The sequence below is a fragment of the Clostridia bacterium genome (genome assembly GCA_017405765.1).
Classification (GTDB): Bacteria; Bacillota; Clostridia; order Oscillospirales; family RGIG577; genus RGIG577.
In genome coordinates this window covers 1-57,671 of sequence record JAFQZS010000036.1, presented here as the reverse complement: position 1 = coordinate 57,671, position 57,671 = coordinate 1, and the positions used below count along the sequence as shown (strand labels likewise).

The following is a 57,671-nucleotide window of genomic DNA, read 5'->3' as shown; positions in this document are numbered from 1 at the left end:
TTCACAAAAAGATCGGAAATTATAAAGAAAATAAAAAGCGACGGTATCACAATGCCGCCGCAAAGTGCCAGCGCGTTTGAAACGGCTTCGCCGGCGCTTTTCGGAAAAAGAAAATACAGAAGTATAAATGTCGCTATCGCAAAATAAAGCGCCACTTTTTTTAAATACTTTTTCATGCGCCGTCTCCTCTCTTGGCTTCTTTAAAAATTATATTCCGACGCTTATTCATTTTAGTATGATAATCGGCATAAATTTAAGCATAACAAATGTTAGGAGGCGCCATCGTGGCCGACAGCAGAGAGAAAAAAGAACGGCGCGGCGCGCTTGAGGTCATAAGCCGGGCGTTTGAAATACCGCTTGATACGGTAACGGGCGTTTTCAGGCTGGAGAGCATAGGGGGCCGCGAGCTTACGATAGAAAATACCAAAGGTATACTCGAATACTCCGAGGAGTGTGTAAGAGTCGCCGTAAAAGGCGGAGTGATAACAATAAAAGGGGACGGTCTTATCATTAAAGCGCTGTCGGCAGACGGCATATATATTGAGGGGCGTATGCGTTCGGTTGAGTTTTTGGAGGCGTAGATGTTCATTCTTAAAATAGTACGCTGGATAATAAGCTATATAACGATAAGCGCACAGGGCGCTTTTTCGGAGCGTTTTTTAAATTTGGCCGGCAGCGAAGGCATACATGTATGGAACGTAAAAAGAGAGGACGAAACAAAGCTTTCCATGTGCGTGCGCGTCGGCGATTTTAAAAGGATACAGGGCGTTGCGCGCCGGGCGTCCTGCAGAGTGCGTATCACAGACAGAACAGGTCTTAGATTCATAATGTTCAAACACAGAAAGCGCAAGGCGTTTCTTATAAGCGCCGTTTTGTTTTTCGCGCTTGTATGTTTTCTTTCAACGCTCATATGGGGAGTGGAGCTTGAAGGAGCCGAATTCACCGACAGGGCCGCGCTTTTGGAGAGCTTGAGCGAGGCCGGACTGCGCTCGGGCGCGCCTATAGGCAGCTTGGATATACCGGCCATACAGAACGAGATACTTATGCGCCATGAGGATATAGCGTGGATAGGAATAAACATAAAGGGCACGAAAGCATATGTAAAGGTGGAGCCGCGTACTTTGCCGCCCGAAACGCCGAAGGACGACGCGGCAAGAAATCTCGTATCCGATTTTGACGCAGTAGTGGAGAGCATACAGGTATACGAGGGCGAGGCCGCCGTAAAAAAAGGAGAGGCGGTGACAAAAGGTCAGCTTTTAGTAAGCGGAGTAGTGGATCTTGAGGAGGGCGGCACGCGATTTCTTCATTCTGAGGCCGAAGTTTACGGCCGCGTGTGGATAAGCATGCATAAAAGCATTCCGTTTTACGGCATAAAAAAGATATACACGGGAGAGACATTAAAAAAACGTGCCGTGAAGGCCGCGGGAGTAAAAATAAATTTATTTATAAACAGTAGTATTCCGTATGATAAGTATGATAAAATCATAAGAGAAGAAGAGATGAAAATAGGCGTCTTTGAGCTTCCTGCAACTTATCTTACCGCCGATATACGCGAGTATGAGGAAGAAACGTATCCGCTGTTATGGGACGAAGCGCGCGATAAACTGGAGCTTGAATGTTTTTTGGAGCTTCGTTCTCTTTATCCCGAGGCTGCTGTTTTAAACAGGAATATAACATTTACAAAGACCGGGGATTCGTATATAATGGACGCCGAGTATGAATGCGTTATGCCGATAGCTGTAAGCATAGAGATAATGCATGATAAAGCAACGGAGGAATAGATGTCAACGGAAGTTTTACTGCTTGAAAACGAAACGGACATGTTCAATATATTCGGAAATCTGGACGAGAATATAAAGCTTTTGGAGAACGAATACGGCGTGAGCATAGTGTGCCGAGGTTCCGAGGTGAAGATAACGGGGAGCGAAAAAAGCGTTGAGCATTGCCGCCGCGCGCTGGCCGTTTTAAAGGAGCTTTCGGATAAGCACCAGACCATATCGGAGCAGAATGTGCGATACGCCATGTCAATGGTCGAAGAGGACAGGGAAACAGAGATAGCCGACCTGGGCGACGACTGCATTGCAGTAAGCGCAAAGGGACGCCCCATACGCCCGAAAACGATAGGTCAGAAAAAATACGTCGATTCCATACGGAAGAATACGGTCGTATTGGGCGTAGGCCCCGCCGGAACGGGAAAAACATATCTCGCCGTGTCGATGGCTGTGTCGGCGCTCAGAAGCAAGGAGATAAGCAAGATAATACTCACGCGCCCCGCCGTTGAGGCAGGCGAAAAGCTGGGCTTTCTGCCGGGAGACCTTCAGCAGAAGATAGACCCGTATTTAAGACCGCTCTACGACGCGCTTTACGATATGCTCGGATTTGAGACTTATGCGAAATACGCCGAGAAGGGCATAATAGAAATTGCGCCGCTCGCGTATATGCGCGGCCGTACGCTTGACGACAGCTTTATAATCTTAGACGAGGCGCAGAACTCTACGAAAGAGCAGATGAAGATGTTTTTGACGCGCCTTGGCTTTAACTCAAAGGCGGTCATAACGGGAGATATAACGCAGGTCGATCTGCCCTTCGGAAAGCAGTCCGGCCTTATAGACGCGATGAAGGTCTTAAAAAACATTGAAGGCATTGGGATAAGCGAGCTTACGCATAAGGACGTAGTGAGAAACCCGATAGTGCAGAAAATAATAAACGCGTATGAAAAACGCGACGGGCGCGTCCGCCGAAAAGAGACGCGCCGAATAACGAGAAGAACGGCGGAAGACAAAAGATGAACAAAACGGAGTTTATAAACAGGCAAAGAAAAGTTAAGGTCACGAAAGAATTAAAGGACATGCTCGCCTTATGCGTCGATACGGCGTTGAAAACCGAAGGCATAGACGACGGAGCGCATATCGACGTTACGTTCGTATCCGATAAAAGGATACGTGAGATAAATCGCGAATACAGACAAAAGGACGCGGCCACGGACGTGCTGTCATTCCCTATGGTCGAGTTCTCTGAAGGAAAGCCCGTGTGCGATCTGGGCGGCGAGCGCGATGAGGACGGCGTTCTCTTTTTGGGCGATATCGTCATATCGCTTGAACACGCCTGGGCCCAAGCCGAAGAATACGGCCATTCGTTCATGCGCGAGGCGGGCTTTTTATGTACTCATTCCGTGCTCCATCTCGTGGGCTACGACCACGAGGATGACGAGGAAAGCCGTAAAACGATGCGTAAAAAGGAGGAAGCAGTCCTTAAAAAAGTGGGGCTTGCAAGATAGAAATGTCTCTTTTAAGGTCGTTTAAATATGCGTTTTTAGGCATTGGGCGCTGTTTTGAGAACGAGCGGAATATGCGCATACATCTCGTTTTGGCGCTTTACACGCTGTATTTTTCCGCTTACTATGACTTTACCCGCGTTCAATACGCGGTATTATGCGCGTTTTTCGCGCTCGTGTTTTTTGCCGAAATGGTGAACACCGCGATCGAAGAGTTGGTCGACATAAATTCGGAGGGCTTTAATTTCAAGGCAAAGGCCGCAAAGGATATCGCTGCGGGAGCCGTATTGATCTGCGCAATATTTGCGATAATTGCCGGGTTTTTATTCTTTTTCGATACCGAGATAATAAGGACCATCTTTTTCGATACGCTGACGCACCCGGTAAAGCTTGTGGGCTTTATTCTGTCGGTGGTGCTCGCCGTGCTTTTCATAAGATTCGGCCTGCACAGAAAGAAGATATGACGATACGTTGAAAAAAAGGAGCAATATAAATTGGCAGAAATAACTAAATCGGGCTTTATAGCCATAGTGGGACGCCCCAACGTGGGCAAATCTACGCTTATAAACAAGCTGGTGGGACAGAAGGTGGCCATAGTGTCTCAGCGTCCTCAGACAACGAGGAACCGCATCATAGCAATACTCAATAAAGGCGACACACAGATGATCTTTCTTGATACGCCGGGCTTTCACAGGCCGAAGAACCGTCTCGGCGAATATATGGAGGACATAGTTCACGAGTCGCTGGCAGATGTTGAATGCATCCTTCTCGTCGTTGAGCCGAAGAACGCGCCCACTGAGGACGAAAAAAGGCTTATCGAGAAGATGAGCGGGCGAGATATCCCCGTTATACTCGTTATAAATAAAATAGATACCGTGCCGAAACCTTCTATACTTATGGCGATGGCGGCGTATGCGCCGCTTATGGAGTTTAAGGCCATAATGCCGATAAGCGCGCGCACGGGCGACGGGATAGCGGAGCTTGAAAGCGAAATAGGCGACTATATGCAGCCGGGGCCGGAGTTTTATCCTCAGGACATGGTGACGGATCAGCCGGAGCGCGCCGTAGTGGGCGAGATAATCCGCGAAAAAATGCTGCGCCTTCTTTCCGACGAGATACCGCACGGCGTGGCAGTCGCTATAGAGAGCTTTGACGAGAGCCAGGGCGACCTTATAAAGATAGGCGCGTGCATATACTGCGAGAAGGATTCGCACAAGGGCATAATCATAGGAAAGAACGGAAAAATGCTCAAAAAAATAGGCACATACGCGCGTGAGGAGCTTGAGCGTATGTTTGAGTGCAAGGTGTTTTTGGACGTTTTCGTTAAGGTGGACGCAGGCTGGCGCAACAAGGCGGGCTCGCTTCGTGAATTCGGCTATTCGCGCGAATATTGATATGGATATAGAAACGCATGGCCTTGTGATACGCGAATATCCAAAGGGAGAGAGGGACAAGCTTTTAATACTTCTCACGCCCGATATGGGCAGGATATCAGTATGGGCCAAAGGAGCGCGATCGCCGAAGAGCCCGCTTCTTTCGCTTTGCCAGCTTTTATCTTATTCGCGCATAAGACTGAGAAAAAACGCGGGATCGTTTTATCTTGCGGGCGGCGAAACAAACAATCTGTTTTTCGAGATACGAGAATCGCTTGAGCGGCTTTCGCTGGCACAGTATTTCTGCGAGCTTGCCGACCGAGCTTCGGCTGACGGGCGCGAGTGCGAAGAGATACTGTCGCTTATTCTTAATTCACTCTACCTTTTATGCAGAGGCGAAAAAGAAGCTCACGTAAAGGCGGTTTTTGAGCTTAGGCTCATGTCCGTTATAGGCTTTCGTCCCGAGATCTCACAGTGCGCGGTATGCGGAGGCGTTTCCGACGAGATGTTTTTCGACATGAATGCGGGAAACGTAATATGTTCGTCATGCGCGCGCGGCGGCAAGTACGCCGGAGCGTATCCCGTTAACCGCGCTGTATACGATGCGATGAACCACATAATAAGCTCCGACGCGAAGAAGATCTTCTCATTTAAACTTGACGCGGAGTCCGAACGCATACTTTCAAAGGCCGCGCAAGGATTTATGTTGACCCAACTTAACATAAATTTAAAAACGCTCGATTTTTACAATACGCTTTGACATGCGGAGGAAAAATGAAGTATACATCCGAAGATATTTATAAGAAATCGCTTATCACGCTGGAATTTAATAAGATAAAGGGAAAGCTTTCGGCTCATTGCCTGTCGGACGAGGCAAAAAGCATGGCCGAAAGCCTTTTCCCGTTTGATCGTACCGACGCGGTGAGAGAAGCGCTCGGCGAGACGGACGAGGCAAAGATAATGATACAAAGGCGCGGCACTCCGCCTATCGCGGCGGCGCACGATATAACGGCGTCTTTAAAGCGCGCCGAGGTGGGCAGCGCTCTTTCAATGGGAGAGCTTTTAAAAATAGCCTCGCTTTTAACAACGGCGAGAAAGCTTTCGGGCTATTTTGACAGCTTTGAGGATGAGAGACTCTTGTCAAAGCATTTTTCACAGTTATCGCCCGTTTCTTCCGTTGAAAGGCGAATAAACGAAGCCGTGATATCGCCGGAGGAGATGGCCGATACGGCAAGTCCGGCGCTTTATGATATACGCAGAAGGACGGCGCGCCTTCATGCCAAGGTGCGCGATCTTTTGCAGGATATAATCCATTCGCAGCGCTATCAGAAGGTGCTTCAAGAGCCGATAATCACCGTGCGAAACGACAGGTTCGTCGTGCCGGTCAAGGCCGAATACAGAAGCGAGCTTCACGGCCTTGTTCACGATATGTCGGCTTCGGGAGCGACTCTTTTCGTAGAGCCCTCGAGCGTCGTTGACGCGAACAACAGGATAAAGATGCTCTACGCCGAGGAAAAAGAGGAGATGGAGAGGATACTTTATGAACTTTCGGCCGAGGTCGCCGAAAGGCGTCATGAAATAGAGAATAATTATTATCACATTGTGCGCCTTGATTTCATTTTCGCAAAAGCGAAGCTGGCGCTCGACATGAAAGCCGTAACGCCTGACATTTCGCGTGATGCGAAAATAGTTTTAAAGCGTGCGCGTCACCCGCTTATAGACGCAAAAACTGTCGTGCCGATAGATATAGAGCTCGGCGAACACTTCGATACGCTTGTTATAACGGGCCCGAACACGGGCGGCAAAACTGTCGCCTTAAAGACGCTGGGGCTTTTATGCGCCATGGCGCTGTCGGGGCTTTCTATCCCCGCCGCCGAGGGCAGCGCGGTCGGCGTTTATGAATATATCTTTTCCGACATAGGCGACGAGCAGTCGATAGAGCAGTCGCTTTCCACGTTTTCGGCGCATATGAAAAATATCGTGGCCATTTTGGACGCATGCGCGCCGCGCACGATGGTACTGTTCGATGAGATAGGCGCAGGCACCGACCCCGTCGAGGGAGCGGCGCTTGCAATAGAGATACTTGAACGCACACGGCGGCTGGGCGCGCACATAGCCGCGACAACGCATTACAGCGAGTTAAAAATATATGCGCTTTCTGCCGAAGGCGTACAGAACGCGAGCTGCGAATTTGACGTTGAGACGCTTCGTCCGACGTATAAGCTGCTCATAGGCATACCGGGACGAAGCAATGCTTTTGCCATATCGGAGCGGCTGGGGCTTTCAAAAAGTCTTATCGAGAACGCAAAAAAGCGCATAGGTCAGGAGAGCTTAAAATTTGAGGACGTTATACGCGATCTTGAAAAAAACCGCATGGAAATGGAGCAAAAGCGCGATATGGCGCAGGAGCTTTTAAAGGAGACGGAGGCGATTAAAAGAAGCGCCGAGCTTTCACAGAAAAATCTGCAGCGCGATAAAAACAGGATATTAAGCGAGGCGCGCGACGAAGCGGCGCGCATTTTGAACAGAGCGAGGGAGACGTCCGACAGCGTTATGGGCGAGCTTGAAGCCTTAAAGAAGAAGAACGCGCGCGAGCTTGCCGACATTAAGCTCATGGAGAACCGTGCGGCACTTCGCGGAAAGCTTCGCGCCGCCGAAAAGGATATAGACGCAAAAGAGGAGAACAAAGAAAAAAAGGGCGGCATTGACGTGCCCTTAAATCCCGGCGACATGGTGCGTATAATCAAGCTTGACCGCGAGGCTGTGGTAGTCGAGCCGCCCGAGGGCGGAAAGGTCGTGCTTCAGGCGGGCATAATGCGCGTGACCGTCGGGCTTGACGAGCTGGAGCTCGTTGACGCGCGGGGAAGGCGCGCGGCGAAGAAAAAAGCGTCGCCCGGCGTAAGAAAGAATATAAACGTGGCGACGCGAAAGGTAAATACGGAGATAGACATACGCGGCATGACTGTGGAGGAGGCCATGTACGACGTCGATAAGCTTATTGACGACGCGGTGCTTTTGGGCATTAAAAAAGTGCAGATAATCCACGGCAAGGGCACGGGAGCCTTAAGAAGCGGCGTTCATACGCATCTTAGAACGCTAGGCACGGTAGCGTCATTCCGTCTCGGCAGATACGGCGAGGGCGAGGACGGCGTTACGATAGTGGAGCTTAAATAGAGGATAAAAGGAGGACGAACAATGATACTTGTAACGGGAGGAGCAGGCTACGTTGGAAGCCATATAGCGGCGAAGCTTTCCGATATAGGCAGAGAGGCCGTGATAATAGACAATCTCGCCTGCGGCCATAAGGAGGCGGCGCGCGGCATGAAGCTCTATCAGGGCGACCTCAGAGACGCGGCCTTTTTGGATAAGGTATTTGAAACGGAGAAGATAGACGCGATAATACATTTCGCCGCGAATTCTTTAGTCGGCGAGAGCGTGGAAAACCCGCTCAAGTATTATGAGAACAATATGGGCGGCGCGATATCCTTAGTCGGCGCGATGGTTAGGCACAACGTCAAAAATATAGTTTTCTCGTCGTCGGCCGCCGTGTACGGCGAGCCGGAGAGAGTGCCCATTTTGGAGGACGACAGGAAAGACCCGACGAATCCCTACGGCGAGACGAAGCTTGCCATCGAGCGCCTTTTGAAATGGTGCGACAGGGCTTATGGTATAAAGTACGCGGCTCTCCGCTATTTCAACGTGGCGGGCGCGCGCGACGATATAAACATAGGCGAAGACCATTCGCCCGAAACGCACCTTATCCCGCTCGTTATACAGGCGGCTATGGGAAAGCGCGACAAGATAATGATATTCGGAGACGACTACAAAACAAAGGACGGCACCTGCATACGCGACTATATTGACGTGCGCGATCTTGCGAACGCGCATATACTTGCGCTTGATTATCTCGGTGCGGGAGGCGAGTCTGAGGCGTTCAACTTGGGCTACGGCACGGGATTCAGCGTGCGCGAGATAATCGAGGTCACGAAAAAAGTAAGCGGCGTCGATTTCAAGGTAGAAATAGGCAAAAGACGCGCGGGCGACCCCGCCCTGCTCGTAGCTTCGCCCGAAAAGGCGAAAAAAATATTGGGCTTTAAACCGGAATTCGACGATATCGAGAAGATCGTCGCTTCGGCATGGCGCTGGCACAGCTCGCACCCGAACGGATTCTGAAAAAAGCACTTGGAGTGAATACGAATGGAAAGACAGAAAAGAGCTGCGGCCATACACGACATATCGGGCTTCGGACGCTGCTCGCTTACGGTCGCGCTGCCGATAATCTCGGCGGCGGGCGTTGAGACGAGCGTCATACCGACGGCGGTGCTTTCAACGCATACGGGCGGCCTTTCGGGCTATACGTACCGCGATCTTACCGAGGACTTAAAGCCGTTCGCAGACCATTGGAAGTCGCTCGGCCTTACTTTCGACGCGATATATTCGGGATTTTTGGGCTCGTTTCGCCAGCTTGACATAGTGTCGGAGATATTCGACGAGCTGAGATGCGACGATACGCTGATACTCGTCGATCCCGTAATGGCAGACCACGGCGAGATGTACAAGGTGTTTTCGCGCAATTTCGTTGCCGGTATGCGCGGCCTTTGCAAAAAGGCCGATATAATAACGCCTAATATAACGGAAGCGTGCTTTATGCTCGATATGCCTTATAAAAAGCCGCCCCACGACGAAAAGTTCATCGGAGATATAATGCGCGGTCTTCTTTCGCTGGGCGTAAAGGCGGCTGTGCTTACCGGCGTAAGCTTTGACCGAGATACGCTCGGCGCGGCCTGCATCGAAGCGGGTTCAACCGAAATGCATTATGTCTGCCGCGACAGAGTGGAGGGATTTTACCACGGCACGGGCGACGTATTCGCAAGCGTGCTGCTTGCGGCGCTCTTGCGCGCAAAATCGCTCCCCGAGGCCGCAGATATAGCCGTGGGCTTTACGGCGGACAGCATAAAGCGCACAAAGGCGGCAGGCACGGACGTGCGCTTCGGCGTAAACTTTGAAGCGGGGCTTTATGAGCTTATGGGGAAGCTGAGGTAATAAAAAAACAGAAAACGGCCGGGGCGCGCCGATCGGGCGTCTCGGCCGCTTTTTATCGCCGCTTTGAAAGCGGCAGATGCAAAAAAATTTTATTTTTTCTTATCTTTACAGTATTTTTACTTGACAAACGGCGCACGCTTATTATAAAATAAATTCCGCATTGTAAAGAACATATCTTTACATAGGAGGTGGCCCCTATGCACGGAAAAGATCTTAGAATAAATCTGCTGCTCGACTATTACGGCGAAACGCTGACAGAGAGACAGCGCGAAGTGATGGATCTTTACTATAACGAGGATATGTCGCTTTTTGAGATATCCGAGCATGTGGGCGTGACGCGCCAGGGGGTACACGACCTTATAAAGCGTTCGGAAAACGCGCTTTTGGAGCTTGACGAAAAGCTCGGCTTTGTCGAGCGATTCGTACAGATACGCCGCGCCGCCGATATTCTTGAAGAGGCGGAGCGCGAAATACGCGGCTCAACGAACGAAAACGCGCTTTCTTGGGCCGATAAAATAAGGTCTGCGCTTTCGATCTTAAGACAAGAATAAACGGAGGTGTGAGATATGGCGTTTGAAAGCCTGTCGGATAAGCTTCAGGCAGTCTTTAAAAAGCTTCGCGGCAAAGGCAAGCTGAGCGAATCGGATATAAAAGAAGTAATGCGCGAAATACGTCTCGCACTTTTGGAGGCCGACGTAAACTACAAGGTAGTGCGCGACTTCGTAAAAACAGTATCTGAACGCGCCGTCGGCGCCGAGGTTATGGAAAGCCTTACTCCGGCGCAGCAGGTAATAAAGATAGTAAATGAGGAAATGACCGCGCTTATGGGCTCGTCTCAGTCGAAGATCGAGATAGCCTCAAAGCCGCCCACGATAATCATGATGGTGGGCCTTCAGGGCGCGGGCAAAACGACGCAGGCCGCAAAAATAGCGCTGAGCTTCAAAAATCAAGGCAAGCGGCCTCTGCTCGCCGCGTGCGACGTGTACCGCCCCGCAGCAATAAAGCAGCTTGAGGTCGTAGGCTCGCAGGTCGGCGTGCCGGTGTTTAAGATAGACGGCTCAAAGGAGCCGGTGAAAATAGCTCGCGCCGCCGTGGAGCAGGCGAAGAAAAACGGCAACGACATGGTGTTCATAGACACGGCCGGTCGTCTTCATATAGACGAAACGCTCATGGACGAGTTAAAGAACATAAAGGCCGAGGTCGAGCCTCATGAGATACTTTTGGTAGTTGACGCGATGACGGGTCAGGACGCCGTGAACGTGGCCGAGGGCTTTAACAACGCCCTGGGCATCGACGGCGTGGTAATGACAAAGCTTGACGGCGATACGCGCGGAGGCGCGGCGCTTTCGGTGCGCGCCGTAACGAATAAGCCGATAAAGTACGTCGGCATGGGCGAGAAGCTTACGGATATCGAGCCGTTCTATCCCGACAGAATGGCCTCGCGTATTTTGGGCATGGGCGACGTTTTGAGCCTTATCGAAAAGGCGCAGAAGAACTTCGATGAAAAAAAGCTCGCCGAGATGGATAAAAAGCTTCGCGAGAACAAATTCGATCTTGAGGACTTTTTTGACAACATACAGCAGATGAAGCAGATGGGTTCGCTTTCCGATATTTTGGGAATGATGCCCGGCGTGAACAAAAAGGCGCTTGCGGGGGCTAATTTAGACGACAGACAGCTTGACAGGATAGCCGCTATAATACAGTCGATGACGCCTTACGAGCGGCAGAATCCCGAGATAATAAACTCCTCGAGAAAGCGCCGCATAGCGCAGGGCAGCGGCACGAAGATAGAGGATATAAACAGACTTTTGCGCCAATTCGATCAGATGAAGCGCATGGTGAAGCAGATGTCGGGCAAACAGGGCAAGAAAAAGCTTCGCGGCATGGGCAGACTGCCTTTTCCAATGTAGCGATGTTTTATAGACAGCATGATTTTTAAGGAGGTGACATGTAAATGGTAAAGATAAGACTTAAGAGAATGGGTGCAAAGAAAGCTCCTTTTTACAGGATCGTCGTAGCAGATTCGAGATATCCGCGCGACGGCAGATTCATTGAAGAGATCGGTACTTACAATCCGCTCGTAGAACCCGCTTCGATAACTGTTGACGCAGAGAAGGTTCAGAAGTGGTTAAGAAACGGCGCAAAGCCGACCGATACCGTTAAGGCATTACTCAAAAAGAGCGGCGTAATATAAGCTGCGGAGGGGTAAAGAATGAAAGATTTACTGACCTTTATAGCGAAAATGCTTGTGGACAACGCCGATGAAGTCTCTGTAGAAGAAAGAGAGACTGACACCGAGATCATATTGGAGCTTCGCGTCGCTAAGGAAGATATGGGCAAGGTGATAGGCAAACAGGGACGTATCGCAAAGGCGATACGCACCGTTATCAAGGCAAGCAATCATGACCCGAATAAGAAAGCCGTTGTTGATATAATGGATTAGGCGCACGCGCGCATGTAACACGCGCGTCGTGCGAGGCCTCGGATTCGGGTATTTTCGGGGGGAACAGGGGCGTGTTTCAAAACGCAGCGGCGCGGCGCGCCGATTTTGGACGGATGATTTTCCGCGCGTTTTGAAGCACGCTCAAATCATATACGGAGATGCGTTATGAAAAGAACGGTAATAGCCAAAATAGTAAATACTAACGGAGTGCGCGGCGCGGTAAAGTGTATCCACTACTGCGACAGCGTGTATGATCTGGAGAACTACGGCGAATTTTATCTTGAAAGCGGGCGCGCGCTTACGGTCGAGCGCATGAGCTTTCAGAAAAATACGGCGAGAATAAAGTTTCGCGGCGTGGACAGCGCCAACGATGGACTTTTAATAAAAAACGAGTTATTATATATTGATAAGGCAGATCTGCCGAAGCTGCCCAAGGGAGTTTACTACATATCCGATCTCATGGGACTGAGCGTAGTCACCGTGCCGGGCGGGCGTACGCTCGGCAGGATAACCGAGGTGCTTCAGACAGGAGCGAACGACGTTTACGTTGTTGACGAAAAGGACGGCGGGGGCAAAAAGAAGAAGCAGTATCTCATACCCGCCATACCCGACGTCATCGACAGCGTGGATATAGAGGGAGGCGTTATGCGGATAACGCCTATTGCGGGGCTTTTGGACGATGAAGATTGATATACTTACTCTCTTTCCCGACATGATGGAGACGGTGCTCTCCGAGAGCATCATAGGCCGCGCGAGACGCGCCGGGGTTATTTCGATAAACTGCGTGAACATACGCGACTTTACGCAAGACAAGCACCGCCGCGTGGACGATTATCCCTACGGCGGCGGGCGCGGTATGCTCATGCAGGCCGAACCGATATACGAAGCGTATAAAAGCGTTTGCGGCGACGGCGAAAAGCCCTGCTTTATATATATGTCGCCGCAGGGACGGCCGCTTACGCAAAAGCTTGCGGGCGAGCTTTCAAAAGAGGAGCATATAGTGGTGCTTTGCGGTCATTACGAGGGCGTGGACGAGCGCGCGCTTATTCTTACGGACGCAAAAGAGATATCGATAGGCGATTACGTGCTTACGGGCGGCGAGCTGCCCGCGCTCGTTCTGTGCGATACCGTATGCCGCCTCGTGCCGGGCGTTTTAAAGGACGACGAGAGCTTTTTGAAGGAGAGCCATCAGAACGGGCTTTTGGAATATCCGCAGTACACGCGTCCCGAGGAATATATGGGACTGAGGGTGCCGGACGTGCTCATAAGCGGCCACCATGCGAATATCGAAAAATGGCGGCTTTCAAAGAGCGTTGAACGTACGCGGACGAAGCGCCCCGACCTTTACGAAAAATACGTGGGTGACAGTAAAGATGCAGAGTAAAACAGCGATAAAAACTTACGGCTTTATAGTGTTCGCCATACTGGCGTCAAAGCTTCTAGGTCTCGTGCGCGATTCGCTTATGGCGTACTTTTACGGCACTGGGATGGAGGCGGCGGCGTTTTCGGCGGCCAGCCGCATACCGCTCACCATATTCGACATTACGCTCGGAACGGCTGTGGCGGCGGCGTTCATACCTGTTATGAACAGGTTTCTTCAGAACGACGGAAAAGAGCGCGCCTTTAAATTCGTAAATAATTTTTTGAACGCGGTGCTGCTAGTTGCTCTTGTCATAGCCGCGCTCATATGCATATTCCCGGGAGCGGTAGTAAACCTTCTCGCGTCCGGCTTTTCGGGCGATACGTTCTCGCTCTGTGCAAAGCTTCTTATGGTATTTACGCCGATAATACTGCTCGCTGCGATGAGCTATACGTTCGTGGGCGTTCTTCAGTCGTTCGGCAGCTTTAAGATACCGGCGATAATGAGCCTTTTGTCGAATGCGCTTATGGTCCTGTATTTCGTAACGCTCAACGGACGCTTCGGTATCGGCGGCCTTGCGGCGGCGCTCGTTATAGGCTGGGTGCTTCAGCTTCTTATTCTGCTGCCACCGCTTTACAAATTCGGCTACCGCTTCAGACTAGGCATAGATTTTGGGGACGAGGGATTAAGATCGTCCGTAAAAATGGCGGGCCCCGTATTGATATCGTCATGGGTCATGCCGCTTAACAACCTTATCACTCTTAATATTGCATCCTACTATGCTTCGTGGGGCGTTACGGTGCTTGATTATTCGTACAAGCTTTATTTTATCGTTGCGGGCGTGTTCTCTTATGCGATGACGAATCTGTATTTTCCGAGCCTTTCGCGCATGCAGGCGGCGGGAGACCGCGAGGGCGCGCGCGATATGCTCTATACGATGATAAAGAGCGTGACTCTGATAGTTGTGCCGGTCGCGGCCTTTTTCATCGTTTTTGCGCGCGGCGTCGTTCGCGTAGTGTACGAGAGCGGCTCGTTTACTTCGGGCGACGCGCAGATGACGGCGTTTGCGCTTATGATGTATACGATAGGTATGTTCGGCTTTTCATGGCAGGAGATACTCAATAAATACTTCTACTCCTCCGGAGACTCGAAAACGCCGATGAAGGTGGCGATAGGCTCGATAGTCATAAACCTTGCGCTGGCGCTCCTTCTGTCGAGAACGCCTATGGGCATATACGGCATTGCGCTTGCTTCGGCCGTTTCGATAACTTACGCGGGCGCGGCGCTCTACGCGCTTCAGAACAGGCGCGACGGCAGAAAAGCGGACGGACGCATGGGCGTATTTATAGGTAAGAGCGCGGCGCTGTTCGTTATATCGTGCGCGGTGATGTGCGTACTTTCTTATTTTATGAATAAGCTTTCGCTGGGCCGCTTTACAACGCTTATAGCGCTCGTTGTCTGCTTTGTCGTTTCCGGCGCGGTCTATCTGGGCGCGTCGAAGGCTATGCGGATCGGCGAGGTAAACGATATATTATCCTCGCTTTTCGGCAGGCTGAAGGGAAAAAGCGGCGATGAAGATAAAGAAAACGACTAGAATTTTTTAATTATTTTTACAGAAGGGATGTGATCGATATTGATAAAGGCATTCAACCGAGGCTTTGACAAGTTCCTTATATGGTTCAACGCAAGCGTCATTGGCACGATACTTAATGCGATAGGACGTTTCGTGAAGCAGCTTTTTGCAGACAGCGCCATCGTGCGGGCCTTTTCGAGCGAGAACTTCGAGCGCATGTATGAACGAAGCTTTATAGCGCGCTTTGTAAATTGGTTCTTTGGCCTGTTTGCGCGCGCCAACGCTCACCTTTGCGTAATGGCGCAAAACAGCGCGATACTCGGCTTTTTTAAATTCGTGATATCAAAATTCAATCTTACGGTATTTCTCGTGCTGCTCATCGTTTTCGGGGCTGTTTCATATTTTACGGGCATATACCTTATCGCGGCCGCATACGTCGCAATAGTGTTCGTATTTATCGTGATATGCCGTCCGGAGGTGGGCATAATAGCCGTTGCGGGCCTTGCGCCGTTCATTCCTACGATGGCGGCGGCCGGCCTTTTGGGATTTACGCTGGTCGCGTTCCTTCTTCAGGTGCTATTCGGAACGAGATATAAGATAAAGACGAACCGCACGGGGCTTTTCCTTATCTTCTATATAATACTTCTCGCGGTGTACGGCGTAAATTCGTTCACTCCGTCAAGCAGCGTAAATATCGCGCTCTTATGGTCGATGTTCGTTATTTCGTATTTCCTTGTGATATCGCTCATCGACACGAAAGAGAAGTTTCACTGGGCGATGTTCATATTCTGCACGGCGGCGCTCTTTACCGGCCTTTACGGACTGTTCCAGTACGTAAGCGGTCAGTTCGATATGACGTGGGTCGACAAGGAGCTTTTCGAGGAGCTTGGCCTCAGAGTATATTCGACGTTTGAGAATCCCAACGTTTACGGCGAATATCTGCTTTTGGCGGTGCCGCTCACGTTTGCGATGACGTTTAATACGAAGCGCCTTATCGGCAGGCTTTATTATCTCTTATCGACGTTAGTGCTTTTGTGCGCGCTTGCTCTTACGTATTCGCGCGGATGCTACCTTGCGCTGATACTTGCGCTCGCGGTGTTTCTTTTTTACGTTTCGAGAAGGCTTCTCGCGATCTGCGCCGTGCTTATGCTTTTCGTGCCGTTCGCGCTGCCCGCGTCGATAATAAACAGATTTGCGAGCATCACAAATCTTGCCGACTCGTCCACAAGCTACCGTCTTAATATCTGGGAGGGCAGCCTTAAGATGATAAGCGACTTTTGGTATATGGGAATAGGCCACGGCACGGAGGCGTTCAACAGCGTATATCCGTATTATTCGCTGAATTCGATAGTTGCGCCTCATTCGCATAATCTTTATCTGCAGCTTACCATCGAGATGGGCATATGGGGACTTATAGTCTTCCTTTTGGTCATGTTCTCGTTTTTCAACGACAGCGTATCTACGATAAAGAAGCAGACGGCGACGGCGAGCCGCGTAATGATAGCGGCGGGCGTCGCGGCGGTCTTGGGCTTTTTGTTCCAAGGGCTTTTCGACTATGTGTTCTATAATTACAGAGTATATCTCATCTTCTTTATGACGCTGGGACTTCTTACGGCGTACAACGGCATTATAAGGCGGGAGGCGACATGATGATAAAAGCGATAAACGTAATATCCGATACGAATATAGGCGGCGCGGGAAAGATACTTCTCAGCTTTCTTGAGAAATACGACAGAGAGAAGTTCGACGTTAAAGTGGTCATACCGAAAAACAGTCAGCTTAAAGAGCGCATAGAGGCGCTTTGTGTGCCCGCCATAGAGATCGACGGCATGGCCGACGATTCCAAGGGCAAGGCGGCCGAGGATACGCTGCTTAAGATATTCAAGAGCGAGAAGCCCGACGTCGTGCATACGCACGCGTCGCTCGGAGCGCGCCGCGCGGCGAAAAAATACGGAAAGTGCGCGATAGTATATACGCGCCACAGCGTATTCGACCAGCCGTCGTGGAAAAAGAGCTTTCCTTTCAAGCAGATAAACGGACACGTGAACAATTCGCTGGCCGACCGCGTCATAGCGGTGTCGCCCGCGGCAAAGGAGAATATAGTTGAGGTGGGCGTGGATCCCGAAAAGATACAGGTCATCTTCAACGGCGTGGCCGAAGCGGTAAGATTGTCCGACGAAGAAAAATCACGCGTAAGAGCGAAGTGGGGAGTGGCCGAGGACGATTTCGTATGCGCGATAATCGCGCGTCTCGAGGAGGTAAAGGGTCACGAATACGTTTTAAAGGCGGCGAGGAAGCTTTTGGACGCAGGCGAGAACGTAAAGGTGATCATAGCCGGAAACGGCTCCATCGAGAACAAGCTAAAAGCAACGGCCAAAGAGATGAAGCTTACGAACGTGATATTCACGGGCTTTATCCGAGAGATACACGAGATAGAAAATATCATGGACGTTCAGTTGAACGCCTCGTACGGCACGGAGGCGACGTCGCTTTCGCTTCTTGAGGGCATGAGCCTCGGAGTGCCCGCGATAGTTTCAGACTTCGGCGGAAATCCTTACGTTATAGAGACGGGAGTAAACGGCATAGTCGTGCCGAAACGCGACGAGAACGCTCTTTATGATGCGATAATAAAGATAAAGAGCGATAAAGAGCTTTATAAACAGTGCTCCGAGGGCGCAAAAAAAGTATTTTCAAAAAAATTCACGGTCGAGTCGATGACGAGGCAGATAGAACAGGTCTACACCGAGCTTTCGGCACAAAAGGGAGGCGCAAAATAAATGAGAGAAAGACAGTACAGACTCTTCGGAAAAGTGGGAGTGCTCGATATAATCATCGTGGTATTGGTCATATTGGGCCTTTACGCCGCTTTTTCATACGCGGTCAATATGGACGTTTCAGCGGCAAACGGCCAGAAGCCGATAGAATACGGCGTTTATCTTACGAAGAAGGACGCCGCATTCGAGGATAAAATAGAGATAGGCATGAACGTCTACGATTCCCTGAAGGGATCGAAGATAGGCACGATAGCGTCGTACGAGGTGGAACCGTACAGCACGATACAGCCTAATATAATAACGGGCGAAATGGTAAAAAGCGAGGTCTCGGGATATTATAATTATATAATAGTTATAAGCGCGTCGGCCGATATCTCGGAGGCGACTACTGCCGTAGGAAGTTACGAGGTTGCCGTGGGCAAGGAAATGTATCTTCGAACGAAGACGTTCGCTTCGGGCGGATACTGCGTTACTCTTGAAGTCGGAGGTGAGGGCTGATGGATAAGAAGGGAAAGCTTTTCGGCAAAGTAAGCGTCATTGACATAATACTTATCATAATCATCATAGCCGCAGTATGCGCCGTCGGTCTTAAAACCATGAACGCCGGTTCGAGCGCGCAGGTCAAGAGCGACACGCAGTTCTATGTTACCTTCAAGGTAGAGAACGTGCGCGATTATACGGTGAACGCGGTATCGGAAGGAGATATCTTCTATGAAAAGAACGCGGCGCGCTTAGGCTCCGTAACGGGCGTGGCAAGCGAGCCTTATATGGAAATAGTAACGCTTGAGGACGGCACGTCGATGCAGTCGCCGTCTGTTGAAAGATATACCGTATATATAACGATGCTCTGCGAAGGAAAAGAAGACTCGGAAGGGTTTTATATAGGCGGCACGAAGCAGGTGGCAAGCGGAATGGATATAAAACTCAAATCTGCAAAGCTCAACTGCAACGCGGAAGTGTACGAGGTCGAACGCAAATAATTTCCAAAATTTTGTTTAGAGAAAACACCAAAAAACGTAAAACGCGCGCCTTTAAAGATATACAGATTACCTATTGACTATTGTTTTGTTTTAGTTTATCCTATTTTTAAAGTGTTTAAGTGTTTTGTAATAAGTATAAGAATGGGTGGGTATTTATGCAGTCAGCTAAAGTAATTGTAGAAAATGAAGTAGGGTTACATGCCAGACCGGCGACATTTTTCATACAAAAGGCTAATGAGTATAAGTCCAGCATTTGGGTTGAAAAAGCGGGACGAAGAGTGAACGCAAAGAGCCTGCTTGGCGTACTTTCTTTAGGTATAAGCAAGGGTATGGAGATAGAGATCATTGCCGAAGGTCCTGACGAAGAGCTGGCGGCAAAGAGCTTGCAGGAGCTTGTTTCCAAGAATTTTTCCAGCATTTAAGCTTTAAAATGCCGCATACTTTTGCGTCATAGCTTTTTGTTAAAAAAACATATGTGTAATCTCGTAAGGACGCAAATTAAAACATGCGTCCTTTTCTTTTTATTAAAATATCGAAGGGAGGGATATTATGCGAAAGCAGCATGAGCATCTTTCGGCAAAAATAAAAAACCTGTCGCAAAAACCGGGCGTATATATAATGAAGGATAAGTCGGGGCAAATAATATATATCGGCAAGGCGAAGGTGCTTAAAAACCGTGTAAGCCAGTATTTTCACGACGCGCCCAAAGACAATATGAAAACGGAGCAGATGGTCTCGAATATTCACGATTTCGACTATATAGTGACCGACAGCGAGCTTGAGGCGCTCGTGCTCGAATGCAATCTTATAAAGCTTCACAAGCCGAAGTATAATATCCTTTTAAAGGACGATAAAAACTTTCCGTATCTTAAAATCACTATGAACGACGACTATCCGAAGATAAGCCTCGCACGGAAAAAGCTTTCCGACGGAGCGAAATACTACGGGCCGTATCTTTCGGCAAAGACGATAAACGATACGATATGGACGCTTAAGCGCACATTTATGATAGCGACATGTAAACTGTCGTTCCCGCGCGACATCGGCAAGGTGCGCCCGTGCCTGAATTATCATATTAAACGATGCATAGGTCCGTGCATGGGCGGAGTATCAAAAGAGCAGTATCATGAGATATTCGACGATATAATATCGTTCATAGAGGGCGATTACGAGAACGTGACGAAAGAGCTTGAGGCAAAGATGTACGAGGCGTCGGAGAATATGGAATACGAGCGCGCCCGAGTTTACCGCGATCGTATACGCTCTGTAGAGCGGCTGGGTCAAAAGCAGAAGATGGTGCTTTCATCGGGCCGCGAATGCGATGTTATAAGCTACTATGTCGAGGGAGATATACTCTGCTTTTCGGTGCTTATGGTGCGCTTCGGACGGCTTATTGACAAGAAGGTGATAAAGCAGCGCGTAAGCGCAGCTTTTGACGAGCAGGAGGCGCTTTCTCAATTTCTAAAGCAGTTCTACGATGAAAACTCCGTTATACCGAAGGATATATATTTAAGCGCGGAGGCGGAGGACGATGCGCTTTTGGAGGAGCATTTTTCAAAGCTGTCGGGTCGTAAGGTGCGTATTTCGGCCCCGAAGAGCGGTCAGCCGCTCAATCTTTTGAAGCTTTCGCTTTCAAATGCCCGCGAGGAGGTAAGAAACGATATTCTCGGCATGGAGCGTTCGCGCGGGCTTCTTTTGGAGCTTAAACGCGTGCTGGATCTTAACGATATACCGGTGCGCATAGAGTCATACGACATTTCAAACCTCGGATCCGATTCGATGGTGGGCGCTATGGTGGTGTTCAAGGACGGCGCGCCCTCAAAGGGCGACTATAAGCGCTTTAAAATACGCACGCTCGACGCGCCCGATGATTACAGCGCGACAAAAGAGGTAATATACAGACGCTTTGAATCGCTTGAAGCCGGCGAAAAGGGATTTTGCGAAAGGCCGGATCTCATACTTTTAGACGGCGGAGCAGGCCATGTAAATGCCGTGACACAGATGCTTTATGAGCTTGGCATAGACGTGCCCGTGTTCGGCATGGTAAAGAATAAAAGCCACCGCATAAGGGGCCTCGTTTCAAAAGACGGAGAGATTACTTTTAAAGGCGTGGGCGACGTTTACACGCTGCTCGGCAGGATATCCGAAGAGGTCCATCGCTTTGCGATAAGCTATCACAGGAGCGCACGCTCGAAAAAAACGATGAAAAGCGCGCTCGACGACATTAAAGGCGTGGGAGAGGTGAAGCGTGCGGCGCTTATTTCCCATTTCGGCAGCGTAAAAAAGATACGTGAGGCCGAAGTATCGGAAATCGCAAAGGTCAAGGGCATAAACGAGGCGCTTGCCCAGCGCATAAAGCGAGAACTTGAGGGCGGTGATACGAAGTGAGAGTAATATCGGGCAGCGCACGGGGAACGCCGCTTAAAACGATAGAGGGCGAAAATACTCGCCCGACTACCGATAAGGTAAAAGAGGCGATGTTCAACGTAATACAGTTTGATATAGCGGGAGCGCGCGTTTTAGATGCGTTCGCGGGCAGCGGCGCGCTTGGCATAGAGGCGCTTTCGCGCGGCGCAAGCTGGGCCGTTTTCATAGAAAAAAACCGTGCGGCTGCGGGAATGATAAAGAAAAATCTTATTGCGGCGAAGCTTGAGAAAAATGCGCAGATAGTAACGGGAGACTGTTATAAGTATATAAAAACATACAAAGGAGAGCCGTTTGACATAGTGTTTTTAGATCCGCCTTACGACAGAGAAGAAGTAAAAAATGTTTTTAATGAATTATGTACTTGTAATATGCTGTCTGATACTGCTATAATATTGTGTGAAACGAGACGCGAAGCTCTGCCGGATCGTGTAGGGATGTTTTCGCGCCTTAAAAAGTATGTTTACGGCAATATTAACGTCACGGTGTATACGGCAGATAAAGCTGAAAAGACCGTTAGCGATTTGGAGGAATCTTTACAATGAACATAGCGGTTTATCCAGGAAGCTTTGACCCGATAACGAACGGGCATCTTGATATAATAAGACGGGCGTCCAAGCTCTATGATAAGGTGGTCGTGGGCGTGCTTACGAACACATCGAAGCAGCCCATGTTTGGAAAATCACAGCGCGCCGATTTTATTAGGCGCTCGACGGCCGATCTGGGAAACGTAGAAGTTGCATTTTTCGAGGGGCTTTTGGTAGATTTTTTAAGAAAAGAGAACGCCAAGGTCATAGTTAAGGGCTTAAGGGCCACATCTGACTTTGAATATGAATTCCAGATGGCTCTCGTAAATAAGCAGCTTTGCCCCGAGGTCGAAACGGTGTTTCTTTCAAGCAGCGAGAAATTTACTTATTTGAGCTCCAGCGTTGTGCGCGAGATAGGACGTTTGGGCGGCGATATTTCCATGTTTATTCCGTCGGAGATACTTGACGATGTAAATAAGGCAATGCATAAAAAATAATAAAGATAAAAGAAAATCTTAAAAAGAGGTGTGATATATGGGCGTTGAAAAGCTTATAGACGAACTTGACAATCTTATACAGGAGAGTACGCCGCTTCCGCTGTCAAGCGGAAAATGCGTTATTGACAAGGAACGCGCAAGAGAACTTATTCAGGAGATCAAGCTCAATTTCCCCGTGGAGATGCATCAGGCGCAGTCTGTAGTTGAGGACAGGAACAATATTTTGGAGAGAGCAAACAAAGAGGCCGCAGATCTTATGAAGCGAGCCGAAACGCATGCAAAGAAGCTTATATCTCAGGAGGAGATAGTGCGTCAAGCGGCGCAGCGCGCAAACGAGATAGTAACGCTTACTCAGAACCGCTCAAACGAGATCAAGCGCAATACCGCGGAATATGCTAATACGGTCCTTGGCGCTATGGAAGAGACTCTTGCTAAAAATTTGGCAGAGATTCGCCAGAGCCGCAGCAGACTGAAAAACGTGGCGCAAAAGGGCAGACCGCAAGAAAGCGGCGAGGAAACGCAGCAGCAGGAAGGCTAAGCATGAGAAAAACACCGTTATCCGAGAAACGGCTGCTGCACTGAACTGCCTAAGCGCGGTTTGTTTAGGCGTTTTTCTTCTCTATAAAGACAAATGAACCGCACAGACCGCTTCGTTTTGGGGCATCTGTGCGTTTTTTATGATTAAAAGGCACAAAAGATGCGAATGCGCCCGCAAGGAGCATTTTTTATAGACGAAAGGCGCACATCGTGATATAATAAGATATAATTATGAGAATTGATCATACTCGATAAAAGCAGGAAATACGAAGCGCATTCGGGCGGCGTCTAAAAAGTTTAAAGCAGAGCCGACCGAAACGCCCCATTTTAAAACGGATAAGAGCACTGCTCGGGAAAACGAGGAGGGAGGAATCTTTGTGGATCAAAAACGGAGCAATATGATACCTCGAATTGTCGCAATATGCGGCGTTCTTATTTTGATTATCCTTATCTTTGGCACCTTATCGACGGGCAAAAACGCGCAGAGAAATACTAAAGACGCCGTGCGCTCTGTAAGTGTGCTTTATCTCGGCGAGCTTGCCGGAAGACGTGAGCAGGTCGTGGAAGACAGTCTTGCGGGAAACATAAACGTTATAAATATAGCGCTTGAAATAATGACGGACGAAGACTTAAACGACCTTGAGCATATGCGTACCTATCAACGCAGAATGAAGCACCTTTTTAATCTCGAACGCTTCGCTTTCGTTGACGAGGACGGCCTTATTTATACGGCGGACGAAGGGATCACGAACGAAATCGACCAATACTCGTTTGACTACTCCTCGATGTCAAAGGCTGATATTTCAATAAAGAATTTAGAGAGCGAGAACAGGAAGATCGTCATTGCCGTCCCCATGCGCGACAGAGAGAAATTCATTGACGGGAAGCATCTCGTTGTGTGCTTTATGGAAATGGATATGACCGTCATGCTTCAAGGCGTTTCAATGCAGTCACAAAGCAGCAGCACTACCTTCAGCAACATTTACACAAGCGGCGGGATACCTTTAAGCAATATGGTTTTGGGCAGTTTTGCCGCAGAGGACAACCTTTTTGCCGCGCTTCAAATGGCGCAGTTTGAAGAAGGATATTCCCTGGAAGGCGTTAAAGACGACTTCAGCAAAGGGAATAAAGGCATCACGTCATTCTGCTATAACGGCATTTATATGACGCTGAGCTACGTGCCGGTAACGGGTACCGACTGGTTTTTAACTTATATGGTACGCGAAAGCGTTATAAGCGAACAAATAAACGCCGTTTCCGACGAAATAATCAGAAGAAGCCTTATACAGACTGTTCTCACGACCGTGCTGATGGGTGTGATGTTTGCCTTTGTCCTCGTGCAGATGAGAAAGAACACGAAGCTCCGTTTGGAAAAGGAGACATCCGACATTGAGAACAGAGTAAAGAATGAGGAGCTCGAGCAGAGGATAGCTCTTCAGGAGCAAATACTTGCTCAAAGGACTCAGCAGGAGCAGCAGAAAAATATGATAGCGGCGCTGTCAGCCGATTACCGCAGCGTATATTTTATTGAGCTTGACAAAGACCGCGGTGTTTGCTATCAGGCGCGAAGCGATCTGCCGGGATTCAAGGTGGGCGACAGATTCAATTACTTAGAGGCCGTGACGGCGTATTGCAATAAGTATATTCTGCCTGCGTACCGTGAGGAATTCTTAAGCTTCATACGTCCCGAAGCCGTAAGAGAGGGGCTTAAAAAAAGCGCTCTTATATCGTACCGCTATATGATAAGCATAGACGGGAAAGAATCATACGAGGCGGTACGCTTTGCGCGAGTACGCCGCAGTGACGAAGCTGGCGATCATGGGAGCGACAGCGTCGGCGCGTGCTTCGCGGACGTTGACGCAGAGACGAGAAGCGAGCTTTCGCAGAAGGAGGCGCTTACGGAGGCGCTGACTGCCGCAGAGCAGGCAAACGTTGCAAAGACGGCTTTTCTCTCCAATATGAGCCATGAGATACGTACGCCGATGAACGCCATTATCGGCCTTAACAATATAGCGTTGAATGAGCCCTCCCTGCCTCCGAAGATACGGGAATATCTTTTGAAGATGGGCGCCTCGGCACAGCATCTCTTGAGCATTATAAACGATATTCTCGATATGTCGCGCATCGAATCGGGACGCATGTCTATAAAAAACGAGGAGTTTTCATTTGCCAAGTATCTGGAACAGGTAAATACAATAATCGGCGGACAATGTTCGGATAAGGGTCTTATATATGATTGCCGCATCTTGGGCAAAGTGGACGATACATATATAGGCGACGGCATGAAGTTAAAGCAGGTCATGATCAATATCCTGGGCAATGCCGTGAAGTTCACTCCTAAGGGCGGCAAAGTGACATTCATTATCGAAGAGATAAGACAGTACGACAATAAAGCGACGCTGAGGCTTACATTCAGCGATACGGGAATAGGAATGAGCAAGGAATATCTGCCGCACGTATTTGACACATTCAGTCAGGAGAATGTATCATCAACGAACAAATACGGCAGTACGGGATTGGGAATGCCTATCACAAAAAGTATTATAGACCTGATGAACGGACAGATCGAAGTGGAAAGCGAAAAGGGAGTGGGAACGACCTTCACCGTGACAGTAACTCTGGGCAAAACGGAAAGCAAGCGGGACGATTCTAATAGCGATATCAATTTAAAAACGCTTAATGTTCTTGTGATCGACGACGATCCTGTCGCTCTTGAGCATGCGCAGATCGTATTGGGACAAGTAGGCATAGGCTGTGACGTCGCAGCCTCCGGAGAAAAGGGCATAGAGCTTGTTAAGCTTCGTCATGGCCGCATGGCTGATTATGACCTTCTTCTTATCGACTGGAAGATGCCGAATATGGACGGCGTAGAGACGGCAAGGCAGATGCGCGCCGTTGTCGGAAACGAAACGCCGATTATTATCCTTACCGCGTATAATTGGGACGATGTGGCGAATGAGGCGATAAGGGCCGGCGTTGACTCCTTTGTATCAAAGCCTCTCTTTGCCGAAAGCGTTATGGACGAGTTCATAGAAGCGTTCAAGCAAAAGAGCCGGACAAAGGTCCAAAAGCGCGCAGATCTAAAGGGACGCCGCGTACTTCTTGCAGAGGACATGCCCGTAAACGCGGAGATAATAATTATGGTGCTGAGTATGCGCGAGATCGAAGCGGATCTGGCCGAAAACGGCCGTATTGCCGTAGAAAAGTTTTCGGAACATCCCGCCGGATATTACGACGCAATACTGATGGACATGAGAATGCCGGAGATGGACGGTCTGGAAGCCACAAGAACCATTCGCTCAATGGAGCGCAAAGATGCAAAAGAGATCCCGATAATCGCGCTTACGGCGAACGCCTTCGACGAGGATGTACAGCGCTCCATGCAGGCGGGACTTAACGCGCATCTTTCAAAGCCCGTTGAGCCGGAGGAATTGTTTGACACTCTCGAGATACTTATAAAGGATTAAAGACAGAATGATTTATACGAAAAGGACGCGAAAGCATTACGGCTTTCGCGTCTGTTCTTTTATATATCGAGTACGCTTTTGTGAAGACGCTTTGGGTGCTTAGAATAATTTGGCAGCGCATCTTTTGAATTTTAGTATTGATTTATTTGCGCTTGCATTATATAATAGAGTATAAAGTGGCACAAAGTGCAATAAAGTGGTGAATAGAACGCAAGAAAAGGGGTGAGCATGATATGCTTATAGGCGAATTTGAACATAATATAGATCAAAAAGGGCGTATCATAATACCCGCTCGTTTTCGCGAAGATCTTGGAGAACAGTTTGTGATAACAAAGGGGCCTGACGAATGCCTCTTTATATATTCCCTGCATGAATGGGCGCGCCTGGAACGCCAGATAAAGGAGCTTCCGATGAGCAAATCGCGAAGCTTGCAGCTTTACTTCTTTTCAAGCGGAAGCCTTTCTGAAGCTGACAAACAGGGCAGGGCGCTGGTGCCTCAGAATCTGAGACGTTTTGCAAAGCTTTCGAAGACCGTTATGGTGATAGGCGCGTCAAATCACGTTGAAATATGGGATATGGAAGCATGGCAGAAGAAATGCGCAACGCTTACGCCCGACATGATAATGACTGCAATGGAAGAGATGGGCTTTTAAGAGGTCGTAGACGCTTATGGAATTTTCTCATATACCTGTAATGCTTAATGAATGTATTGAGGCGCTCAATATACGTCCCGACGGCATATATGTTGACTGCACGGCGGGCGGAGGGGGACACTCTGAGGAAATTGCAAAGCGGCTCGATACGGGCAGGCTCATTGCGATAGACAGAGATATGGACGCGATACGCCATGCGGGCGAACGCCTGAAAAAATACGGCGACAGGGTGACGCTAGTACACGGCAATTTTAAAGACTTAAAAGAGATACTTAAAAATAACGGCGTAGACGGAGCCGACGGCATTCTTATTGATCTCGGAGTATCTTCGTATCAGCTTGACGAGCCGGAGCGCGGCTTTTCTTATCAGAACGATGCGCGGCTCGATATGAGAATGGACCGGACGGCGGAGCTTGACGCCTGGAAAGTTGTAAATACGTATGACGAAAAAGAGCTTGCGCGTATATTTTTCACATACGGTGAGGAACGATATTCAAAGCGCATAGCTGAAATGATAGTAAAACGCCGCGAAGAAAAACCTATCGACACAACGCACGAGCTTGTTTACATAATCAAAAGCGCGATGCCGGGGAGGGCGCTCTCTGAAAAGGGGCACCCTGCAAAGCGCGTTTTTCAGGCGATACGCATCGAGGTGAACGGCGAACTTGACGGACTAAAAAAAACGCTTGAGGACATATACGATTGCCTTAATTTGGGCGGGACAGCCGCGATAATCACCTTCCATTCGCTTGAGGACAGGATGGTGAAGCAGTATTTCAAAAAGATGTCCGAAGGCTGCACCTGTCCTAAAAGCTTTCCCGTATGCGTATGCGGAAACAAGCCTAAGCTGGAGCTTATGCGCGGCAGGTCGGCTACTCCGTCGAAAGAGGAGACTTTTAAGAACAATCGCTCAAAGAGCGCAAGACTTCGCGCGGCGCGGCGCATTTTATAGGAATATGAGGAGATAGAGATGGCACTTCAATATTCAAGGCCGCAGGTGAGAGAGGAATTTGAGTTTTACGAGCAGATAACTCCCGCACCGGTCAAAAAGAAGAAGACTGCCGCACGCTCCAAAGGAAGGGCGGCGGCAAGAGTTGTCGTTTATGCTCTGATAGCTGTGATATGCATTTTTTTGCTTCTTTCCGTATTGGCAAATTACGCAAAGCTTACAGAGCTTTCGATGGAAGAATCGGAGCTTACGCGAGAGCTTGCCCGCCTTAAGGAAGAGGAAGCCCGCATAACGGTAGACATAGATAAGAAGACGACGCTTAAAGATATAGAATATATAGCGATGAACACCTTCGGAATGGTAAAGGTGCAGGATTATCAGCGCGAATACATAGATATGAAAAGAAGCGACAAAGCCGAGATAGTAAATTCTTCGCCCGTAAGCGATATTACTTCCAAGACGCAGACGCTGTTCGGGGGACTTAAGGAGTATCTGACCCCCGCAGAAAAGACGCAGACGGACGAAGCCCAGACCGAGACGGAGCAAGCTACGGAAGCTTACGCTGCAGAAGATTACGCCGCAGAGGAGATCCCCCAGGATATGCAGGAATATACAGAGGCTTCGGAAGAATATATAAATACCGGAGAGTAATATATATTATACCAAAAGCGCGCGCTTTGGCGCAGAACTTATTATACGGAGGAAAAAAGCGTGAAAAAAAAGAAACGCGCTTCCATGAAAAAAAGAATAGTATTTCTTATGATTTTTTTGCTTCTTTTAGGTTTTATACCTATAACGGGCCAGGTCGTAAACGTAGGCATACGCCAGCATGAAACGCTTCAGTCGGACGCCGCGGAGCAGCAGACGAGAAATACGGTAATAAGCCCTCAGCGCGGCACCATATACGACACGAACATGAAGCCGCTTGCGGAGAGCGCAACGGTGGAAACATGTTACCTTTCCCCGCTTACGATACCGGAGGACCAAAAGCGAGTCGTAGCGCAGAGGCTCTCTGAGATACTGGGCGTGGATTATAACAAAACATACGAGCAGACGCTTAAAACAAATCAATATGAGGTAGTTAAAAAGAAGCTTGAAAAAGAAGACGCCGACGCGGTGCGCGCATTCGTGAACGAATACAACATAGAGGGCGTGCATCTTGCGGAGGATACGAAGCGCTATTATCCCTACGGCGACTTTTTGGCGCAGGTGCTGGGATTTACGGGAACGGACAATCAGGGACTTTACGGGCTTGAGCTTGAGTACGACGACGTGCTCACGGGCACAAAGGGACGCGTGGTCACGGCAAAGGACGCCGCCGGCAACGCTCTCCCCTTCCAGTATGAGGAATATGAAACGGCGCAGAGCGGCACGTCCATCGTTCTTACGATAGACGAGGTGATACAGCACGTTGCGGAGAAATATCTTGAAGCGGCCGTGATAGAGAACGCCGTGGCCGACAGAGGCGTTGCGATAGTTATAGAGGTGGAAACAGGCGCCGTGCTTGCAATGGCCGTAGAACCGGACTTCGATCCGAACAGCCCCTATATGCTCGACGCATCGACTCAGCTGAGGATCGACTCCATTTCAGACGAAGCGGCAAGAAACGAAGCGAGAAACGAGGCGCTTCAGTATATATGGAGCAATAAAGCCGTAACGGATACATATTATCCCGGCTCGGTATTCAAAATATTTACTGCGGCCATGGGCCTTGAAGAGGGCGTAGTAAAGACTACCGATCAGTTTTACTGCAGCGGCGTTATGCAGGTCGAGGAATGGGCGATACACTGCCACGTAAGACGCGGCCACGGACAGGAGACGTTCGTAAAGGGCGTTTTGAACTCATGCAACCCCGTATTTATGACTGTGGCGCAGAGACTGGGCTCGGATACGTTCTATAAATATATGGACGCGTTCGGATTTCTTGAAAAGACGGGCATAGACCTTCCCGGCGAGGCTGTGGGAATATTCCATACAAAGCAGAACTTCAATATAGTTGAGCTTTCAACGGCGGGCTTCGGTCAGAACTTTTCCGTCACGCCGATACAGATGGCTTCGGGCATTGCGGCCGTTGCAAACGGCGGCAAGCTTATGCAGCCGTATATCGTAAGACAGTATGTTGACAACGAGCAGAATGTTATAAAAACGATAGCGCCTACCGAAAAGCGCCAGATAATCTCAAAATCGACGAGCGATACTTTAAGCGAGATACTTGAACTTGTCGTAACGCAGGGCACCGGCAGCAACGCATATGCAAAGGGCTACCGCGTTGCGGGCAAAACGGGTACGACGGAGAAGATCGACAAGCAGAATAAAACGGGTCTTGAAAACTTAAGGATCGCATCGTTCGGCGCTTACGCTCCGGCGAACGATCCCAAAATTGCCGTGCTCGTTCTTTTAGACGAGCCGAACGGCAGCAAGACGTACGGCGGACAGATAGCTGCCCCCGTCGTGAGCAAGATAATCGAGGAGTCGCTTCCGTATCTCGGCGTTGAGCCGCAGTATACAGAGTCGGAGCTTCAGACGCTCGACATAACGGTGCCGAATCTTATAGACGGTTTCGCATCGGCCGCAGACGCCAGAGCATATCTTTCCGATAACGGCATAAAGTGCCGCGTTATCGGAAACGGCGATACGGTAACAAATCAAATGCCGCGTCCCAATACGAGAATGCCGCAGGAGGGCACGATAGTTATTTACACGAACGGAGACGCCGCGATGAGCGAAACGGAGATACCGAACGTGCTGGGATATTCACCTCAGAACGTAAACGCGATGATAACGAACAGAACGCTTAATTTCTCCGCAACCGGAGTATATAATAAATCGGGCGTTGTTGCAGTAAGCCAGTCGCCCGCTGCAGGTACGGTCGTTCCCCTGGGAACGATAGTTACCGTTGAATTCAGAGAACCGAACTCCACCGTTGAGTAATACTCATTAAAGGCGCATGCGATATAAGGGGGGACAGAAAAATGAAGCTAGAAAAGCTGCTTTGCGGACTTTCCTATGAAAAAGCATTCAATTTTGATAAGGATATCGAAATAAACAAGGTCTGCTTCGACTCGCGCAAGGTCGAGGCGGGCGACCTGTTCGTTTGCATAGAGGGCTTTAAGTCGGACGGTCATAATTATATCGCTCAGGCGAGGGAAGCAGGAGCATCGTTTTTCGTCTGCGCACATGCTTTGGATGATGAGACGCTGCCGTATATCATATGCGACAATACCCGCCATGCGCTTTCAGTCATTGCCTCAAATTTCTACGGCAATCCTTCCGATAAATTCAAGGTAATAGGCGTTACGGGCACAAACGGCAAAACTTCGACCACATATATGCTTAAAGCCATACTTGAAAAAGCGGGCTTTAAAGTGGGACTTATTGGGACAAATCAGAATATGATAGGCGATAAAGTCATACCCACGAATCACACCACGCCCGAGTCATTGGATCTTCAAAAGCTTTTTTACGATATGGCGTGCGAGCATGTGGATTATGTTGTAATGGAGGTATCGTCTCATTCGCTTGCGCTTAGCCGCGTAGACTGCGTAAAATTTGCTGTCGGCATATTTACGAACCTTACGCAGGATCATCTTGATTTTCATAAGGATATGGATGATTATTTCAACGCAAAGGCAAAGCTGTTCTCTCAGTGTGAGACCGCCGTTATAAACCGCGACGACGACAGATATTATGAGCTTCGGTCGCTTATAAAGACTCCCGTGCTCTCCTACTCCATAGAGCATAACGACGCCGATACGGTCGCAAAGAACCTTCGTCAGAAAAGCACGGGCGTCGATTACGAGCTGCTTATCGGCAATACGATAGGCCGCGTTTCGCTTAAAATACCGGGGCGTTTTTCAGTTTACAATTCGCTGGCTGCCGTAACTGCCGCCGTGAGCCTGGGTATAGACGCCCCGCTCGTGCGCGATGCAATGACTAATTTCACAGGCGTAGTGGGACGCGCAGAGCTTGTGCGCATAGACGCCGATTTTTCGGTCGTAATAGATTACGCGCATACTCCCGACGGGCTTGAAAATATAATAAGCACGATAAACGAGTATAAAAAGGGACGGCTTATAACGCTGTTCGGATGCGGCGGAGACCGAGATCCCGACAAGCGTCCCAAGATGGGAAAAATAGCGACAAAAATGTCGGATTATTGCGTAATAACGTCGGATAATCCGCGCACTGAAGATCCCGCCAAGATAATCAAGGATATAGTGAAGGGCATAAAAAGACCGGCATGCCCGTATAAGGTCATAGAAAACCGCAGAGAAGCCATAAGATATGCGCTTTCGATAGCCGAAAAGGACGACGTAGTACTGCTTGCCGGAAAGGGCCACGAGCCGTATCAGATACTTTCGACAGGCACGATACATTTTGACGAGCGTGAAGTGGTTTCGGAAGAATATGCGAAATTAAAAGCTCTGGAGTGATACCGAAATGAGAACAACAGACGCAAGAACACTTGCTAAGGCGTGCCAGGGAAGGGTCTTGGGCGATAACGGCGCTTTATGCGACAATGTCGCAATAGACTCAAGAAAGGCGCGCCCCGGCGCGCTTTTTGTCGCGCTTAAGGGCGAAAAGGCCGACGGCCATGATTTTATAGATAAGGCGTTTTCGGCGGGAGCCGGCATAGTGCTTTCCGAGCGAGAGATCGAGCCTCCCGACGGATGCGCGCTTATTTTGGTAAAAGATACGCGCCTTGCGCTGGGCGATATCGCGCGGTGGTACCGATCCACGCTTGATATAAAGGTCGTGGGCATAACGGGAAGCGTTGGCAAGACTTCTACAAAGGAATTTGTATACGCCGTGCTGTCACAGAAGTATAAATGCTATAAAACTCAGCTTAATTACAATAACGACTTAGGCCTTCCGCTTACGGTGCTGTCTATTGAGCCGGACTGTGAATGCGCCGTGCTTGAAATGGGCATGAACCATTTCGGAGAGATAGATTATCTTACAAGGATAGCTTGTCCGGACGTTGCCGTTATAACAAATATTGGCGTTGCGCATATAGAGCATCTCGGCTCGCGCGAAAATATTTTAAAGGCTAAGCTTGAGATACTCGGCGGGCTCAAAGACAGCGGGACGGTAGCGATCAACGGAGACGAACCGCTTTTGTGGAATGCGCGAAGCGGTATGCTTTCGGGACGAAAGGTATATACCTACGGCCTTGAAAACGAAAGCGTCGATCTTTTCGGCAAAAACGTAAAGAGCGAAAATGACGGCATGTCTTTTGATTCGCGCGGACTTATGGAGATCGACGCGAGGATACCTGCTTTGGGGCTTCACAACGTGCAAAACGCACTGTGCGCCATATGCGTGGGATCCGTTATGGGGCTTTCGCCCGAAGAGATAAAGCGGGGACTGTTGTCGTATGAGCAGATAGAAAAGCGGCTTAATTTTATAAAAAGCGGCGAGATCACATTGATAGACGACACGTACAATGCAAACCCCGATTCGATGCGCGCGGCAATAAAGGTGCTTATGTCGTCTGCGGGACAAAGAAAGATCGTCGTTTTGGGAGATATGCTGGAGCTGGGAAGCTACGCGCCAAAGGCGCATGAGAACTTGGGAGACGAATTGAACGAGGCCGGCGTAAATGCCGTTTTTCTTAAAGGGGAAAATACGAGGTTTACATTGGCGCGTGTTTCGGGTAAGATCAAAGACGCGTTTTTCTTCGACAGCGACGAAGCGCTCACCGAGTCGCTTAGAAGTTACGCGAAAGCCGGAGACGTTATTCTTGTAAAGGGTTCTCACGGCATGAGAATGGAGAATATACTTAAACTTTGGAAGGCTGGGGAAAAGGATTGTTAGGCGGAGATTTGCTCTATTATTTTTTGGCGCTGATCATAGCTTTTGGCATAACGGTAGCCATTGCGCCAAAGACGATACAGTTTTTAAAAAAGCTTAAATTCGGTCAAAGTATACTTGAGATAGGCCCTAACTGGCATAAGTCAAAGCAGGGCACGCCTACGATGGGCGGTATAATGTTCATAATTGCCGTTATAGTCGTTTCACTTATATTCTGCCGCGACTTAAAAGTGATAATTTCTATACTTATGGCGCTTTGCTTCGGCGCGGTCGGGTTTATTGACGATTACATCAAAGTAGTAAGAAAACATAATCAGGGACTCAACGTAAAGCAGAAGTTCGTGCTTCAGTTCATCGTGTCGGCTGTGTATCTTTGGTCTATGTCTATGACGGGCAACACAAGCAGCGTCGTTTTCATCCCGTTCGTTCGCCACGGGTTCGATATTGGATTTGTTTACTACGTACTGTCCTTTATTTTTATAGTAGGCGTAGTAAACAGCGTAAATCTTACCGACGGCATAGACGGTCTTGCGGCCGGCGTTTCAACTCCGGTATTTCTTTTCTTCGCGGTCGCGGCGATAATGTGCGCCTCAAGAGACGCCGCCATATACGCCTGCGCGCTTGTGGGAGGATGCTTGGGCTTTTTAGTATTCAACTTCCATCCGGCAAAGGTGTTCATGGGAGACACGGGCTCGCTGTTTTTGGGCGGCGCCGTATGCTCGCTTGCATATGCGCTAGATATGCCGCTTATAATTATCATAGCCGGACTTATTTATCTAATAGAGGCGCTTTCCGTAATGCTTCAGGTGGCGTATTTTAAGAAAACGAAGAAGCGTCTTTTCAAAATGAGCCCCATACACCATCATTTCGAGATGAGCGGCTGGAAAGAGACTAAGATAGTTTTCGTATTTACGGGGATAACTGTTATCCTGTGTATCATTGCATATTTCGGTATTTCTGTTTGGTATGCCGTATAAACACTTTTTTGGAGGCATAAATTGGCTAGAAAGAGACAGCAAAGCTCAAAAGGAGCCGACATAAAAAAGCAGAGCGCGCCCGCCCCAAAGCCGCGCTCCTCTATTGACGTGCCCTTTTTGGTGCTTGTAATAATACTGCTCATATTCGGCCTTATCATGATGTTTTCCGCAAGCTACGTTACGGCAATAGCTAAAACGGGCGATATGTATTTCTACTTTAAAAAGCAGCTTTTATGCGCGGCGCTGGGAATGGCGGTCATGTTTGCGATAATGCATATAAGAATGTCGCTTATAAAGAAGCTTGTGCCTCTTATCATGGTTTTGAACATGGGCCTTCTCGCGGCAACGCTTCTCATTGGACGAGTGGGCGGCGGCGCTCAGCGCTGGCTTATGATCGGCGGTCTCAGATTCCAGCCGTCGGAGATAACGAAGCTTGCGATAGTGCTGTTTTTTGCGTATTACATATCGCGTCATTATAAGGCAATAACAAATCCACTTTCACCCAGGAGATCGCGCTGGGCGCGCTTTATCATACCGCGCAACGAAATACTTGCCCTGCTCTTTATACTTGCGATGAATGCGGGCCTTATCATTCTTGAGCCGCACTATTCCGGTACGATAATCGTCGTTGTCGTAGGATTGGTAATGCTTTTCGCAGCCGGAGTGCCTTTTCATTGGTTCGTAAAGCTGGCGGTCGTCATAGCGGCGGCCGTAGGCGTAGTTTGGCAGGTGGGACACGATTACATACAAAGGCGATGGAATGCATATCTCGACCCCTTTGCCGACATGCAGGGCGACTCATGGCAGATAGTTCAGTCGCTGTACGCGATAGGCTCAGGCGGGCTTTTCGGAGTGGGACTGGGAAACAGTGTGCAGAAGCATCTGTATCTTCCCGAGCCGCAGAACGACTTTATTTTTGCAATAGTCTGCGAGGAGCTCGGCGTTGTGGGCGCAATTTTAGTTATAGTTCTTTTTGCGCTGCTTATCTGGCGCGGATTTTATATAGCGCTAAAGGTAAACGACATATTCCACCGACTGACAGTCATAGGCATAGTTTCCGTTGTATCGCTGCAGTTCGTTTTGAATATTGCCGTTGTAACGCACCTTATCCCCGTAACGGGCATATCGCTGCCGTTCTTTTCATACGGCGGCACGGCGCTTATCATCCTGCTTGCCGAAATGGGGCTTGTGCTCAATGTTTCAAGATATTGCGTGAAATAGCTAAAGCGTAAAACAAAAGGCGGCGCGCGCCGCCTGCTTTTTTGGGGGGAGACTTTTCGATGAAGGTACTTATGGCGGGCGGAGGCACCGCAGGTCATATAAATCCGGCTATAGCCATAGCTAAGCATATACGCTCAAAGCATCCCGAAGCCGACGTGCGCTTCGTCGGCACACATCGCGGCATGGAGGAGGATCTTGTAGAAAAAGCAGGGTTCCCGATATATTTTATAGATGTAAGAGGCTTCAAAAGAAAGCTTACGCTATATAATCTGGGCTCTGTAAAAGCAGTATTCACTTCGCAAAAAGAGGCGGCCGACCTTATAGACGGCTTTAAGCCCGACGTCGTCATAGGCACGGGAGGATACGTAAGCTGGCCTGTTCTTCATACGGCTGCAAAGCGCGGCATACCTACGGCGATACATGAACAGAATGCTTTTCCGGGGCTTACGACGCGCCTTTTATCTAAGGAAGTCGACGTTGTTATGATAAGCTTCGACGCCGTGCGCCCGAAGCTTCAGAAATGCAGACGTATAGAGCTTACGGGCAATCCGATCCGTGAGGAGATAATATTCGGCTCGAAGGAGCGCGCAAAAGAGAACCTGGGCATGACCGACAAGCCTATACTTTTGTCGTTCGCGGGCAGTCTGGGCGCGCGGGTAATGAATGAAAACTTCATTTCATTCATTACAAAGACATGCGCCGACAGAAAGTTCTACCATATCCATGCGACGGGCACGCGAGGGTATCTCTGGGTGCCGGATAAGCTTAAGGAGGCCGGATTTGAGGCTGCCGACTACCCCGACGTCCACGTTGAGGAATATATTTACAATATGCCCGAGCTTTTGGCGGCGGCCGACGTGGTCGTATGCCGAGCGGGCGCGATCACGCTGTCCGAGCTTGCGGCCCAGGGCAAGTGCGCGATACTTGTGCCGTCCCCGAATGTGACGAACGACCACCAGAATTATAACGCCCGCGCATTTTCAGATATAGGAGCGGCTAAGATAATCAACGAGGCCGACCTTTCGGGCGAGCTTTTAAAAAAAGAGATATACGCCCTTTTAGACGATCCCGAAAAGAGACGCGAAATGGGCGAAAAGGCGCGCTCCCTGGCTGTGCTTGATTCAAACGAGCGCATATACGAAACAGTTAAGTCGATACTCAGATAATAAAAGATAATAATATCCGACGCAGTACGCCGGATGCTTTTATAAAAAAGCATCCAACTTCGCGGTTTCACAAAGCAGATAAAAAACGCATAGAATGTATTACCTGTTTTAAAAAGACGGTCTTTCGGCTTTGTGAGAGGAGTTTTTATTATGGCGGACACATCGTTTATTATAGAGGGCGGTAAAAGGCTTGCGGGAGAGATAACGCTTCAGGGCGCAAAAAACAGTGCGCTTCCCATACTTGCTGCGGCAGTGCTGGCCGAAGGAAAATGCGTTATACATAACTGTCCGGATCTTTCCGACCTAAGGGCCGCAGAGGCGATACTTGAACATCTCGGATGCAAAACGGTGAGAACGGGACATACGGTGGATATAGACGCCTCGCACATTAAACGTTCCGATATCCCGGCCGAGCTCATGCGTGAAATGCGCTCATCCGTAATATTCTTAGGCGCGCTTTTGGGGCGCACGGGCAATGCCGACATAACATATCCCGGCGGCTGTGAGCTTGGTCCCAGGCCGATAGACCTTCATATAAGCGCGCTCGGGCAGATGGGCGCCGAAATATCCGAGGAATACGGTCATATCATATGTAAGAGCGGGCGCGCTCGTGAGACTACGGTAAATCTTTCGTTTCCGTCAGTCGGCGCTACCGAAAATATAATGCTCTTTGCAGCGCGTGCGAAAGGTAAAGTGACGATAGTAAATGCAGCGAGAGAGCCGGAAATAGAGGACTTGGGAAGCTTTTTAAATAAGATGGGCGCGAAAGTGTCGGGCGCGGGAGACAGCGTTATAACAATAGAGGGCGCAGACCGCCTTTTCGGGTGCGAGCATACAGTGATACCCGACAGGATAGCTGCGGCGACATTTATGTGCGCGGCGGCGGCCACGGGCGGCGAGATAACGATAAACAAAGCGTTTCCCGAACATTTAAGAAGCGTATCGGAGGTGCTGAGGCGCTCGGGATGCGATGTATCGGAGGGAGAAAATTCAATAAGACTTGCCGCGCCGGATATGATACGGCCCGTCAAGCTTATACGCACCATGCCGTATCCCGGATTTCCCACAGACGCTCAGGCCATTGTTATGGCATATCTTACGCGCGCACGCGGCGTGAGCGTATTTGTAGAGAATATATTTGAAAGCCGCTATCGTCATACAGACGAGCTTATAAGCATGGGCGCCGATATTACGGTAAACGGCAAGGTGTGCGTGGTTTCGGGAGTAGATGCGCTTACGGGCGCGCATATGAGTGCGTGCGACCTTCGCGGAGGCGCGGCGCTTGTAATAGCCGCTCTTTCTGCGCGCGGCATGAGCGTTATTGACAATACGAAGCACATAGAACGCGGATACGAGCGCTTTGAAGATATACTCGGCGGACTGGGCGCGAGTATAATTCGGAAAAAAATATAAAAAAGTTATGTATAGTATATTTATGAGATAAAAAAAGTATGATACAATAATTTTGATTATGGATACGCATATTGTCGTAACGTAAAAAACGCTTGGTTTTAAACTCGGCGGAGGTAAAAATGGCTACTATCAACAGTCCCCAAAAGAGACGTATAGATAAAAGAAGGAAAAAGCAGAGAGATAGGCAAAGAGATAAGATATTAAAGAAGCGTAATAAGAGGCTGAAAAAACAACAGAAGCAGGCATATAAGAGAAAGCACAGAAAGCAGATAGCAAGGCGCAGAAGATTTGTTATAATTCTGGCTGTGATTTTTGTCGCCATTATTTTCGTGCTTTCCAATACCGTGCTTTTCCTGCTTGACGATATTGAAGTAGTCGGAAATGAGATATATGCCGCAGACGACATAACAGCTCTTATGGAAGTGGCGCCGGGAGACAATCTGTTCAGGATAGACACAGACGCGGAGGCGGCGCGCGTCGCCGCTAGTCTGCCGTATATCGACGAGATAAAGGTGTCGCGGAGATTCCCCAACAAGCTGAGAGTCACCGTTCTTGAGGAAAAGATAGCGTATAAGATAGGCATTGAGGGCGCGTCGGGCATTCTTTTAAACAATGAGGGAAAGGTGCTTGAACGAGTAGATTATCTTCCCGCATACGACGTAACGGAAGTAGTCGGAGCAAATGTCGAACGATATGAGCTTGGTCAGCCTCTCGACGAAGAAGCCGACGAGGGCAAGATAGGCATTGTAAACAATATAGTGACGTATATTGCGGAAAATGAAATTCCGAATATAAAGTTCATAGATATTAAAGATAAGTTTGACATAAGGCTCAATTATAATATGAAGATAAGAATATATCTCGGAGAGCCGAGCGAGCTTGAGGACAAGATAATCATGCTTGGGGGAGTGCTCGAGCGTATACACGATACCGACAGCGGCACTATAGATATACGCAGCACGACGACAGCCTTTTTTAATCCCATGAACTAAAAATGAGGCAAAGACTTTTTCGCATATTTATGAGAAACGTAGATTTTGCCAGAAAATAGTCAAAAAGCTACCTTATTTTTAAATAATACGGTAAAATATTATGGAAATCCGCAGATACTTATTGAAAAATTATAAAAATAAAGATACAATGAAATGTGTAATAATTCGCAAAACGTAAATTCATACGTTTTGTAACGAAAAAACAGGTATAAAAGTGTCATTTGTCCTTACGGATGAATGCGAAGATAAATATTGGAAGGGGGTCCATTTTAAATGCCCTTTGAGCTGCAGAATGAAATGGATAATATTGTTAACATCAAGGTCATAGGCGTAGGCGGCGGCGGAGGCAACGCCATTGACAGAATGATTAAAGCTAATGTTCAGGGAGTCGATCTTATTGCCGTAAATACGGACAAGCAGGTGCTTTTAAAGACGTCTAAGGCGCCCAAAAAGCTGATGATAGGCGAAAAACTTACAAAAGGACTCGGCGCGGGCGGCGTTGCCGAAAGAGGGCAGAAGGCCGCTGAGGAAAGCAAGGACGAAATACGCGCGCTTCTTTCGGGCGCTGACATGGTGTTCATCACCGCAGGTATGGGCGGAGGCACCGGCACGGGCGCGGCTCCTGTCATCGCTTCCATAGCTCAGCAGATGGGCATACTTACGATAGGCATAGTAACGAAGCCTTTTAATTTTGAAGGCAGAAAGAGGATAACGCAGGCTCAGGAGGGCATAGAGCGCTTAAAGGAAAACGTAGACGCGCTTATAGTTATCCCCAATGAAAGATTAAAGCTTGTTACAGAGCACAAGATAACGATGGCAAACGCTTTTGTTATTGCCGACGATGTGCTTCGTCAGGCGCTTCAGAGCATATCCGACCTTATACAGACAGAGGCGATAATAAACCTTGACTTTGCCGATGTTACTACCGTACTTAAAGACGCGGGCTACGCTCATATGGGCATGGGACGCGCAACGGGCAAGGACAAGGCGGAGGAAGCCGCAAAGAACGCAATAGCAAGCCCGTTACTCGAGACGAGCATCAACGGCGCAAAGAGCGTTATCATAAACTTTACAAGCTCGCCCGACATTGAGCTTGCCGAGATCGAGCTTGCATCTTCAATGGTACAGAAGGCCGCGCATCCCGACGCCAATATTATTTTCGGCGTTGCATTCGACGAGTCTCTTGAAGACGAGATGTGCGTAACGGTAATAGCAACGGGATTTGATGAGAACGCGGCAAGCGATCAGCTTGCAAACGATCCCGCCGCACAGAACATCCTTGCTGGACTTAACACGGCGTCAAAGCCGAAGGACGGCGGCGTTGACGACAATTATTTCGGCGATATAGAAAAATTATTCAGATAAAGGAGGCGTAAGTAATGCCTTTTGAACTGCAGAATGAAGTTGAGAACGTAGTAAAAATAAAGGTCATAGGCGTCGGAGGCGGCGGCAACAATGCTTTGAACAGAATGATAAAGGCGAATGTGCGCGGCATTGAGTATGTTGCCGTAAATACCGACAAGCAGGCACTCAAGCGCTCCCAGGCTACATATAAAATATCGATCGGCGAAAAGCTCACAGGCGGCAAGGGCGCAGGCGGCATTCCCGAAAGAGGAATGAAGGCGGCGGAGGAGAGCCGCGAGGAGATAGAAGCCGTTTTGCAGAATGTGGACATGGTGTTCATCACCGCCGGCATGGGCGGCGGAACGGGCACGGGAGCAGCTCCCGTCGTAGCTTCGCTTGCAAAGCAAAGAGGCATTCTCACGGTAGGCATAGTAACAAAGCCCTTTGAGTTTGAGGGCAGACGCAAGATGGAGCAGGCGGAAAAGGGCATAGAGCTTTTAAAGGAGAACGTAGACGCGCTTATACTTATCCCGAATGAAAGACTGAAGCTCGTTACGGATCAGAAAATATCCCTTATGAACGCTTTCCAGATAGCCGACGACGTGCTTCTTCAGGCGCTTCAGAGCATATCCGATCTTATCCAGACGGAGGCTATGATTAACCTTGACTTTGCCGACGTGACTTCCGTAATGAAGGACGCAGGTTATGCTCACATGGGCATGGGACGCGCAAAAGGCAAGGAAAAGGCGGAGGAAGCAGCTCAGAACGCAATAGCAAGTCCGTTACTCGAGACGAGCATAAACGGCGCAAAGCGCGTTCTTATAAACTTCACCAGCTCGCCCGATGTAGAGCTTTCGGAGATAGAGCTTGCGGCCACTATGATACAGAAGGCTGCTCATCCCGACGCAAACATTATCTTCGGCGTTGCGCTTGACGATACGCTTGAGGACGAGATCTGCGTAACCGTTATCGCAACGGGCTTTGAGGATATGGAGAGCATACCTCAGTCGGATCAGGGCAGCGCGTTTAAGGATGTGCCGAAGCCTCAGAATAGTAATGATAAGGGAATTGACGACGACTGGAACGTTTTCGGCCTCTTCGATAAATAAATATATGATAATAAAGCGGGCGATATGCCCGCTTTATTTATGGCTTTAAAGACCAAATAATTCCATTATACGAGCCGCCGCAAAGCAGATCGTAAAGCCGCAGACGGCAGGGGTAAGTATTGACGCGGCAGTCCATTTAAGACTGCCGCTTTCTTTTTTTACGGTAAGCACAGTCGTGGAGCAGGGCCAATGTACAAGCGTAAACAGTAGGCAGCACACGGCGGTTTTAAGGGTCCATCCGTTTTCCAAGAATAAATCGCGTATCATAACAAGGCTTTCGGCGTCGCTTATTGAACCTGTTGCCATATATCCCATAACTATAAGCGGAAGCACGATCTCGTTTGCGGGAAAGCCCAGAATGAACGCGGTAAGTATAACGCCGTCAAGACCGAACTGACGGGCGAAGGGGTCAAGAAAGCCCGTTATGTGCATAATAAGGCTTTTGTCGCCCACAAAGACGTTGGCAAGCACCCATATCACAAGCCCGGCGGGCGCGGCCACCGACGCGGCGCGGCCGAGAACAAAGACAATCCTGTCTCTTACGCTGTCGAAAATGACCTGCCCTATGCGCGGCACGCGGTACGGCGGCAGCTCAAGGACGAAGGAGGAGGGAATCCCCCGAAGGCACGTCTTTGAAAGAAGCTTCGACACAAGAAGCGTAAGAATTACGCCGAGCAATATGACCGAAAAGAGTATGAGCGCGGCGGTGATTTTTGAGAGCGCGCCCCCGTCGCCCGCAAAGAACATGGTAATTATTGCGATAAGGGCGGGAAAGCGGCCGTTACATGGCACGAAGGCGTTTGTTATCATGGCGATGAGCCGCTCGCGGGGCGAGTCGATGATGCGGCACCCCGTAACTCCCACGGCGTTGCACCCGAAGCCCATGCACATTGTGAGCGACTGCTTCCCGCAGGCGCAGGCGCGCCGAAAGAGGGCGTCAAGGTTAAAGGCTATGCGGGGCAGATAGCCGAAGTCCTCCAAAAGGGCGAACATGGGAAAAAAGATGGCCATGGGCGGGAGCATTACGGCTATGACCCATGTAAGCACGCGGTACATGCCGTCGATTAGCGCGCCCGAGAGCATGGGCGGAAGGGAGGAGCCCTGCGCCCATGACGAAAGACGCTCCCCCAGCCGCCCGAAAATGAAGGAGAGCGCCTCGGACGGGTAATTCGCGCCCGACACCGTAAGCCAGAACACGAAAAAAAGAAGCAGCGCCATAATGGGAAAGCCCGCGGCGCGGTTTAAAAAGACGCGGTCGAGCCTTCTGTCAAAGGAGGAGTCGGCCTCCGTTTTTACGCATTCGCGGGCGATGGCCTCGGCAGTCCTGACGTAAAGCGCCGCCTCCTCATCCTCCGACGCGCCGGGCGGCAGGGTAAGGCGAAGCTGATTATTCACGCCGCCCGCCGCCGCCCGCTCCACCGCGGCCATGAGCGCGTCAATGCCCTCGCCGCGCCGCGCGCTGCAGGCGACGACGGGCACGCCAAGCCGCCGCGAGAGCAGCTCAAGGTCGGGGCTTACGCCCTTTTTCTTCGCTTCGTCCATGAGGTTTACGCAGAGCACCACGTTTTTCGCCGCGCTCATTATCTCAAGCGCAAGAATAAGCCCGCGCTCAAGGCAGGTGGCGTCGCATACGACGACGGTTGCGTCCGCGCCGCCGTGAAGGATGAAATCCGCGGCGTTCTTTTCGTCCCGGGAGGGGCCTTTTAGCGAATATGCCCCGGGAGTGTCTGTTATAAGAAAGGAGCGGTCGCCGCGGACGCACCGCCCCGAAGCGGAGGCCACCGTTTTTCCCGCCCAGTTGCCCGTGTGCTGGCGCTCATGCGTAAGGGCGTTGAATATGGTGGACTTTCCCACGTTGGGGTTTCCCGCCAGCGCCACAAGCACCTCTTTTTTCATATCGTTTTCGATAATATCACCTCCCGCGCGTCGCACGCCCTTACGGCCGCGACAGCGCCGTGTATGACGTATGCCCGAGGGTCGCCGAAGGGCGCGGCGCATACGCAGACCACCCGCGTCCCCGGCACGAGCCCTATATCCGTAAGACGGCGGCGCATGGCCCCCGACGAGCCCACCGACGCCACATACGCCCATTCCCCGACGCGAAGCGCGTCAAGGGTGAATGTTTCTTTATCCATAAGCTCACTTCCGAAATGACAGTCGCTTTAATATATGCCCCGCGCCCTCGAACGGTTACATCATGAAGATTTCCGATAAAAAGCTCTTGAATTTTGCGATAAATCGGTATTAAAATAAAAGTAAAGATATGTTTCCGAGTCACTCTGAATTCAAAACAAACCAACGGCGTGAAAAACGCACGCAATACTTTTTCCCCAAAACGGCACACTCAAAGCACGAACAACTAAATATCAGTATCGGAGGGATTGAAATGAAGAAAAGGATTCTTGGCATGGCGCTTGTCATCTGCCTTTTGGCGGCGTTCATCCCCGTAACGGCACACGCCGCAAGCGGCACGTGCGGCGATAACTTAAGCTGGGAGCTTGACGCCGACGGCGTTCTTACGATCTCTGGCACGGGCGACATGAAGGAGATCTACGACTACGGTCAGGCCGAGTGGAACGCTGTAAAAGGCGATATAAAGGCCCTCGTCGTGAAGGGAGGGGTCACGTCGATTGCAAATTACGCGTTCTGGGACTGTCAGAATCTGACCCAGGTGAGCCTTCCGCAAAGTCTCGTTTCCATAGGAAAGGCCTCGTTTCTGTACTGCGAGAATATAAGCTCGCTCAAGCTGCCGCCCAACGTGGAGAGTATCGGGGACTGGGCATTCGTACATTGCAAATCGATGCGCGAAATACATATACCAAAGTCGGTCGCGACGATAGGCGAGACTGTCTTTGAGGGCTGCGAGGCGCTGGAGGATATATATTACGGCGGCTCCGGAAGTGAGTGGGGCACCATAACGTGGGGCAGCGACGACCGTTATCCCGAGGGCATACGTATTCATTACGACGCGGCGTCCGGTACGGTTACGGATGAAGACGGAAAGCTTTCCGGCACCTGCGGTGAAAGCTTAAGCTGGGTGCTTGACGCCTCCGGCGTTCTTACAATCTCCGGCACGGGCGACATGACGGACTTCGAGGACGAAATGTCAATGCCCTGGTTTGGTGCCGCAGACAGGATACAGCACGTAAAAATCGAGCCGGGAGTCACGGGCGTGGGCAATTATGCCTTTACGTACTGCTACTATATTGAGGACATTGAGTTTTCGCCCGATCTCGTAAGGATAGGCGATTATGCCTTCGAGGCCTGTGTTTCCGTGCGGGAGCTTTCCCTTCCCGCCTCAATTCAGCACATCGGCACGGACGCTTTTATGAAATGCCATTTTTCGTCCATAACCGTCGGGGAGGGCTGCACGGCCTACCAAAGCCAAAGCGACACGCTTTTTAACAGCGATAAGACGACACTGATTCTTTATGCCACCAGGAAGGACGCCGCGTCCTATAATATACCCGAGGGCGTAAAGACCGTTGCGAACGGCGCGTTTTTCGCCGCCTACGACTTAAAAAGCGTGACCATCCCGGACGGCGTGCGCGCCATCGGGCAGCAGGCGTTTCAGGACTGCCGGGGACTTACCGAGATCCGCCTGCCCCATAGTCTTAAAACGATAGGCTACTGGGCGTTTTACGACTGCACCTCCGTTAAGGACGTATACTACGACGGAACGCGGTCCGATTGGGACAAGGTACAGCTCGAAGCGGGCGACACGTCGTTCGTGGGAAAGAGAATGCATTTCAACGACAACACGACCGGTGAGGGAACGGCATTTTTTGAGATAGGAGAAGCAGTTGGAGAAGGCACGTGCGGCCCCGACCTTTACTGGCAGAAGGACAGCTCCGGCACGCTCCTTATATACGGAACCGGCTCGACGTACGATTTCAGGCGGACGGGAGTGTATAACGTGGGTGACGACGATTTCTTCCCCACGTGGATATTCCAAAGCCCCCCGACCCGAAGAGTCGTTATAAGCTCCGGCGTGACGGGCATAGGAAGATGCGCGTTCACGGACGTTCCCGATATTATAAAAAAATCGTTCCACGTATACTTGGGATACGTAACGGATATCTATTATGAAGGCACCGAGGAGGAGTGGCTCGCGTTTGCCGACAACATTTCGGATGCATACAATGAATATCTTGACGGGGCAACGGTGCATACGAACATTCAGATCCGTTACGCGGGCGATGAGCCCGCACCTGCCGCTGAGATTTCCGAGCCTGCGGTTGAGGGCGGCACGGTCACCTTCACGGTGAGCGTTACAGAGGATGCGGGAGCGTGGTTTGCCGTGTATGACCAAAGCGGCAGAGTAATAGACGTGGAGTACAGGCCTTTGACCGTCGATGAAGAAAACGAGCTTACGTTTACCAAAGATGATGAGAATGCTTCGCGCTTTTGCCTGTTTGTGCTGGGAGACGGTTTTATCCCCCTGTGCAGTGGATCCGCCGGAGATTTTTAAAGCGGGCGTCCCACGGATCAAAAAGAGGCTGCGCCTTATACGGCTTTATCCCCGGGAACTGTTCGCGTTTCCGGGGATTTTTGCGCCGAAGTTAAAAACGGCGCGTACAAGGGCGCCTAAAAGCGGGCGTACGCCGCTTATCCAAATATGTCTTGCAATTATCGCATGTTGTATTTAAAATTATAATAATAAGCGAAATAAATACTGAGGGGTGGCGCTATGCCTTCAAATGTTTTGAGTCTTGCCTTAAGCGGCATTGACGCGATAAAAATAAATGTTGAGATCGATACAGCAAACGCAATACCGGCCTTTGAGATAGTTGGACTGCCGGATGCAGCCGTGAAGGAGTCGAGAGAAAGAGTCAAGCTTGCGCTGAGAAACAGCAGGCTCTATTTCCCGATAGCAAGGCTTACGGCAAACCTTGCTCCGGGAGGAGTAAAGAAGGAGGGCCCTATATACGATCTGCCCATAGCCGTAGGTATAATGCTGCTTGAGGGACGCATTGACGCCTCCGCCGTTTTTAAGGCGGCCTTTGTGGGCGAGCTTTCGCTCGACGGCAGAGTCTGCCGCATAGACGGCGTGCTCCCCATGACGATAGGCGCAATGAAGATGGGGATAGAACGCCTTTTTGTGCCGTATGAGAATATGCGCGAGGCATCGGCCGTTTCGGGCATAGAAGTTTACGGCGTGAAAAACTTAAACGAGCTGTACGCGCATCTTCTCGGGCAGGAAAAGATATCTCCCGCCGAGTCCGTACCTTTTGAAATAAGCGATCCGTCGGAGATCTTGGGCGACTTTTCGGAGGTGAGGGGACAGGAAAGCGTAAAGCGCGGCCTTGAAATAGCGTGTTCGGGCTTTCACAATGTGCTTATGATAGGTTCGCCGGGAAGCGGCAAAAGCATGCTTGCAAAGCGCATACCTACTATAATGCCGCCGATAACCTTCGAGGAGGCGATAGACGTAACTCAGGTATATTCCGTCGCGGGGATGCTGTCGGAAAATTCTCCGATGGTAAATATAAGGCCGTTTCGTTCGCCTCATCACACGATCTCCCCCGTGGGACTTTCGGGAGGCGGTAAGATACCGCATCCGGGAGAAGTTTCGCTTGCTCATCACGGCGTATTGTTTTTGGACGAGCTGCCCGAATTTCAAAAAAACGCGCTGGAGATACTCCGCCAGCCGCTGGAGGACGGAAAGGTGACGATAACGCGCGTCGGCGGTACGATAACGTATCCGTGCGACTTTATGCTGGTATGCGCGATGAATCCGTGCAGATGCGGATACCTAGGTCATCCCACCCGAAAATGCACGTGCTCGGAGCTTTCCGTAACGAAGTATCTTTCAAAGATATCGGGTCCGCTTTTGGACAGGATAGATCTTCATCTTGAAACGACTCCCGTGCCTTACGAGGCGCTTTCGTCAAGAGAAGCGGCCGAAACTTCAAAGCAGGTCTTGGAGCGGGTAAACCGCGCAAGAGAGATACAAAAGGAGCGCTTCAAGGGCGCCTCCACGCAGTTCAACGGCAGGCTTACATCCTCGCAGATACGCGAATTCTGCCGCCTTGGCGAAAAAGAGAACGAGGTGATGAAGAACGCCTTCGAGCGTCTCTCTCTTTCGGCGCGCGCCCATGACAAGATACTGCGCGTTTCAAGGACGATAGCCGACCTTGACGGCAAGCCCGATATAGAAGTCAAGCACATACTTGAAGCCATTTCCTACAGAAGCCTTGACAGAAAATATTTCTCCGGAATGTAAAATTTTGAGGGCGTTTTCACTTTTTTGATATAAAAAAATACGCCTTATGCAAATATTGCCCTAAAATACGTGATAAAAGCGAAGATTTTTGATGAAAATGAAAGAAAACGCTTAAAAACGCGCAAAAGATTAAATTTCCACAGAAAAAGTATTTACTTATGATAATAAAAATGATAAAATACAGGCACAATGTTATTCTTTAAACTGGGATTTTGTATCCAGAAAAATTAGGAGGTATTTCACGTGGCGAGAGCTAAAAAAACCATGGACGGCAATACCGCGGCGGCGTGGGTGTCGTACCCGTTTTCTGAGGTTGCCGCAATTTTCCCCATCACCCCTTCATCAGTAATGGCAGAGCTTACCGATGAGTGGGCTGCAAACGGAAAGAAAAATTTATTCGGTCAGGAAGTTAAGGTCGTTGAGATGCAGTCGGAGGGCGGCGCTGCAGGCGCGCTGCACGGTTCGCTTGCATCGGGTGCGCTTACGACGACGTATACCGCTTCGCAGGGCCTGCTTCTTATGATACCGAATCTGTACAAAATAGCAGGCGAGATGCTCCCCGCCGTACTCAACGTATCGGCAAGAGCTATAGCAACTCATGCGCTCTCCATTTTCGGCGACCATTCGGACGTTATGGCCTGCCGTCAGACGGGCTTTGCACTGCTTTGCTCAAACGACGCTCAGGAGGTCATGGACCTCGGCGCCGTTGCTCACCTTTCGGCTATAAAGGGCCGCGTGCCGTTCATTCATTTCTTTGACGGCTTCAGAACGTCTCATGAAATATCGAAGATAGAAGTTTGGGACGACGAGGATCTTAGAGATATGCTCGACTTTGATGCAGTTGACGCATTCAGAAAGTCTTCGATGAACCCCGAACGCCCGATACTCAGAGGCACTGCGCAGAACCCCGATATATTCTTCCAGGCAAGCGAGGCGTCCAACCGCTTCTATGCCGCTCTTCCCGCGCTCGTTGAGTCCTACATGAACAAGGTGAACGCAAAGATCGGCACTAACTACAAGCTGTTCAACTACTACGGCGCGCCCGACGCAAAGAACGTTATCGTTGCTATGGGTTCCGTATGCGATACGATAGAAGAGACCGTTGATTATCTGAACGCAAAGGGCGAAAAAGTCGGCCTTCTCAAGGTAAGACTTTACAGACCGTTCTCCATTGAGCATTTCTTAAAGGAGCTCCCCGCTACCGTTGAGAGGATCGCGGTTTTAGACAGAACGAAGGAGCCCGGCGCAACGGGCGAGCCCTTATTCCTCGACGTATGCGCTGCATACGCAGGCAAGAAGGACGCTCCCATGATCATCGCCGGACGTTACGGTTTAGGCTCGAAGGATACCATTCCTTCGCATATTTTAAGCGTATATGAGAACTTAAAGGCAGCCGAGCCCAAGGCGAAGTTCACTATCTCCATCGTGGACGACGTTACGAATCTTTCGCTCCCCGTTACCGAGGATATAGACACCGCTCCCGAGGGCACGATCTCCTGCAAGTTCTGGGGACTCGGCTCCGACGGTACCGTTGGCGCAAACAAGAACTCCATAAAGATAATCGGCGACAATACCGATATGTACGCTCAGGCATACTTCTCCTACGACTCGAAGAAGTCGGGCGGTATCACCACGTCGCATCTTCGTTTCGGCAAAAAGCCGATAAAGTCCACGTACCTTATCGACAAGGCCGACTTCGTTGCATGCCACAACCAGAGCTACGTATATAAGTACGACATGATAGGCGACATTAAGCCCGGCGGAACCTTCCTTTTAAACACCGTTTGGAAGGAAAGCGAGCTTGACGAAAAGCTCCCCGGAGAGATGAAGGCTTATATCGCTAACAACAACATAAACTTCTACATCGTTGACGGTGTTGAAATAGCAAGAGAGCTCGGTCTTGGCAACCGCATAAACATGGTGCTTCAGGCTGCATTCTTCAAGCTTGCAAACATAATCCCGATCGACGACGCAGTTAAATATATGAAGGCTGCAGTTGAAAAGACCTACGGCGCAAAGGGCGAGAAGGTCGTAAAGATGAACTGCGACGCTATAGACCGCGGCGTATCGAGCGCTGTTAAGGTAAACGTTCCCGCGTCGTGGAAGAACGCAAAGGCAGAGGCTGCAGTAAAGAAGGACGTTCCCGAATTTATCGAGAAGATACTTATCCCCGTAAACAGATTAAAGGGCGACAAGCTCCCCGTATCCACGTTCATTGGACGTGAGGACGGTCATCTCGAAGTGGGCAGCTCGGCATACGAGAAGCGCGGCATCGCCGTTGACGTTCCCGAGTGGACACCTGAAAACTGCGCACAGTGCAACCGCTGCGCTATGGTTTGTCCGCACGCGGCTATCCGTCCGATAGTTTACACCGCAGACGAGGCAGCGTCGGCTCCCGAAGATACGAAGTACGCTCCGAAGTTCGTCGGCAAGGGCGTTGATAACTTCAAGTTCTCCATCGCCGTTTCTCCGCTCGACTGCACCGGATGCGGCAACTGCGCAAACATCTGCCCCGGCAACAAGGGCGGCAAGGCGCTTGTTATGAAGCCCATCGAAAGCCAGATGCCTCAGCAGGCAGCTTACGACTACGCAGTAAAGCTTCCGCCTAAGGAGCTTCCGTTTGCAAGAGACACCGTTAAGGGTTCGCAGTTCTCGCAGCCGCTGCTCGAATACTCCGGCGCATGCGCAGGCTGCGGCGAAACGCCTTACGCTAAGCTTGTAACTCAGCTCTTCGGTGAGAGAGCATATATCGCCAACGCTACCGGATGCTCGTCCATCTGGGGCGGTTCGGCTCCCTCCACTCCGTACACTAAAAATTACGAAGGACGCGGTCCCGCATGGTCCAACTCTCTCTTTGAGGATAACGCTGAATACGGTCTCGGCATGTACACCGGCGCAGAGCATATCCGCGCTCGTCTTACGGGCGTTGCTAACGCGCTTTGTGATACCTGCGGCGACGACAACTTAAAGAAGCTCGTTTCCGAGTGGAACGCTTCATCGGGCAACAGCAAGGCTTCCATGGATGCAACGGCTAAGCTCGTTGCGGCTTTAGAGGCTTACGCTCCCAAGAACGACACCGAAAAGGCTCAGAAGGAAGAGCTCTTAAAGGATAAGGAATACATGGCTAAGAAGTCCATGTGGATATTCGGCGGCGACGGCTGGGCATACGATATCGGCTTCGGCGGTCTCGACCATGTTATCGCATCCGGCGAGAACGTAAACATTCTCGTATTCGATACCGAGGTTTACTCCAACACCGGCGGCCAGTCCTCGAAGTCCACGCCGAGAGGCGCAGTTGCTCAGTTTGCTGCTGCCGGCAAGGCTAACAGAAAGAAGGACCTTGCAGGTATAGCAATGTCCTACGGCAACGTATACGTGGCTTCCATCGCTATGGGCGCTGATTACAACCAGTGCGTAAAGGCTTTGGTTGAGGCTGAAAGCTACGAAGGCCCCTCCATCATCATTGCATATGCAACGTGCATCAACCACGGTATGACCGCAGGCATGGGCTTTGCACAGCGTGAGACGAAGGCGGCTGTTGACTCCGGATACTGGTTCAACTTCCGTTACGATCCGAGAAAGAAGGCGGCAGGCGAGAATCCGTTCATGCTCGATTCCAAGGAGCCCACGAAGTCGTACCGCGACTTTATCGGTTCGCAGGTTCGTTATACTTCGCTCGTGAGAAACTTCCCCGAGCGCGCAAAGGTGCTCTTCGAGTATGCTGAGCAGGATTCCAAGGAGCGTTACGAGACTTTAAAGAAGCTTGCAGCGCAGTAAGATATATTTAGCCACAAAGAAGCGTCGGGATAAAACCCGACGCTTTTTATATTATCTTTCTTTTGTTGACAACGGCGCATATATTTGATAAAATCACCAATGTAACAAAGGCGTTTCGTTTCTTTCGGAGCGCCTTTATCTTTTGATACGGATGTGATATCGTGAAACCTCTCATCGGTCTTGTGCCGCTTATAGATTATGAAAAAAACAGCTTGTGGATGATACCGGGTTATATGGACGGCGTTAGAGCCGCAGGGGGAATACCCGTTATACTGCCCCTTAACGCCGACATAGAGGATATGCGTGCTGTTATGGGCGCCGTGCACGGATTTATCTTAACGGGCGGGCATGACGTGTCGCCAGAGCTTTATGATAAGCGCCGTTCCCCGATTTGCGGCGAAACGTCAAAAGAGCGCGACGCGCTTGAATATGCGCTAATAGGCGAGGCTTTGCGCCTTGACAAGCCGATACTCGGCATATGCCGCGGACTGCAGCTTATGAATGTATACTTCGGCGGCACGCTTTATCAGGACATACCTTCGGAGCGCCCGTCTAAGCTTACGCATCAGATGAAGCCGCCCTACGACAGACGCGCGCATGATGTTTGCATAGAAAAAGACTCTTGCCTTTACAGGATAGCGGGCGAAAGCCTTATCCCCGTAAACAGCTATCATCACCAGGCGATAAGGGAATTGGGCAGCGGGCTTTTGCCCTCAGCTTACGCGCCCGACGGCATAGTCGAAGCGATAGAAAAACCGGACACGCGTTTTATGCTAGCCGTTCAGTGGCATCCTGAGCTCGACTTTCATAAAAACGAGGTCTCGCATAAACTGTTTTCGGCGCTCTGTGAGGCGGCGCGGCCATAAAATAAGTTTATTATTATTTACAATCTGTTTTCAATGTAGTATGATATAAGCAGCAAGCGAAAGGAGATCTAACAATGAAGAAAAAAATTGCGCTGATTTTATGTTTTGTATTAGCCTTTGCGTGTATGGTTCCGGCAATGGCGTCTTATTTGCAGAACACCGACCTTGATCATTATAAATATATGAATGTATATAAGGACGGCAAGGATACATACGTTAAGCCCGATCAGCCGATAACGCGCGGAGAATTGGCTAATGTTATTTTTAATCTGCTTAACAGCAATACGAAGAACGTGCATATTCAGAATTATACGAACTTCTCAGACCTGTCCGAGGATCACGAGTTTTTTAAGCAGATAAACTTCCTTGTATACAGAGGATTTCTTACCGGCTATCCCGACGGCACGTTTCGTCCCGACGGTGTGCTTACGCGCGCCGAGCTTGCGGAAGTAGTGGTTCGCACGCAGAAGTATGTAAGGAATATAACCACCATAAAGGCGCCCGACATTGAAGGACACTGGGCAATGGGCGCGATAAATACCATGATAATCCGCGGCTTTATGAAGGGCTATCCCGACGGCACATTCAAGCCCGACAATATACTTACGCGCGCCGAGGTCGCAGCAACGATGAACCGCGTATACAACAGAGAGCTTGATAGCTCGTCAATACTCCAGAACACGAGGCTTATAAATTCGATAACGAATCAAGTGGTAACGCCGTATGACTTCAAGCAGATATTCCCCGATCTGCCCGTGGATCACTGGGCATACGACGCTATGATGGAGGCCTGCGTTTCTCACCGCATTTACTGGGACGATGTGGGCAAGCGCGAGATATGGGTACAGGAGTTGTATGATTGAGGGATAAATAAAGACGAAACTTCGGTTTCAGATCGAAAAGAGCAGTTGTGTAAGATTACACGACTGCTTTTTTATTCAGAAAAGAAGGGTGTGTATAAATGGCGGTTTACGGTTACGTGAGGGTGAGCACCATGGAACAAAACGAGGACAGGCAGATGACGGCCATGCGGGAACAAGGGATAAGCGAGAGACAAATATATATCGATAAGCAGAGCGGAAAGGATTTTGACAGAAAAGGTTATATCAAGCTGTTAAAAAGACTTAAAAGCGGCGATCTTATCTATATTAAGAGCATCGACAGACTGGGGCGCAATTATGAAGAGATACAGCATGAATGGCGCGTTATAACAAAGGAGAAGAACGCGGACATCTGCGTAATAGACATGCCCATACTCGACACGCGGCGGGGAAAAGACCTGCTCGGAACTTTTGTAAGCGATATCGTATTGCAGGTCCTTTCGTTTGCGGCTGAAAACGAGCGCGAGAATATACTGCGGCGCCAGGCGGAGGGCATAGCCGAGGCAAAGGCTCGCGGAGTGCGCTTCGGCAGACCCAGGCGTGAGCTTCCGCCGAATTTTTTTGATGTATATATGCGCTGGAAAGAAAAAGAGATGACCCTTGACGAAGCGGCGCGCATGTGCTTTATGGCGCGATCGACGTTTTATGAGCGCGCGAAGGAATATGAAGAATGATGCCAGGAATAAAATGTAAAAAATCCGGAAAGGTATACTTTTCCAGACACCATATTTTGGCAGTTGTTTGAGGGAAATTTCGACAAAATGCCTAAATATCATAGACAGGAACAACTTGTTTATGCTATAATCTCAACATACAACTTCTGTGTACAAAAAAATCCGGAAAAGTATACTTTTCCGGACAAAACCGAAGGGGGAGGAAAGGATGAAAAATAGGAGACGTACGGTAATATTGTGGAGTATAATATGCTGTTTTACGATAGCTTTACTGCACAATTTCAATGTTACATCATATGCTGCGGACATTGTTTATGAAGATCAGACTTGCTTTTTTGATTATAGTGAAAATCTTTTTAACGATTCTGCTGTAGAAACAGGAAGCTATATATTCGGAGATGGGCGAATAGTCGCTCAAAAAAACAGCCAAGTTTTAAATGATTATATTCCGATCGAAAGTGGAGAAAGGTACTCATGGAGCCAGCAAAATGGTCTTCTGATCTCTACATACGATGAAAATCTGCAATTCATTGAAAGAATGAAGCCATATGTTTCTCCGGCATACTATAATAAAGTCTTTTCAGATAACGTGCGTTTTGTTAGGCTGAGTTGCTATAATAATCGTTTTTCAGATGGCTTTATGTTTGTTAAGGGCGATTTGCCTAACGAATATGTTCCTTATGCAACTTTAAAGACAAAATATTTGCCCGAAGATAAAAAGAATACAAAAACGGAAATAATAGATCCTTATTTGCAGTATGTTGCTTTCGATCCAAACGAAAACTTCGGTGATGCAACAGTTAAAGGCGCATTCTCTATTTATACACCTATAGGAGCACACAAGTATTTAAAATTAGAGTTTTTACATAATATCTATCCTGAATATGTGGCCGGAGCAGATAAGAAGTATAAAAACGGGGATTTATGGAGACTTAACCACGGCATTGAATGCAGTATCACAGAAGGGGGATTCGTAGAAGAACGTGAAATTATAGAAAACGGCGCTTATGAAGCGGCTTTATATTTGAATAATAAAGGCAGCGCGGTGGGTTCGTTTCATGGTTATGAAAAATTCAACCGCTGTATAGTTCTGCTTGACGGGAAAACGGTAATGGATGTGACGCGTGAGATAAACAGCGCCTATTCCGGGTGGCCGTCTGACTTCGATATTACCTCTTGCAAAGAAGTTGAGATAATGTATTGGGGAGATATTTATCAGATGGCCACACAAACAAAAATAGTAGAATGTTTCAGGCATTATACCATAAACTCTAATGGAATAGCAATAAAACAAAGACATAAATGGCTTGTTGCAGGTACGCATGGCGGTTTTTTGGGTATGTTATGCGTCAAACGAGTTTCTGACGACGGAAATCAACAAATTACCGATTCAGGTATTTGCGATATGGATTATGTGGTTTATGACATATCAAAATCGGGGCACAATACGGCAATATCACAATTAACAGATAAACAAGGAGATCATAATAACGTGCATTGGTCAAAAGTTTGGGGAAAAGAGAGCGGGATAACAGCAGAAGTTACTGTAGATTATGATAATTGGTTTTATATTTCACCTGAGAAAGCATACAATAAGCTTTATTTTAGAAAGGTTGAAAATACGGAAAGAGGCGGAAATTGGGATACTGTGTCTATCTATAAAATCAAAGCAGGGTAGTATTATAAGTTGCTTTATATTACTCCACGCATAAACACATCCCCCCGCCGAAATAACGAGAGACGGGGCGACGCAGGCGTTTCGTTCTCTTAGGGCGCAGGCCAAGGCAAACGGTATATCGGACATATTATTGGACGAAATAAACGATGAAGCAAGTCTCTCCCGCAAAGGCAGGGAAGTAAAATAACCCCCGCGACAAAAACAGCCCCGACGCACAGTCGCGGCTGTTTTAGCTCTGCTGCAATGTCAATATGCACCATATGTGTTCAAAATATTGACTTTTTGAACCTGATATGCATATAATATAGGTGCAGGAGGTGCATGATATGGCACAGGCAACTTTCAGCGTCCGTATGGACGAAGCGTTGAAAAAGCAGTTCGACGAGCTTTGTCAGGAGTTCGGGATGAATGCTTCGACTGCGATAAACGTATTTGCGAGGGCGGTAGTAAGAGAGCGAAGGATCCCCTTTGAGATATCGTCTCCCGTCGCCGAAATAACGAGAGACGGGGCGATGCAGGCGTTTCGTTCTCTTAGGGCGCAGGCCAAGACAAACGGAGTTTCTGACATGTCATTGGACGAAATAAACGATGAAATTAATCTCTCCCGCAAAGGAAGGGAAGCAAAACGATGATTTGCTATGCGGTAATAGATACAAACGTTTTAGTTTCGGCTTTGCTGTCAAGCAAAGAAGATGCGGCGACCGTTCGCGTTTTGGAAAGAATGCTTTCCGGCGATATAATTCCTGTTTATACAAATGAAATGATTTCCGAATACTGCGATGTATTGACTCGCAAAAAATTCGGGTTCGATGCTGATGCGGTAAATTATCTGATTGCAGCAATAGAAAAGTACGGTATTATGGTCAAGCCGCATACGCATGATATCGTGCGTACAGACATGAATGATCTGCCTTTTTATGAAGCTGTTTTGGAAAAACGCGAGGATAACGCCTATCTTGTGACAGGGAATCTAAAGCATTTCCCGCATGAACCGTTTGTTATTACTGCCGCGCAAATGATAGAAATTTTGGAAGCAAAATAACCCCCGCGACAAAAACAGCCCCGACGCGCAGTCGGGGCTGTTTTATCATCGTATTAACTTACGAATTTGCAGTTGCGGCATTAACCTTTGCGGCTAACTGAGACTTCTTTCTTGCAGCCGTATTCTTGTGGAGAATACCCTTCGTAACAGACTGGTCGATCTTCTTGACCGTGCCTCTGTAAGCTTCATGTATTGCATCAATGTTGCCATCGGCAACAGTTGCATCAAACTTTTTGAGCGTAGTCTTGAGATTAGATTTGAGGATCTGATTCTGGAGCGTCTTCTTTTTGGCAACTAAAACTCTCTTCTTGGCTGACTTAATGTTAGGCAAAAAATCCACCTCCATTCTCTATGTATCTTTAATCAGTGATTGATATTATATCAAAATACTCTTAGAAAATCAAGAGAAATTTTCATATAATTCTGATTTTTTTTGTTATGGTACAAATGATATGTGACAAAAGAGAATGGAAATTCAACTCGAACATGGTATGATGAAGTTACCACACAAATCAACCATGAAAGAGATGAATTTCCATGACCAGTTTAGCATCTGGCGCGCATTTCCGTCAACAGGTAATCAAGTATTCAGAGAAGAACGGAGTAACAAAAGCCGC

Annotated in this window: 53 protein-coding genes (1 of these 53 running past the window's edge); 49 read left to right on the top strand and 4 right to left on the bottom strand. The window is 49.3% G+C overall.

Going from position 1 to position 57,671, the window contains the following annotated elements; genetic code table 11:
* On the bottom strand, positions 1-176 hold the beginning of the coding sequence (locus tag IJG50_06395; protein MBQ3379478.1) for a hypothetical protein. The gene continues 931 nt to the left of window position 1, outside the view; only the first 176 of its 1,107 coding nucleotides appear in the window; the start codon lies at positions 174-176; its stop codon lies off the left edge, out of view.
* Positions 177-284: 108 nt separating this feature from the next.
* On the opposite strand from IJG50_06395, the gene IJG50_06390 reads away from it, so the two are divergent.
* The 40 genes from IJG50_06390 (at position 285) to ftsZ (IJG50_06195) (ending at position 41,910) form a co-directional block, all read left to right on the top strand.
* Positions 285-581, top strand: coding sequence for a YabP/YqfC family sporulation protein (locus IJG50_06390; GenBank protein MBQ3379477.1), 297 nt, complete (start codon positions 285-287; stop codon positions 579-581).
* Positions 582-1,781 (top strand): sporulation protein YqfD, encoded by a 1,200-nt coding sequence (gene yqfD / locus IJG50_06385; protein ID MBQ3379476.1) that lies wholly within the window; start codon positions 582-584, stop codon positions 1,779-1,781. It abuts the gene before it with no gap.
* A complete protein-coding gene (locus IJG50_06380; GenBank protein MBQ3379475.1) occupies positions 1,782-2,789 on the top strand; it encodes a PhoH family protein in 1,008 nt (335 codons plus the stop codon).
* Entirely contained in the window at positions 2,786-3,277 is a 492-nt protein-coding gene (gene ybeY, locus IJG50_06375) for an rRNA maturation RNase YbeY (protein ID MBQ3379474.1), read from the top strand. The genes IJG50_06380 and ybeY overlap by 4 nt, the downstream gene beginning before the upstream one ends.
* Before the next feature lie 2 nt (positions 3,278-3,279).
* Complete coding sequence (locus tag IJG50_06370; GenBank protein ID MBQ3379473.1) at positions 3,280-3,738, top strand: diacylglycerol kinase family protein; 459 nt, start codon at positions 3,280-3,282, stop codon at positions 3,736-3,738.
* Between the two features lie 39 nt (positions 3,739-3,777).
* On the top strand, positions 3,778-4,668 hold the full coding sequence (gene era / locus IJG50_06365) for a GTPase Era (GenBank protein ID MBQ3379472.1): 891 nt from the start codon (positions 3,778-3,780) through the stop codon (positions 4,666-4,668).
* Positions 4,640-5,407, top strand: a complete 768-nt coding sequence (gene recO, locus IJG50_06360; protein ID MBQ3379471.1) for a DNA repair protein RecO — start codon at positions 4,640-4,642, stop codon at positions 5,405-5,407. The genes era and recO overlap by 29 nt, the downstream gene beginning before the upstream one ends.
* A gap of 14 nt (positions 5,408-5,421) precedes the next feature.
* A complete protein-coding gene (locus tag IJG50_06355) occupies positions 5,422-7,821 on the top strand; it encodes an endonuclease MutS2 (GenBank protein MBQ3379470.1) in 2,400 nt (799 codons plus the stop codon).
* A gap of 21 nt (positions 7,822-7,842) precedes the next feature.
* Positions 7,843-8,820 (top strand): UDP-glucose 4-epimerase GalE, encoded by a 978-nt coding sequence (galE, locus tag IJG50_06350; protein ID MBQ3379469.1) that lies wholly within the window; start codon positions 7,843-7,845, stop codon positions 8,818-8,820.
* 24 nt (positions 8,821-8,844) lie between these two features.
* Positions 8,845-9,690 (top strand): pyridoxamine kinase, encoded by an 846-nt coding sequence (locus IJG50_06345; protein MBQ3379468.1) that lies wholly within the window; start codon positions 8,845-8,847, stop codon positions 9,688-9,690.
* A gap of 197 nt (positions 9,691-9,887) precedes the next feature.
* Positions 9,888-10,241, top strand: coding sequence for a YlxM family DNA-binding protein (locus IJG50_06340; protein MBQ3379467.1), 354 nt, complete (start codon positions 9,888-9,890; stop codon positions 10,239-10,241).
* Positions 10,242-10,256: 15 nt separating this feature from the next.
* Positions 10,257-11,600: a signal recognition particle protein gene (gene ffh, locus IJG50_06335; protein MBQ3379466.1), complete on the top strand. Its 1,344-nt coding sequence runs from the start codon at positions 10,257-10,259 to the stop codon at positions 11,598-11,600.
* A 44-nt stretch (positions 11,601-11,644) separates the two neighbouring features.
* Positions 11,645-11,884 carry a 30S ribosomal protein S16 gene (gene rpsP, locus IJG50_06330; GenBank protein MBQ3379465.1) on the top strand — a complete coding sequence of 80 codons (240 nt, stop codon included), beginning with the start codon at positions 11,645-11,647 and terminating at the stop codon, positions 11,882-11,884.
* Between the two features lie 18 nt (positions 11,885-11,902).
* Positions 11,903-12,133 carry a KH domain-containing protein gene (locus IJG50_06325; GenBank protein MBQ3379464.1) on the top strand — a complete coding sequence of 77 codons (231 nt, stop codon included), beginning with the start codon at positions 11,903-11,905 and terminating at the stop codon, positions 12,131-12,133.
* A 165-nt stretch (positions 12,134-12,298) separates the two neighbouring features.
* Positions 12,299-12,823 carry a 16S rRNA processing protein RimM gene (gene rimM, locus IJG50_06320; GenBank protein ID MBQ3379463.1) on the top strand — a complete coding sequence of 175 codons (525 nt, stop codon included), beginning with the start codon at positions 12,299-12,301 and terminating at the stop codon, positions 12,821-12,823.
* Positions 12,813-13,517 carry a tRNA (guanosine(37)-N1)-methyltransferase TrmD gene (trmD, locus tag IJG50_06315; protein MBQ3379462.1) on the top strand — a complete coding sequence of 235 codons (705 nt, stop codon included), beginning with the start codon at positions 12,813-12,815 and terminating at the stop codon, positions 13,515-13,517. The genes rimM and trmD overlap by 11 nt, the downstream gene beginning before the upstream one ends.
* Entirely contained in the window at positions 13,507-15,087 is a 1,581-nt protein-coding gene (gene murJ / locus IJG50_06310) for a murein biosynthesis integral membrane protein MurJ (GenBank protein MBQ3379461.1), read from the top strand. The genes trmD and murJ overlap by 11 nt, the downstream gene beginning before the upstream one ends.
* Before the next feature lie 39 nt (positions 15,088-15,126).
* Positions 15,127-16,716: an O-antigen ligase family protein gene (locus tag IJG50_06305; GenBank protein ID MBQ3379460.1), complete on the top strand. Its 1,590-nt coding sequence runs from the start codon at positions 15,127-15,129 to the stop codon at positions 16,714-16,716.
* Entirely contained in the window at positions 16,713-17,843 is a 1,131-nt protein-coding gene (locus tag IJG50_06300; GenBank protein MBQ3379459.1) for a glycosyltransferase family 4 protein, read from the top strand. Before IJG50_06305 ends, IJG50_06300 begins: the two co-directional genes overlap by 4 nt.
* Positions 17,844-18,338 carry a DUF4330 domain-containing protein gene (locus IJG50_06295; GenBank protein MBQ3379458.1) on the top strand — a complete coding sequence of 165 codons (495 nt, stop codon included), beginning with the start codon at positions 17,844-17,846 and terminating at the stop codon, positions 18,336-18,338.
* Entirely contained in the window at positions 18,338-18,820 is a 483-nt protein-coding gene (locus IJG50_06290) for a DUF4330 domain-containing protein (GenBank protein ID MBQ3379457.1), read from the top strand. The genes IJG50_06295 and IJG50_06290 overlap by 1 nt, the downstream gene beginning before the upstream one ends.
* 155 nt (positions 18,821-18,975) lie before the next feature.
* Positions 18,976-19,242, top strand: coding sequence for an HPr family phosphocarrier protein (locus tag IJG50_06285; GenBank protein MBQ3379456.1), 267 nt, complete (start codon positions 18,976-18,978; stop codon positions 19,240-19,242).
* A 127-nt stretch (positions 19,243-19,369) separates the two neighbouring features.
* Positions 19,370-21,208: an excinuclease ABC subunit UvrC gene (gene uvrC / locus IJG50_06280; GenBank protein MBQ3379455.1), complete on the top strand. Its 1,839-nt coding sequence runs from the start codon at positions 19,370-19,372 to the stop codon at positions 21,206-21,208.
* Positions 21,205-21,789, top strand: coding sequence for a 16S rRNA (guanine(966)-N(2))-methyltransferase RsmD (gene rsmD / locus IJG50_06275; GenBank protein MBQ3379454.1), 585 nt, complete (start codon positions 21,205-21,207; stop codon positions 21,787-21,789). Before uvrC ends, rsmD begins: the two co-directional genes overlap by 4 nt.
* A complete protein-coding gene (gene coaD / locus IJG50_06270) occupies positions 21,786-22,268 on the top strand; it encodes a pantetheine-phosphate adenylyltransferase (protein MBQ3379453.1) in 483 nt (160 codons plus the stop codon). Before rsmD ends, coaD begins: the two co-directional genes overlap by 4 nt.
* 37 nt (positions 22,269-22,305) lie before the next feature.
* Positions 22,306-22,806, top strand: coding sequence for a hypothetical protein (locus IJG50_06265; GenBank protein ID MBQ3379452.1), 501 nt, complete (start codon positions 22,306-22,308; stop codon positions 22,804-22,806).
* A gap of 376 nt (positions 22,807-23,182) precedes the next feature.
* The gene (locus IJG50_06260; GenBank protein ID MBQ3379451.1) at positions 23,183-26,272 is read left to right on the top strand and encodes a response regulator; all 3,090 of its coding nucleotides are present in this window, start codon (positions 23,183-23,185) and stop codon (positions 26,270-26,272) included.
* Positions 26,273-26,505: 233 nt separating this feature from the next.
* Positions 26,506-26,925 carry a division/cell wall cluster transcriptional repressor MraZ gene (gene mraZ / locus IJG50_06255; GenBank protein MBQ3379450.1) on the top strand — a complete coding sequence of 140 codons (420 nt, stop codon included), beginning with the start codon at positions 26,506-26,508 and terminating at the stop codon, positions 26,923-26,925.
* Between the two features lie 16 nt (positions 26,926-26,941).
* Complete coding sequence (gene rsmH, locus IJG50_06250) at positions 26,942-27,877, top strand: 16S rRNA (cytosine(1402)-N(4))-methyltransferase RsmH (GenBank protein MBQ3379449.1); 936 nt, start codon at positions 26,942-26,944, stop codon at positions 27,875-27,877.
* Positions 27,878-27,895: 18 nt separating this feature from the next.
* Positions 27,896-28,525 (top strand): hypothetical protein, encoded by a 630-nt coding sequence (locus IJG50_06245; GenBank protein MBQ3379448.1) that lies wholly within the window; start codon positions 27,896-27,898, stop codon positions 28,523-28,525.
* A gap of 60 nt (positions 28,526-28,585) precedes the next feature.
* Complete coding sequence (locus IJG50_06240; protein ID MBQ3379447.1) at positions 28,586-30,805, top strand: PASTA domain-containing protein; 2,220 nt, start codon at positions 28,586-28,588, stop codon at positions 30,803-30,805.
* A 41-nt stretch (positions 30,806-30,846) separates the two neighbouring features.
* A complete protein-coding gene (locus IJG50_06235; GenBank protein MBQ3379446.1) occupies positions 30,847-32,307 on the top strand; it encodes a UDP-N-acetylmuramoyl-L-alanyl-D-glutamate--2,6-diaminopimelate ligase in 1,461 nt (486 codons plus the stop codon).
* Positions 32,308-32,314: 7 nt separating this feature from the next.
* On the top strand, positions 32,315-33,691 hold the full coding sequence (locus IJG50_06230; protein ID MBQ3379445.1) for a UDP-N-acetylmuramoyl-tripeptide--D-alanyl-D-alanine ligase: 1,377 nt from the start codon (positions 32,315-32,317) through the stop codon (positions 33,689-33,691).
* The gene (locus IJG50_06225) at positions 33,685-34,665 is read left to right on the top strand and encodes a phospho-N-acetylmuramoyl-pentapeptide-transferase (GenBank protein MBQ3379444.1); all 981 of its coding nucleotides are present in this window, start codon (positions 33,685-33,687) and stop codon (positions 34,663-34,665) included. The genes IJG50_06230 and IJG50_06225 overlap by 7 nt, the downstream gene beginning before the upstream one ends.
* Before the next feature lie 156 nt (positions 34,666-34,821).
* Positions 34,822-35,886 (top strand): cell division protein FtsW, encoded by a 1,065-nt coding sequence (locus tag IJG50_06220; GenBank protein MBQ3379443.1) that lies wholly within the window; start codon positions 34,822-34,824, stop codon positions 35,884-35,886.
* A 59-nt stretch (positions 35,887-35,945) separates the two neighbouring features.
* Positions 35,946-37,052: an undecaprenyldiphospho-muramoylpentapeptide beta-N-acetylglucosaminyltransferase gene (murG, locus tag IJG50_06215; GenBank protein MBQ3379442.1), complete on the top strand. Its 1,107-nt coding sequence runs from the start codon at positions 35,946-35,948 to the stop codon at positions 37,050-37,052.
* Positions 37,053-37,202: 150 nt separating this feature from the next.
* On the top strand, positions 37,203-38,465 hold the full coding sequence (gene murA / locus IJG50_06210) for a UDP-N-acetylglucosamine 1-carboxyvinyltransferase (protein ID MBQ3379441.1): 1,263 nt from the start codon (positions 37,203-37,205) through the stop codon (positions 38,463-38,465).
* A 119-nt stretch (positions 38,466-38,584) separates the two neighbouring features.
* Positions 38,585-39,457 (top strand): FtsQ-type POTRA domain-containing protein, encoded by an 873-nt coding sequence (locus tag IJG50_06205; protein ID MBQ3379440.1) that lies wholly within the window; start codon positions 38,585-38,587, stop codon positions 39,455-39,457.
* Between the two features lie 273 nt (positions 39,458-39,730).
* Positions 39,731-40,822: a cell division protein FtsZ gene (gene ftsZ / locus IJG50_06200; protein MBQ3379439.1), complete on the top strand. Its 1,092-nt coding sequence runs from the start codon at positions 39,731-39,733 to the stop codon at positions 40,820-40,822.
* A gap of 14 nt (positions 40,823-40,836) precedes the next feature.
* Positions 40,837-41,910: a cell division protein FtsZ gene (gene ftsZ, locus IJG50_06195; GenBank protein MBQ3379438.1), complete on the top strand. Its 1,074-nt coding sequence runs from the start codon at positions 40,837-40,839 to the stop codon at positions 41,908-41,910.
* A 45-nt stretch (positions 41,911-41,955) separates the two neighbouring features.
* Here the strand turns inward: ftsZ (IJG50_06195) and IJG50_06190 are convergent, their stop codons facing one another.
* Positions 41,956-43,806, bottom strand: coding sequence for a ferrous iron transporter B (locus IJG50_06190; GenBank protein ID MBQ3379437.1), 1,851 nt, complete (start codon positions 43,804-43,806; stop codon positions 41,956-41,958).
* Positions 43,803-44,045, bottom strand: a complete 243-nt coding sequence (locus IJG50_06185) for a ferrous iron transport protein A (GenBank protein ID MBQ3379436.1) — start codon at positions 44,043-44,045, stop codon at positions 43,803-43,805. The genes IJG50_06190 and IJG50_06185 overlap by 4 nt, the downstream gene beginning before the upstream one ends.
* 251 nt (positions 44,046-44,296) lie before the next feature.
* Here IJG50_06185 and IJG50_06180 point away from each other — a divergent pair, with 251 nt between their 5' ends.
* The 9 genes from IJG50_06180 (at position 44,297) to IJG50_06140 (ending at position 57,054) form a co-directional block, all read left to right on the top strand.
* Entirely contained in the window at positions 44,297-46,381 is a 2,085-nt protein-coding gene (locus tag IJG50_06180; GenBank protein MBQ3379435.1) for a leucine-rich repeat domain-containing protein, read from the top strand.
* A 219-nt stretch (positions 46,382-46,600) separates the two neighbouring features.
* Complete coding sequence (locus IJG50_06175; GenBank protein MBQ3379434.1) at positions 46,601-48,136, top strand: YifB family Mg chelatase-like AAA ATPase; 1,536 nt, start codon at positions 46,601-46,603, stop codon at positions 48,134-48,136.
* Between the two features lie 243 nt (positions 48,137-48,379).
* The gene (nifJ, locus tag IJG50_06170) at positions 48,380-51,913 is read left to right on the top strand and encodes a pyruvate:ferredoxin (flavodoxin) oxidoreductase (GenBank protein MBQ3379433.1); all 3,534 of its coding nucleotides are present in this window, start codon (positions 48,380-48,382) and stop codon (positions 51,911-51,913) included.
* Between the two features lie 158 nt (positions 51,914-52,071).
* A complete protein-coding gene (locus tag IJG50_06165) occupies positions 52,072-52,779 on the top strand; it encodes a gamma-glutamyl-gamma-aminobutyrate hydrolase family protein (GenBank protein MBQ3379432.1) in 708 nt (235 codons plus the stop codon).
* 74 nt (positions 52,780-52,853) lie between these two features.
* Positions 52,854-53,642, top strand: coding sequence for an S-layer homology domain-containing protein (locus tag IJG50_06160; GenBank protein MBQ3379431.1), 789 nt, complete (start codon positions 52,854-52,856; stop codon positions 53,640-53,642).
* Positions 53,643-53,740: 98 nt separating this feature from the next.
* Positions 53,741-54,334, top strand: coding sequence for a recombinase family protein (locus tag IJG50_06155; protein ID MBQ3379430.1), 594 nt, complete (start codon positions 53,741-53,743; stop codon positions 54,332-54,334).
* Positions 54,335-54,542: 208 nt separating this feature from the next.
* The gene (locus IJG50_06150; GenBank protein ID MBQ3379429.1) at positions 54,543-56,012 is read left to right on the top strand and encodes a hypothetical protein; all 1,470 of its coding nucleotides are present in this window, start codon (positions 54,543-54,545) and stop codon (positions 56,010-56,012) included.
* A 326-nt stretch (positions 56,013-56,338) separates the two neighbouring features.
* Positions 56,339-56,644 (top strand): type II toxin-antitoxin system RelB/DinJ family antitoxin, encoded by a 306-nt coding sequence (locus IJG50_06145; GenBank protein ID MBQ3379428.1) that lies wholly within the window; start codon positions 56,339-56,341, stop codon positions 56,642-56,644.
* The gene (locus tag IJG50_06140; GenBank protein MBQ3379427.1) at positions 56,641-57,054 is read left to right on the top strand and encodes a putative toxin-antitoxin system toxin component, PIN family; all 414 of its coding nucleotides are present in this window, start codon (positions 56,641-56,643) and stop codon (positions 57,052-57,054) included. Before IJG50_06145 ends, IJG50_06140 begins: the two co-directional genes overlap by 4 nt.
* A gap of 58 nt (positions 57,055-57,112) precedes the next feature.
* Here IJG50_06140 and rpsT read toward each other — a convergent pair whose 3' ends face one another.
* Positions 57,113-57,385 (bottom strand): 30S ribosomal protein S20, encoded by a 273-nt coding sequence (gene rpsT, locus IJG50_06135; GenBank protein MBQ3379426.1) that lies wholly within the window; start codon positions 57,383-57,385, stop codon positions 57,113-57,115.
* Positions 57,386-57,671: the final 286 nt, after the last annotated feature.

Bases quoted from the DNA above. Each gene is read 5' to 3' on its own strand.
- IJG50_06140 (MBQ3379427.1), top strand. From the start codon at position 56,641: ATGATTTGCTATGCGGTAATAGATACAAACGTTTTAGTTTCGGCTTTG.
- IJG50_06180 (MBQ3379435.1), top strand. From the start codon at position 44,297: ATGAAGAAAAGGATTCTTGGCATGGCGCTTGTCATCTGCCTTTTGGCG.
- rimM (MBQ3379463.1), top strand. From the start codon at position 12,299: ATGAAAAGAACGGTAATAGCCAAAATAGTAAATACTAACGGAGTGCGC.
- IJG50_06265 (MBQ3379452.1), top strand. From the start codon at position 22,306: ATGGGCGTTGAAAAGCTTATAGACGAACTTGACAATCTTATACAGGAG.
- IJG50_06285 (MBQ3379456.1), top strand. From the start codon at position 18,976: ATGCAGTCAGCTAAAGTAATTGTAGAAAATGAAGTAGGGTTACATGCC.
- murJ (MBQ3379461.1), top strand. From the start codon at position 13,507: ATGCAGAGTAAAACAGCGATAAAAACTTACGGCTTTATAGTGTTCGCC.
- IJG50_06145 (MBQ3379428.1), top strand. From the start codon at position 56,339: ATGGCACAGGCAACTTTCAGCGTCCGTATGGACGAAGCGTTGAAAAAG.
- IJG50_06235 (MBQ3379446.1), top strand. From the start codon at position 30,847: ATGAAGCTAGAAAAGCTGCTTTGCGGACTTTCCTATGAAAAAGCATTC.
- coaD (MBQ3379453.1), top strand. From the start codon at position 21,786: ATGAACATAGCGGTTTATCCAGGAAGCTTTGACCCGATAACGAACGGG.
- IJG50_06175 (MBQ3379434.1), top strand. From the start codon at position 46,601: ATGCCTTCAAATGTTTTGAGTCTTGCCTTAAGCGGCATTGACGCGATA.
- IJG50_06340 (MBQ3379467.1), top strand. From the start codon at position 9,888: ATGCACGGAAAAGATCTTAGAATAAATCTGCTGCTCGACTATTACGGC.
- uvrC (MBQ3379455.1), top strand. From the start codon at position 19,370: ATGCGAAAGCAGCATGAGCATCTTTCGGCAAAAATAAAAAACCTGTCG.
- trmD (MBQ3379462.1), top strand. From the start codon at position 12,813: ATGAAGATTGATATACTTACTCTCTTTCCCGACATGATGGAGACGGTG.
- IJG50_06185 (MBQ3379436.1), bottom strand. From the start codon at position 44,045: ATGGATAAAGAAACATTCACCCTTGACGCGCTTCGCGTCGGGGAATGG.
- IJG50_06190 (MBQ3379437.1), bottom strand. From the start codon at position 43,806: ATGAAAAAAGAGGTGCTTGTGGCGCTGGCGGGAAACCCCAACGTGGGA.
- IJG50_06290 (MBQ3379457.1), top strand. From the start codon at position 18,338: ATGGATAAGAAGGGAAAGCTTTTCGGCAAAGTAAGCGTCATTGACATA.
- yqfD (MBQ3379476.1), top strand. From the start codon at position 582: ATGTTCATTCTTAAAATAGTACGCTGGATAATAAGCTATATAACGATA.
- ftsZ (MBQ3379438.1), top strand. From the start codon at position 40,837: ATGCCTTTTGAACTGCAGAATGAAGTTGAGAACGTAGTAAAAATAAAG.
- galE (MBQ3379469.1), top strand. From the start codon at position 7,843: ATGATACTTGTAACGGGAGGAGCAGGCTACGTTGGAAGCCATATAGCG.
- ftsZ (MBQ3379439.1), top strand. From the start codon at position 39,731: ATGCCCTTTGAGCTGCAGAATGAAATGGATAATATTGTTAACATCAAG.
- IJG50_06230 (MBQ3379445.1), top strand. From the start codon at position 32,315: ATGAGAACAACAGACGCAAGAACACTTGCTAAGGCGTGCCAGGGAAGG.
- IJG50_06325 (MBQ3379464.1), top strand. From the start codon at position 11,903: ATGAAAGATTTACTGACCTTTATAGCGAAAATGCTTGTGGACAACGCC.
- ybeY (MBQ3379474.1), top strand. From the start codon at position 2,786: ATGAACAAAACGGAGTTTATAAACAGGCAAAGAAAAGTTAAGGTCACG.
- IJG50_06300 (MBQ3379459.1), top strand. From the start codon at position 16,713: ATGATGATAAAAGCGATAAACGTAATATCCGATACGAATATAGGCGGC.
- mraZ (MBQ3379450.1), top strand. From the start codon at position 26,506: ATGCTTATAGGCGAATTTGAACATAATATAGATCAAAAAGGGCGTATC.
- IJG50_06380 (MBQ3379475.1), top strand. From the start codon at position 1,782: ATGTCAACGGAAGTTTTACTGCTTGAAAACGAAACGGACATGTTCAAT.
- IJG50_06220 (MBQ3379443.1), top strand. From the start codon at position 34,822: ATGATGTTTTCCGCAAGCTACGTTACGGCAATAGCTAAAACGGGCGAT.
- IJG50_06160 (MBQ3379431.1), top strand. From the start codon at position 52,854: ATGAAGAAAAAAATTGCGCTGATTTTATGTTTTGTATTAGCCTTTGCG.
- murG (MBQ3379442.1), top strand. From the start codon at position 35,946: ATGAAGGTACTTATGGCGGGCGGAGGCACCGCAGGTCATATAAATCCG.
- IJG50_06245 (MBQ3379448.1), top strand. From the start codon at position 27,896: ATGGCACTTCAATATTCAAGGCCGCAGGTGAGAGAGGAATTTGAGTTT.
- IJG50_06370 (MBQ3379473.1), top strand. From the start codon at position 3,280: ATGTCTCTTTTAAGGTCGTTTAAATATGCGTTTTTAGGCATTGGGCGC.
- murA (MBQ3379441.1), top strand. From the start codon at position 37,203: ATGGCGGACACATCGTTTATTATAGAGGGCGGTAAAAGGCTTGCGGGA.
- IJG50_06355 (MBQ3379470.1), top strand. From the start codon at position 5,422: ATGAAGTATACATCCGAAGATATTTATAAGAAATCGCTTATCACGCTG.
- rpsP (MBQ3379465.1), top strand. From the start codon at position 11,645: ATGGTAAAGATAAGACTTAAGAGAATGGGTGCAAAGAAAGCTCCTTTT.
- rsmH (MBQ3379449.1), top strand. From the start codon at position 26,942: ATGGAATTTTCTCATATACCTGTAATGCTTAATGAATGTATTGAGGCG.
- ffh (MBQ3379466.1), top strand. From the start codon at position 10,257: ATGGCGTTTGAAAGCCTGTCGGATAAGCTTCAGGCAGTCTTTAAAAAG.
- IJG50_06205 (MBQ3379440.1), top strand. From the start codon at position 38,585: ATGGCTACTATCAACAGTCCCCAAAAGAGACGTATAGATAAAAGAAGG.
- IJG50_06345 (MBQ3379468.1), top strand. From the start codon at position 8,845: ATGGAAAGACAGAAAAGAGCTGCGGCCATACACGACATATCGGGCTTC.
- IJG50_06155 (MBQ3379430.1), top strand. From the start codon at position 53,741: ATGGCGGTTTACGGTTACGTGAGGGTGAGCACCATGGAACAAAACGAG.
- IJG50_06295 (MBQ3379458.1), top strand. From the start codon at position 17,844: ATGAGAGAAAGACAGTACAGACTCTTCGGAAAAGTGGGAGTGCTCGAT.
- IJG50_06150 (MBQ3379429.1), top strand. From the start codon at position 54,543: ATGAAAAATAGGAGACGTACGGTAATATTGTGGAGTATAATATGCTGT.